This is a genomic window from Rhodococcus aerolatus (genome assembly GCF_054783215.1).
In genome coordinates this window covers 115,344-173,014 of record NZ_BAAGQZ010000046.1, presented here as the reverse complement: position 1 = coordinate 173,014, position 57,671 = coordinate 115,344, and the positions used below count along the sequence as shown (strand labels likewise).

51 protein-coding genes and 1 tRNA gene (2 of these 52 cut by a window edge) are annotated in these 57,671 nt (G+C 75.0%); 32 read left to right on the top strand and 20 right to left on the bottom strand.

Annotation, left to right across the window (positions count from 1 at the left end):
* Positions 1–293 carry the final stretch of an endonuclease/exonuclease/phosphatase family protein gene (locus tag ACYVOF_RS17660; protein ID WP_460868795.1) on the top strand. Its footprint begins 715 nt before the window's first position, so only the last 293 of its 1,008 coding nucleotides appear in the window; its start codon lies beyond the left edge, outside the window; its stop codon occupies positions 291–293.
* Between the two features lie 127 nt (positions 294–420).
* On the opposite strand, the gene ACYVOF_RS17655 is transcribed toward ACYVOF_RS17660, so the two are convergent.
* A complete protein-coding gene (locus ACYVOF_RS17655) occupies positions 421–1,086 on the bottom strand; it encodes a hypothetical protein (protein ID WP_460868793.1) in 666 nt (221 codons plus the stop codon).
* Between the two features lie 136 nt (positions 1,087–1,222).
* On the opposite strand from ACYVOF_RS17655, the gene ACYVOF_RS17650 reads away from it, so the two are divergent.
* Both ACYVOF_RS17650 and ACYVOF_RS17645 read left to right on the top strand, forming a co-directional pair.
* Positions 1,223–1,909 (top strand): response regulator transcription factor, encoded by a 687-nt coding sequence (locus ACYVOF_RS17650; RefSeq protein WP_460868791.1) that lies wholly within the window; start codon positions 1,223–1,225, stop codon positions 1,907–1,909.
* On the top strand, positions 1,906–3,291 hold the full coding sequence (locus ACYVOF_RS17645) for a HAMP domain-containing sensor histidine kinase (RefSeq protein ID WP_460868789.1): 1,386 nt from the start codon (positions 1,906–1,908) through the stop codon (positions 3,289–3,291). The genes ACYVOF_RS17650 and ACYVOF_RS17645 overlap by 4 nt, the downstream gene beginning before the upstream one ends.
* Position 3,292: 1 nt before the next feature.
* Here ACYVOF_RS17645 and ACYVOF_RS17640 read toward each other — a convergent pair whose 3' ends face one another.
* Positions 3,293–3,895, bottom strand: a complete 603-nt coding sequence (locus ACYVOF_RS17640; RefSeq protein WP_460868787.1) for a hypothetical protein — start codon at positions 3,893–3,895, stop codon at positions 3,293–3,295.
* An 88-nt stretch (positions 3,896–3,983) separates the two neighbouring features.
* On the bottom strand, positions 3,984–4,826 hold the full coding sequence (locus ACYVOF_RS17635; protein WP_460868785.1) for an NmrA family NAD(P)-binding protein: 843 nt from the start codon (positions 4,824–4,826) through the stop codon (positions 3,984–3,986).
* A gap of 80 nt (positions 4,827–4,906) precedes the next feature.
* On the opposite strand from ACYVOF_RS17635, the gene ACYVOF_RS17630 reads away from it, so the two are divergent.
* Entirely contained in the window at positions 4,907–5,614 is a 708-nt protein-coding gene (locus ACYVOF_RS17630) for a TetR/AcrR family transcriptional regulator (RefSeq protein ID WP_460868783.1), read from the top strand.
* 259 nt (positions 5,615–5,873) lie between these two features.
* On the opposite strand, the gene ACYVOF_RS17625 is transcribed toward ACYVOF_RS17630, so the two are convergent.
* The gene (locus tag ACYVOF_RS17625; RefSeq protein WP_460868781.1) at positions 5,874–6,698 is read right to left on the bottom strand and encodes an alpha/beta fold hydrolase; all 825 of its coding nucleotides are present in this window, start codon (positions 6,696–6,698) and stop codon (positions 5,874–5,876) included.
* Positions 6,699–6,707: 9 nt separating this feature from the next.
* Positions 6,708–8,345: a PHA/PHB synthase family protein gene (locus tag ACYVOF_RS17620; RefSeq protein WP_460868977.1), complete on the bottom strand. Its 1,638-nt coding sequence runs from the start codon at positions 8,343–8,345 to the stop codon at positions 6,708–6,710.
* 308 nt (positions 8,346–8,653) lie between these two features.
* Between ACYVOF_RS17620 and ACYVOF_RS17615 the strand changes: the two genes are divergently transcribed.
* On the top strand, positions 8,654–9,535 hold the full coding sequence (locus ACYVOF_RS17615; protein ID WP_460868779.1) for an alpha/beta hydrolase: 882 nt from the start codon (positions 8,654–8,656) through the stop codon (positions 9,533–9,535).
* 323 nt (positions 9,536–9,858) lie between these two features.
* Here the strand turns inward: ACYVOF_RS17615 and ACYVOF_RS17610 are convergent, their stop codons facing one another.
* Complete coding sequence (locus ACYVOF_RS17610; protein WP_460868777.1) at positions 9,859–10,938, bottom strand: SDR family oxidoreductase; 1,080 nt, start codon at positions 10,936–10,938, stop codon at positions 9,859–9,861.
* 260 nt (positions 10,939–11,198) lie between these two features.
* Between ACYVOF_RS17610 and ACYVOF_RS17605 the strand changes: the two genes are divergently transcribed.
* The 3 genes from ACYVOF_RS17605 to ACYVOF_RS17595 are packed head-to-tail and all read left to right on the top strand — an operon-like array spanning position 11,199 to position 15,999.
* The gene (locus ACYVOF_RS17605) at positions 11,199–11,945 is read left to right on the top strand and encodes a hypothetical protein (protein WP_460868775.1); all 747 of its coding nucleotides are present in this window, start codon (positions 11,199–11,201) and stop codon (positions 11,943–11,945) included.
* A complete protein-coding gene (locus ACYVOF_RS17600; RefSeq protein WP_460868773.1) occupies positions 11,942–14,122 on the top strand; it encodes an Rv1355c family protein in 2,181 nt (726 codons plus the stop codon). The genes ACYVOF_RS17605 and ACYVOF_RS17600 overlap by 4 nt, the downstream gene beginning before the upstream one ends.
* A 26-nt stretch (positions 14,123–14,148) precedes the next feature.
* The gene (locus ACYVOF_RS17595) at positions 14,149–15,999 is read left to right on the top strand and encodes a putative bifunctional diguanylate cyclase/phosphodiesterase (protein ID WP_460868771.1); all 1,851 of its coding nucleotides are present in this window, start codon (positions 14,149–14,151) and stop codon (positions 15,997–15,999) included.
* A 14-nt stretch (positions 16,000–16,013) separates the two neighbouring features.
* On the opposite strand, the gene ACYVOF_RS17590 is transcribed toward ACYVOF_RS17595, so the two are convergent.
* Both ACYVOF_RS17590 and ACYVOF_RS17585 read right to left on the bottom strand, forming a co-directional pair.
* The gene (locus ACYVOF_RS17590; protein WP_460868769.1) at positions 16,014–16,610 is read right to left on the bottom strand and encodes a hypothetical protein; all 597 of its coding nucleotides are present in this window, start codon (positions 16,608–16,610) and stop codon (positions 16,014–16,016) included.
* Positions 16,607–17,209, bottom strand: a complete 603-nt coding sequence (locus tag ACYVOF_RS17585; RefSeq protein WP_460868767.1) for an RNA polymerase sigma factor — start codon at positions 17,207–17,209, stop codon at positions 16,607–16,609. Before ACYVOF_RS17585 ends, ACYVOF_RS17590 begins: the two co-directional genes overlap by 4 nt.
* 101 nt (positions 17,210–17,310) lie before the next feature.
* On the opposite strand from ACYVOF_RS17585, the gene ACYVOF_RS17580 reads away from it, so the two are divergent.
* The 3 genes from ACYVOF_RS17580 to ACYVOF_RS17570 are packed head-to-tail and all read left to right on the top strand — an operon-like array spanning position 17,311 to position 18,487.
* Complete coding sequence (locus ACYVOF_RS17580) at positions 17,311–17,742, top strand: hypothetical protein (protein WP_460868765.1); 432 nt, start codon at positions 17,311–17,313, stop codon at positions 17,740–17,742.
* Positions 17,743–17,750: 8 nt separating this feature from the next.
* On the top strand, positions 17,751–17,945 hold the full coding sequence (locus ACYVOF_RS17575; protein ID WP_460868763.1) for a hypothetical protein: 195 nt from the start codon (positions 17,751–17,753) through the stop codon (positions 17,943–17,945).
* 14 nt (positions 17,946–17,959) lie between these two features.
* A complete protein-coding gene (locus ACYVOF_RS17570) occupies positions 17,960–18,487 on the top strand; it encodes a GrpB family protein (RefSeq protein WP_460868761.1) in 528 nt (175 codons plus the stop codon).
* A 45-nt stretch (positions 18,488–18,532) separates the two neighbouring features.
* Here ACYVOF_RS17570 and ACYVOF_RS17565 read toward each other — a convergent pair whose 3' ends face one another.
* Together ACYVOF_RS17565 and ACYVOF_RS17560 are read right to left on the bottom strand one after the other, a co-directional pair.
* A complete protein-coding gene (locus tag ACYVOF_RS17565; protein ID WP_460868759.1) occupies positions 18,533–22,537 on the bottom strand; it encodes a hypothetical protein in 4,005 nt (1,334 codons plus the stop codon).
* Between the two features lie 224 nt (positions 22,538–22,761).
* Positions 22,762–22,832 (bottom strand) — tRNA-Gly (locus ACYVOF_RS17560).
* Between the two features lie 206 nt (positions 22,833–23,038).
* On the opposite strand from ACYVOF_RS17560, the gene ACYVOF_RS17555 reads away from it, so the two are divergent.
* Positions 23,039–23,650: a TetR/AcrR family transcriptional regulator gene (locus tag ACYVOF_RS17555; RefSeq protein WP_460868757.1), complete on the top strand. Its 612-nt coding sequence runs from the start codon at positions 23,039–23,041 to the stop codon at positions 23,648–23,650.
* Here ACYVOF_RS17555 and ACYVOF_RS17550 read toward each other — a convergent pair.
* Positions 23,619–25,166, bottom strand: coding sequence for a GGDEF domain-containing protein (locus ACYVOF_RS17550; protein WP_460868755.1), 1,548 nt, complete (start codon positions 25,164–25,166; stop codon positions 23,619–23,621). The two genes, ACYVOF_RS17555 and ACYVOF_RS17550, sit on opposite strands and share 32 nt — an antisense overlap.
* A gap of 200 nt (positions 25,167–25,366) precedes the next feature.
* On the opposite strand from ACYVOF_RS17550, the gene dcd reads away from it, so the two are divergent.
* From dcd to ACYVOF_RS17515, 7 genes are all read left to right on the top strand, one after another.
* On the top strand, positions 25,367–25,948 hold the full coding sequence (dcd, locus tag ACYVOF_RS17545) for a dCTP deaminase (protein WP_460868753.1): 582 nt from the start codon (positions 25,367–25,369) through the stop codon (positions 25,946–25,948).
* Between the two features lie 50 nt (positions 25,949–25,998).
* Positions 25,999–26,946 carry a UDP-glucuronic acid decarboxylase family protein gene (locus tag ACYVOF_RS17540; protein ID WP_460868751.1) on the top strand — a complete coding sequence of 316 codons (948 nt, stop codon included), beginning with the start codon at positions 25,999–26,001 and terminating at the stop codon, positions 26,944–26,946.
* A 98-nt stretch (positions 26,947–27,044) separates the two neighbouring features.
* The gene (locus ACYVOF_RS17535; RefSeq protein WP_460868749.1) at positions 27,045–28,226 is read left to right on the top strand and encodes a toxic anion resistance protein; all 1,182 of its coding nucleotides are present in this window, start codon (positions 27,045–27,047) and stop codon (positions 28,224–28,226) included.
* Positions 28,227–28,232: 6 nt separating this feature from the next.
* Positions 28,233–28,730 (top strand): hypothetical protein, encoded by a 498-nt coding sequence (locus tag ACYVOF_RS17530; RefSeq protein WP_460868748.1) that lies wholly within the window; start codon positions 28,233–28,235, stop codon positions 28,728–28,730.
* A gap of 26 nt (positions 28,731–28,756) precedes the next feature.
* Positions 28,757–29,323, top strand: a complete 567-nt coding sequence (locus ACYVOF_RS17525; protein WP_460868746.1) for a TerD family protein — start codon at positions 28,757–28,759, stop codon at positions 29,321–29,323.
* Position 29,324: 1 nt separating this feature from the next.
* A complete protein-coding gene (locus ACYVOF_RS17520) occupies positions 29,325–30,014 on the top strand; it encodes a hypothetical protein (protein ID WP_460868744.1) in 690 nt (229 codons plus the stop codon).
* Between the two features lie 78 nt (positions 30,015–30,092).
* Positions 30,093–31,295, top strand: coding sequence for a hypothetical protein (locus ACYVOF_RS17515; protein ID WP_460868742.1), 1,203 nt, complete (start codon positions 30,093–30,095; stop codon positions 31,293–31,295).
* Here ACYVOF_RS17515 and ACYVOF_RS17510 read toward each other — a convergent pair.
* Together ACYVOF_RS17510 and ACYVOF_RS17505 are read right to left on the bottom strand one after the other, a co-directional pair.
* On the bottom strand, positions 31,285–32,511 hold the full coding sequence (locus tag ACYVOF_RS17510) for an acyltransferase family protein (RefSeq protein WP_460868740.1): 1,227 nt from the start codon (positions 32,509–32,511) through the stop codon (positions 31,285–31,287). The genes ACYVOF_RS17515 and ACYVOF_RS17510 overlap by 11 nt on opposite strands.
* Before the next feature lie 47 nt (positions 32,512–32,558).
* On the bottom strand, positions 32,559–34,193 hold the full coding sequence (locus tag ACYVOF_RS17505; protein WP_460868738.1) for a GGDEF domain-containing protein: 1,635 nt from the start codon (positions 34,191–34,193) through the stop codon (positions 32,559–32,561).
* Positions 34,194–34,657: 464 nt separating this feature from the next.
* On the opposite strand from ACYVOF_RS17505, the gene ACYVOF_RS17500 reads away from it, so the two are divergent.
* Positions 34,658–35,791, top strand: a complete 1,134-nt coding sequence (locus ACYVOF_RS17500) for a glycoside hydrolase 5 family protein (RefSeq protein WP_460868736.1) — start codon at positions 34,658–34,660, stop codon at positions 35,789–35,791.
* 117 nt (positions 35,792–35,908) lie between these two features.
* Here ACYVOF_RS17500 and ACYVOF_RS17495 read toward each other — a convergent pair whose 3' ends face one another.
* From ACYVOF_RS17495 to ACYVOF_RS17465, 7 genes are all read right to left on the bottom strand, one after another.
* Positions 35,909–37,561: an ABC transporter gene (locus tag ACYVOF_RS17495; RefSeq protein WP_460868976.1), complete on the bottom strand. Its 1,653-nt coding sequence runs from the start codon at positions 37,559–37,561 to the stop codon at positions 35,909–35,911.
* Between the two features lie 104 nt (positions 37,562–37,665).
* Complete coding sequence (locus ACYVOF_RS17490; protein ID WP_460868734.1) at positions 37,666–39,147, bottom strand: glycosyltransferase; 1,482 nt, start codon at positions 39,145–39,147, stop codon at positions 37,666–37,668.
* A complete protein-coding gene (locus ACYVOF_RS17485) occupies positions 39,144–40,634 on the bottom strand; it encodes a hypothetical protein (protein ID WP_460868732.1) in 1,491 nt (496 codons plus the stop codon). Before ACYVOF_RS17485 ends, ACYVOF_RS17490 begins: the two co-directional genes overlap by 4 nt.
* Positions 40,631–42,523, bottom strand: coding sequence for a hypothetical protein (locus ACYVOF_RS17480; protein ID WP_460868730.1), 1,893 nt, complete (start codon positions 42,521–42,523; stop codon positions 40,631–40,633). The genes ACYVOF_RS17485 and ACYVOF_RS17480 overlap by 4 nt, the downstream gene beginning before the upstream one ends.
* 102 nt (positions 42,524–42,625) lie before the next feature.
* Complete coding sequence (locus tag ACYVOF_RS17475; protein ID WP_460868728.1) at positions 42,626–43,480, bottom strand: LamG domain-containing protein; 855 nt, start codon at positions 43,478–43,480, stop codon at positions 42,626–42,628.
* Positions 43,477–44,475, bottom strand: a complete 999-nt coding sequence (locus tag ACYVOF_RS17470) for a S26 family signal peptidase (protein ID WP_460868726.1) — start codon at positions 44,473–44,475, stop codon at positions 43,477–43,479. Before ACYVOF_RS17470 ends, ACYVOF_RS17475 begins: the two co-directional genes overlap by 4 nt.
* A 26-nt stretch (positions 44,476–44,501) precedes the next feature.
* A complete protein-coding gene (locus tag ACYVOF_RS17465) occupies positions 44,502–45,194 on the bottom strand; it encodes a hypothetical protein (protein ID WP_460868724.1) in 693 nt (230 codons plus the stop codon).
* Between the two features lie 299 nt (positions 45,195–45,493).
* On the opposite strand from ACYVOF_RS17465, the gene ACYVOF_RS17460 reads away from it, so the two are divergent.
* The 12 genes from ACYVOF_RS17460 to ACYVOF_RS17405 all read left to right on the top strand — a co-directional run.
* Entirely contained in the window at positions 45,494–45,934 is a 441-nt protein-coding gene (locus ACYVOF_RS17460) for a MarR family winged helix-turn-helix transcriptional regulator (protein WP_460868722.1), read from the top strand.
* Positions 45,935–46,120: 186 nt separating this feature from the next.
* Complete coding sequence (locus ACYVOF_RS17455) at positions 46,121–47,650, top strand: sugar transferase (protein ID WP_460868720.1); 1,530 nt, start codon at positions 46,121–46,123, stop codon at positions 47,648–47,650.
* A 10-nt stretch (positions 47,651–47,660) separates the two neighbouring features.
* The gene (locus tag ACYVOF_RS17450) at positions 47,661–48,938 is read left to right on the top strand and encodes a glycosyltransferase (RefSeq protein ID WP_460868718.1); all 1,278 of its coding nucleotides are present in this window, start codon (positions 47,661–47,663) and stop codon (positions 48,936–48,938) included.
* A 143-nt stretch (positions 48,939–49,081) separates the two neighbouring features.
* Entirely contained in the window at positions 49,082–49,657 is a 576-nt protein-coding gene (locus ACYVOF_RS17445) for an LbetaH domain-containing protein (protein WP_460868716.1), read from the top strand.
* Complete coding sequence (locus ACYVOF_RS17440; RefSeq protein ID WP_460868714.1) at positions 49,657–51,060, top strand: hypothetical protein; 1,404 nt, start codon at positions 49,657–49,659, stop codon at positions 51,058–51,060. Before ACYVOF_RS17445 ends, ACYVOF_RS17440 begins: the two co-directional genes overlap by 1 nt.
* A complete protein-coding gene (locus ACYVOF_RS17435) occupies positions 51,057–52,310 on the top strand; it encodes a lipopolysaccharide biosynthesis protein (protein WP_460868712.1) in 1,254 nt (417 codons plus the stop codon). The genes ACYVOF_RS17440 and ACYVOF_RS17435 overlap by 4 nt, the downstream gene beginning before the upstream one ends.
* Complete coding sequence (locus ACYVOF_RS17430) at positions 52,307–53,419, top strand: polysaccharide pyruvyl transferase family protein (RefSeq protein ID WP_460868710.1); 1,113 nt, start codon at positions 52,307–52,309, stop codon at positions 53,417–53,419. Before ACYVOF_RS17435 ends, ACYVOF_RS17430 begins: the two co-directional genes overlap by 4 nt.
* Entirely contained in the window at positions 53,416–54,477 is a 1,062-nt protein-coding gene (locus tag ACYVOF_RS17425; RefSeq protein WP_460868707.1) for a glycosyltransferase, read from the top strand. Before ACYVOF_RS17430 ends, ACYVOF_RS17425 begins: the two co-directional genes overlap by 4 nt.
* On the top strand, positions 54,474–55,085 hold the full coding sequence (locus ACYVOF_RS17420) for an acyltransferase (RefSeq protein WP_460868706.1): 612 nt from the start codon (positions 54,474–54,476) through the stop codon (positions 55,083–55,085). The genes ACYVOF_RS17425 and ACYVOF_RS17420 overlap by 4 nt, the downstream gene beginning before the upstream one ends.
* A complete protein-coding gene (gmd, locus tag ACYVOF_RS17415) occupies positions 55,082–56,110 on the top strand; it encodes a GDP-mannose 4,6-dehydratase (RefSeq protein ID WP_460868704.1) in 1,029 nt (342 codons plus the stop codon). The genes ACYVOF_RS17420 and gmd overlap by 4 nt, the downstream gene beginning before the upstream one ends.
* Entirely contained in the window at positions 56,107–57,093 is a 987-nt protein-coding gene (locus ACYVOF_RS17410; RefSeq protein ID WP_460868703.1) for a GDP-L-fucose synthase family protein, read from the top strand. Before gmd ends, ACYVOF_RS17410 begins: the two co-directional genes overlap by 4 nt.
* A gap of 148 nt (positions 57,094–57,241) precedes the next feature.
* A protein-coding gene (locus ACYVOF_RS17405; RefSeq protein ID WP_460868701.1) for a tyrosine-protein kinase domain-containing protein crosses the window boundary here: on the top strand, positions 57,242–57,671 show its start. Its footprint extends 1,154 nt past the window's final position; the window shows 430 of its 1,584 coding nt (coding positions 1–430); the start codon lies at positions 57,242–57,244; its stop codon lies off the right edge, out of view.

The window sequence follows — 57,671 nt, the reverse complement described above, 5'->3', positions numbered from 1 at the left end:
TGGTCACCGAGGCGGGGGCCACCCCCGTGGTGCTGGCCGGGGACTGGAACGCCACCCTCGACCACCGCCCGCTGCGGGCCGTGCTCGAGGCCGGGGTGCGGGACGCGTGGGTGGTGGCCGGGCGCGGCGCGGGCTTCACCTGGCCCGTCCGCGCGGCGTGGTGGCGGCCGCCGCTGATGCGGATCGACCACGTGCTCGTCGGGGGCGGGCTGCGGGTGCGGGGCGCGCGGACGGGCGTGACGCCGGGCAGCGACCACCGCCAGGTCGTCGTCGACCTCGAGCTCGGCCCCTGACCACCCGCACACTGCCCGCGGTGTGGCCGGGCGCCCGCCCGCCCGGCCGCACACTGCCCGCGATGTGGCCGGACGCCGGCCCGGCCGGCCGCACACTGCCCGCGGTGTGCGGCCGGGCCGGGTGGTGCTACTTCGCCGGGGTGGGGTCGACGTGGACGTCGACGGCGTGGCCGTTCTGGACCCGCACGTGGACGTGCTGGCCGACGGCGAGGTCGGACACCGAGCCGGCGTCGGGGCCCTGACCGGGGGCGGGCGGCGTGGGCGCCTGGCCGTCCTGGGGCGCCTGACCGTCGGCGGGCGGCGTCGGGGCCTGACCGTCGGCGGGCGGCGTCGGCGGGGTGGGGGCCGTCCCGTCGGCCGGGGGCGTGGGCGCGGTGTGCACGGTGGTGGCGTCGTCGAGGGTCACCGTCGTGGTGGTGCCGTCCTCGGCGGTGAGGGTGAGCTGCCCGTCGGCGACGGCGGAGATGGTGCCGGCCACGGGCGGGGTGGCGCCGGCGGGCGGGGTCGGCTTGTCATGGCCCCGGGGTCCGGGGGCGGCCGGCCCGGCGGGCGCCGAGGGAGTGGTGGAGGTGCCGCCGGAGCCCGGGTCGGCCGGGGCGCTGGACGAGCCGGAGCCCGCGCCGGGCACCCCGTCCTGGGCGGCGGGGGTGGCGGCCGCGGCGGCGCCGGCCCCGAGGAGCAGGCCGCCGGCGAGCACGCCGCCGATGACGGCCGCGGCGGGGCGCAGGCGGGCGGTGCGCCGCCACCCGGAGGTGCGGGTGGGGGTGGTGCAGGTGCGGTCGGGCTGGGTCACGGGTGCAGTCCTGTCGTCGTCCGGCGGCCCGGGTGGCCACCGCTGTTCCCCACCCACCGTGGCGGCCCGGCCTGAAGCGACCCTGAACCCGGCCGCGCTTCAGCACATCCTCAGCCGCACCGGCCATGATGGGACCGTGGCGAGGTCGGGGGTGTCCAGCACCGCGGCCCGGGTGCTGGTGGTGGAGGACGCCGAGGCCATCCGCGAGTCGGTCGCCGTGTCGCTGACCTCGTCGGGCTTCCGGGTCGAGACCGCACCGGACGGAACGGGTCTGGAGCAGACCCTGGTCGGGTTCCGGCCCGACCTCGTGGTCCTCGACGTCATGCTCCCGGGCCGCGACGGGTGGGCGCTGCTCGACGTCGTCCGCCGCGCCGGGGACAGCGGCGTCATCATGCTCACCGCCCGCGACGCGGTCGCCGACCGGCTGCGCGGCCTCGGCGGGGGTGCGGACGACTACGTCGTCAAGCCGTTCGACCTCGCCGAGCTCACCGCCCGGGTCACCGCCGTGCTGCGGCGCCTCGGCCGGGTGCCGTCGACCATCCAGGTGGGCGACCTGGTCGTCGACGAGGAGGCCGGCTCGGTCGTCCGGGCGGGGAACCCGGTGCCGCTCACCGCGACCGAGCTGCGGCTGCTGGTCCACCTGGCCCGCAACCGGGGCCGCACCCTGGGCAAGGCGCAGATCCTGGGCACGGTGTTCGGCTACGAGAGCTATGACCTCAACCTCGTCGAGGTCCACGTCAGCGCGCTGCGCCGCAAGCTCGAGGAGCACGGGCCCCGCCTGCTGCACACCGTGCGCGGCCTCGGCTACGTCCTGCGCGCATGACCGACCGGCCCGCGCTGCGGACGGTGTCGCTGAGCCGGCGCGTCGTCGTGTCGTCCGTGCTGGTCCTGGCGGTGGTGCTGGGCGCGGCCGGGGTGCTCACCGACGTGCTGCTCGGCGCGCAGCTGCGCTCGGCGGCGACGGTGCGGCTCGACGGCCGGCTCGCCGCCGCCGCCGCGGTCGTCACCGCCGGCGGATCGGACGAGGAGGCGGTGGCCGCGGCGACCGGTGACGGGGTGACGGCGGTGCTCGTCACCGCGGACGGGCGCCCGCTGGGCAACCGGGACCTGGCCCCGGGCAGGCCCCCGGTGCCCGACGCCCCGGGCCCCGCGTCCGGCCGCCCGACGCCCCCCGCGCCGCCGACCCCGCCCGCGGCCGCCGACCCGCAGGTCCGCTCGCGCGAGCTGCCCGACGGCGCCCGGCTGACCGTGGCCGTCGACACCGCGTCCATCGCCTCGGTCCGCTCGCAGCTGCGCACCGTCCTGGTGCCGCTGCTGCTCGGCGCCCTGCTCGTCGCGGCGCTGCTGCTGCTGCTGGCCACCCGCACCGCGCTGCGCCCGCTCGACCGCATGACCGCGCTGGCCCGCGACATCACCCGGGGGGAGCGGGGACGCCGGCTCGCCCCCGACCGGCCCGGCACCGAGCTGGGCCGCACCGCGGCCGCGTTCGACGGGATGCTCGACGCGCTGGAGGGGGCTGAGGCCCGCGCCCAGGCCTCCGACGCGCGGACCCGACGGTTCGTCGCCGACGCCGCCCACGAGCTGCGGACCCCGCTCGCGGGGGTGCAGGCCGCCGGGCAGGCCGTGCTGGGCCAGGGCCGCGACGCGCCCGTCGAGGAGCGGGAGCGGCTGCAGGTGCTGGCGCTGCGGGAGGCGCAGCGGGCCTCGCGGCTGGTCGACGACCTGCTGTCGCTGGCCACCATCGAGCAGGGCCTGGAGCTGCGGCGCCGCGAGGTCGACCTGGCGGGCCTGGTCGCGGCGCAGGCGGAGCGGGTGCGGGTGGTGGCGCCCGGGCTGCACGTCACCGCCGACGCCGCACCGCTGTGGGTCCGGGTGGACCCCGAGCGGGTGGCGCAGGTGCTGGCCAACCTGCTCGACAACGCCCGCACCCACACGCCGCCGGGCGGTGACGTCGGGATCGTGCTGTCGCCGAACGGGTCCGGGGCGCGCGTGCTGGTCACCGACAGCGGGCCGGGGGTGCCGGCCGCGGACCGGGAGCGCATCTTCGACCGGCTGGTCCGGCTCGACTCGTCGCGCTCCCGGCCCGGCTCGGGGCTGGGGCTGGCCATCGCCCGCGGCCTGGCGGAGGCGCACGGCGGCACGCTGCGGTGCGTCGAGCCCCCGGCGGGCGTGGGGGCTGCGTTCGAGCTGCTGCTGCCGGGGTAGGTCAGCCGCGCGGCGCGGCCGGTCCCGCGGCACCCGGTCCCGCGACGCCCGGTCCTGCTGCACCGGGCCCTGCTGCGGGTCCTGCCGCGCCGGTCCCTGCCGCCGGGCCACCGCGGGGTCCCGGCACGGTGACCGTCGGCCCGGTCCCGGACCGGGGGTCGGCCGCACCGCCCGGGGCCGGGGGCGTGGGGGCGCCGGGACCGTCCTGGGGCGACGTCCCCGACGACCCGGTCCCCGACGACCCGGCGCCGGACGAACCGGCGCCGGACGAACCGGTGCCCGTCGGGGCCCCGGCCGAGGTGCCCGTGCCCGCGGCGTCGCTGCTGCCCGTCACCGCACCCGAGCCCGCGTCGGCGGCCAACGCGATCCCACCGCTGACGGCCCCCGCCACGCCGAGGACGACGAGCCCGGTGACGAGGAGCCCGCGGCCACGCCGGGGCCGGCGCGGGGGCGCGGCGTCGGTGATGACGGGGAACTCGGCGGTGTCGTGGCGCCAGTCGCGGCCGTCGTCGTGCGGCGGGGGGCCGCTGCGACGCCAGGTGGTGCGGTCCAGCTGGGACCAGGCCTGCTCGCCGCGCGGGCGGGGCACGTGGGGGATGGGCACTCGGGGCTCCTCGGCGTCCGGCCCCGACCCGGTCGGTCGGCGCCGGCGTCCAGCGTGCCGAGCGAACCTGATCGGTCCCTGAAGACGCTCACCCCTGGCGCAGGTGGTCCCGGGCGGTGCGCGGGGTACGCCCGAGCAGCGTGCCCAGCAGCGGGTCCGTGCCGGCGAAGAACCCGCCCGCCGCGCCCTGGTACATCCCCAGCAGGAACCCGGCGCGCGGGTTGCCCGCCTCCTCCTGCGCGGCGAGCCACGCCTCGGGGCCCACCACGTCGAGCGCCACCGGACGGCCGGAGACCTCCCCGGCCACGTCCGCGAGCTCGGCGAAGGTGGGAGCCTCCGCCGCGGTGAGCGTCAGCGGCCCGTCGTGGTCGGGCTCGTCGAGCAGGAGCACGGCGGCGGCCTCGGCGGCGTCCTCTCGGGCGGTCCAGGACACCGGGCCGTCCGCGGGCACGGTGACGACACCCGTCTCCCGCCACGGGCCCAGCAGCCAGTCGACGCTGTGCAGGTAGAAGCCGTTGCGCAGCGCGGTCCACGACAGGCCGGACGCGGCCAGCAGCGCCTCGGTCGCCGCGTGGGTGCGCCCGGGGAGGAACGGGGTGTCCGGGGCCGCGCCCTGGTGGCTGGTGTAGAGCACGCGGCGCACCCCGGCGGCCACGGCGGCGTCGACCGCGGCCCGGTGCAGCGCGACGTGGTCCGCGGCCGGGTCGTTGGAGGAGACGAGCAGCAGCTGGTCGGCCCCGTCGAACGCGGCGGGCAGCGAGGCGGGGTCGGCGTAGTCGCCGCGGCGCACCGTCACGCCGCGGTCGGCGAGGTGCTGGGCCCTCGCGGGGTCGCGGGTGACGACGGTCAGCTCGCCGGACGGCACCCGCTCGAGGAGGTGCGCCGCGGTGGCGCCGTTGAGGGCCCCGGTGGCCCCGGTGATGGTGATCATGTCAGCTCCGGATCGTCGGAAACGTCGTGGTGGTTCCCACGATAACTCAACGGTACGGGTCGTGCGTTATCGTGGGAAACATGACCACTACCCGCGACGACACCCGGACGGCCATCGTCGAGCGGGCGGCGGCGCTGCTGGCCGAGCACGGCCCGGCCGGTGTCACCACCCGGGGGGTGGCCGCGGCCGCCGGGGTGCAGCCCCCGACGATCTACCGGCTGTTCGGCGACAAGGACGGACTGCTCGACGCCGTGGCTGAGCACGTCCTGGCCACGTTCGCGGCGGCCAAGGCCGTCTCCGCGGGGGAGGAGGCGGCCGCGAGCACCGACCCCGTGGCCGACCTGCGCGCCGGGTGGGACGCCTACGTCGACTTCGGGCTGGCCAACCCGACGCTGTTCACGCTGCTCACCGACCCGGTGCGGGCGTCGTCGTCGGCCGCCGCGCGGTCCGGGCTGGACGTGCTGGCCCGACGGGTGCACCGCCTCGCCCGCGCGGGCCTGCTGCGGGTCGACGAGGCGCGGGCCGTCGAGCTCGTGCACGCCGCGGGCACCGGGGCGGTGCTCACCCTGCTGGCGGCTCCGCCCGGTCGACGGGACCGCGGCCTGGCCGACGACCTGCGCGACGCGGTGCTGGCCCGGGTGCTGCACGACCTCCCCGGGCCGGCGACCTCGGACGCGGCCGCGGCCGCGGTGATGCTGCGGGCGCACGCCCCGGACCTGGCGGCGCTGAGCCCGGCCGAGCGCGCGCTGCTGCAGGAGTGGCTGGACCGGGTCACCGCCGGGGCCTGACCGGCGCGTCCCGGACACCGCAGAGTGCGCCCGGCGCGGCTCGGAGCGCCCCCGGACACCGCAGAGTGCGCCCGGCGCGGCGGGGAGCGCCCCCGGACACCGCAGAGTGCGCCCGGCGCGGGGAGCCGAGCCCGGCCGGACCGCACGATGTGGGCGAATCGCGCCCGGACGAGCCCGTGGACCGCGCGATCTGGGCGGAACGCGCTCGGACGAGCCCGTGGACCGCGCGATGTGGGCGGAACGCGCCGGGGCAGGGGTGTCAGTCGCCGAGGAACTGGGCGATCACCGCGGCGGAGTCGGCCGGCTCCTCGAGCAGGAACAGGTGCCCGCCGCCCTTGACCACGTGCAGGTGCGCCCGCGGGATGCGCCAGGCCAGGATGCGGCCGTTGGCCAGCGGCACGATGGGGTCGTCGTCGCCGTTCATCACCAGCGTGCGGTGGCGCACCCGGTGAAGCCACGGCAGCGACGACCAGCCGTTGATCGCGAACAGCTGGTGGAAGTAGCCGGCGTAGGACGGCGGGGCGGCGAACCGCTTCGCGTCCCCGTGCACGGGCGAGCCCTCCGCGGTGCGTGACCGCCCGCCGTACAGCGATCCCGCGACCTTCTTGAAGTACTCGGGGTCCCGGTAGCGCCGCGGGGTGCTCATCTTCAGCAGCACCTCGGGCGCGGCGGGCACCCCACCGACCCCGGGCATCGTCGCGGCCAGGACCAGCTTGCGCACCCGGTGCGGGGCCTGCCGGGCGAGCTGCTGTGCGATCGCGCCGCCGAGCGAGACCCCCAGCACGTCGACCTGCGCGTGGCCCAGCGCGGTGAGCACCCGCTGCACCACCCGCGCGATCGACGGCATGCGGTGCGGGAACGTCCACCCCGTCGAGTCGCCGCAGCCGGGGGCGTCGAAGGTGATGGTCTGGAACCCGCGGGGCACCAGCTCGCGCTCCAGCGGCTCCCACATCCGCCGGTTGCCGCCCAGGCCCATGATGAGCAGGAGCGGACGGCCCTCGCCACGCACCGAGACGGCGATGTCCAGGCCGTCCGCGTGCACCACCTGGTCCCTCGCGGGCGGGAAGGTGCTCGGGGCCGTCATGCCGGGAGCCTACGTCGCGAAGACGTAGGTCCCCGGGGCCGCGGCCAGCACCTCGTGCTTCGCCGAGCCCAGCTCGGTGGGCGCGGGCTTCTCCGGCCCGGAGCGGGTGGAGAGCCACTCGACGTAGTCCGTCCACCACGAGCCCGCGGTCTCGTCGACCTTGAGCACGTCCTGCGGGTCCTCGGGCATCTCGCCCTCGAGCACGCGGAAGCTCGCCTTCTTGTTCGTCGGCGGGTTGACCAGGGCGGCGATGTGGCCCGACGTCGACAGCGCGAAGCGGGTGGTGCCGCCGAGCATGTGCACGCTGGAGTAGCAGCTGTTCCACGGGCAGATGTGGTCGGCGATCCCGGCGATGACGTAGGAGTCCACGGTGGCCCGGGACAGGTCCACCGGCTCGCCCAGCACGGAGGCTGCCCCGGGGGTGACGAGGGCGTTGGTGACGCCGAGGTCGAGGAAGCCCGCGTGCAGCTCGGCCGTCATCCGGGTGGTGTCGGCGTTCCAGTAGAGGACGTCGAACGCCGGCGGCCGCTTGCCCAGCAGGTAGTTGTTGACCCAGTAGTTCCACACCAGGTCCCCGGGCCGCAGCCAGGCGAACACCGCGGCCAGCGACCGGCCGTCGAGGAACCCGTCGGCCCGGGACTTCGCCTTCGCCGCCTGCACCACCTCGTTGCTCATCACCGAGCTCATGAGCCCCGCCCGGGACTGGTCGAGCAGGGTGACGCCCATCGAGAACGCGGCGAGGCGGTCCTCCTGGTCGGTGGCCAGCAGGTAGCCCAGGGTCAGCGCGGAGATGATGCCGCCCGCGCACAGCGAGAAGATGACCGTCTTGTCGGTCTCGGCGATCTCCTCGACCGCGTCGAGAGCCTCGAGCACGGCGCGCACGTAGTCGTCGAGGCCCCAGGAGGCGTGCTTCTTCGACGGGTTGCGCCACGACATGAGGAAGACCTGCTGGCCGGACTGCACGAAGTGCTCGACCATGCTGCGGCCGGGGGCGAGGTCGGCCACGTAGTACTTGTTGATCGTCGGGGGCACCAGCAGCATCGGCGCGGTGCGGACGGTCTCGGTCTGCGGCGTGTACTGGATCAGCTCGAAGATCTCGGTGCGCAGCACCACCGCCCCGGGGGTGATGGCGAGGTCGGTGCCGACGTTGAACGCCGTCGGGTCGACCATGCTCGGCACGCGGGGCTTGACCGCCATGTCCTGGGCGAAGTTGCGCACCCCGCGGGCGTAGCTCTTGCCGCCGGTGTCCAGGCCCGCCTTGAGCGCGGCCGGGTTGAGCAGCGGGTTGTTCGACGGGCTCATCAGCTCGACGAGGTTGTCGGCGACGAACGTCAGCCGCTCGCGGTCCTTCCAGCCCAGCTTGGCGTCGACGACGAGGCCCTTGGCCGTCTCCCCGCCCACCAAGTAGCCCTGCATCACCCGGCGCAGCACGGGGTTCTCGCTCCACGCCTCCTCGGTGAAGCGGCGGTCCTTCTTGCCGGGGGAGACATCGGAGAACCCGACGGCGACCTTGGCCAGCTCCTTGGCCGTGCCGCCGGCGCGCTTGGCCACGGGCCCGGGCCGGGTGACCAGGCGGGCGGCGAGGCGGATCGCGGACATGCCGGGGTTGAAGCGGCGCAGCGGGGAGAACACGGCGTCGACGAGCATGGAGTCCAGCGGGGCCGCGACGTCGGCGTTCTCCTCACCCAGGCCGCGGTCGGGCGGCGCGGCCGGGGGCAGCCGGGGCCGCTTCTTCTTCGGTGCGGAGTCGGTGGGCGCGCTGGAGCCGTTCCGGCTCGACCGGGTGGTCTTCTTCTGCGGCGTGGTGGTCGCCATGGGTCCCCCAGGGATCTGTGATCTTGGTGCGCGTCACCCGAGGGTAGGCCGCTGTGGCGGCGGTCACGGTTCGGCGGCCGTACCGACCGGTAGGCCCGGTCCTACGATCGCCGCACCGACCGACGAGGGCAGGAGCCGCGGTGCGCGAGGACGTCACGTTCGACTCCCACGGGGTGCGCTGCGCCGCCTGGCTGTACCGGCCGGCGGGGGAGCGGCCGCCGGTCGTCGTCATGGCCCACGGCCTCGGCGGGGTGCGCACCATGCGGCTCGACGCGTTCGCCGAGCGGTTCACCGCCGCCGGGTACGCCTGCCTGGTGTTCGACTACCGCCACTTCGGCGACAGCGAGGGCGAGCCCCGCCGGCTCATCGACGTCGACCGCCAGCTCGACGACTACGCCGCCGCCCTCGCCTTCGCCCGCACCCTCGACGGCGTCGACCCCGACCGGGTGGTGCTGTGGGGGACGTCGTTCTCGGGCGGGCACGTGCTGCGGGTGGCGGCCCGCGACGGCGGGGTGGCCGCGGTGGTGTCGCAGTGCCCGTTCACCGACGGGCCGTCCTCGACGCGCGCGATGCCGGTGCGCGCGGCGCTCGGGGTGAGCGTGCTCGCGGCCCGGGACCTGGCCGCGGCCGCGCTGGGCCGCGATCCGGTGCGGGTGACGCTGGCCGCCGAGCCCGGGCACGTCGGGCTCATGGCCAGCCCGGACGCCCTGTCCGGCTACAGCGCGCTGGTGCCCGAGGGCGCGGAGCTGGGCAACGCGGTGGCCGCCCGGGTGGGGGCGCGGATCCCCACCTACTCCCCGGGGCGCTCGGCGGGTGACGTCACCTGCCCGCTGTTCGTCGCGGTGTGCGACCCGGACACCGTCGCCCCGTCGGGCCCCACGCTGCGCCACCTGGCCCGGGCCCCGCGGGCCACGGTGCGGCGGTACCCGCACGGGCACTTCGACATCTACGTCGGGGCGGCGTTCGAGGAGGTCGTCGCCGACGAGCTCGCCTTCCTGGCCGAGCACGTGCCCGTCTCCTAGCTGCCCGACACCCCGGGGCCGGAGTGGCGACCGGGGCAAGCGCCCGGCACGATGTCCGGCGGGTGGCGCGCTGGGCACCCACACGCACGGACCCCAGCGGACCTGCGAGGGTCAAGCAGTCGGCCAGCACCCACTGGGGCCTGCTTCTTCACCTGACGCGGTCCCCGGCGCGCCACCCGCCCCGGCCTGACGTCCCCACCCCGCCCCCGCGGTGATCATCAGGACCTCAGTGCGTCCCGGCGGCCCGGGTCCTGCGCTGGGGTCCTGATGATCACGCGCGCCGCCGCACCTGTGAACGGAACCTCGCGTCCTGGGTGCAGTAATCACACACGGGGGATGATGTTCTCCTCGCGGAGGCGGTCGACGAGGTCGAGGAACGTGCGCCGCGAGTCCTGGTGGTCGGCGAACCCGGCGTTGCGCGCCTTGGTCATGTCGGCGAACGTCTCGATGGGCCGGCCCAGGTCGGAGTCGGTGTGCCACCAGGACGCGAGCTCGCCGACGGTGGTCTCCCGCAGGCCGTGCTCGGCGACGACGCGGGCCCACACCTCCTCGGCGTCACCCATCCGGTCCTCGAGCGGGTCGGCGTGCCCGGGGTACTCGGCCGGCTCGACGCCGAGGGCCTCGGCCAGCACCGGCCACATCTGGCGCCACCGGAAGACGTCGCCGTTGACGGTGTTGAACGCCTCGTCCCGGGCCCCCGGCGCGGTCGCCGCCCACTCGAGCTGGCGGGCCAGCAGCCGGGCGTCGGTGACGTCGACGACCCCGCCCCACTGCTCGGGCGAGCCGGGGAACACGAACGGCCGCCCGGTCTCCCGGCAGATCGTGGCGTAGACGGCGAGGGTGACGCCCATGTTCATGGCGTTGCCCAGCGTCCAGCCGATCATGGTGTGGGCGCGGTGCACCGAGAAGGTGAACCCGTCGCGGGCGCCCAGCTCGGCGAGCACGTCCTCCTGGGCGTAGTAGAAGTTCGCCACGTCCAGCCGCGGCTGGGTCTCCCGGAACGGGGTCTCGCTGGGTGAGCTGGCGTATTCCTCGAACGGGCCGAGGTAGTGCTTGAGCCCGGTGACCAGCGCGGCGTGCTGCAGCGTGCCGGCCGGGCGCAGCGCGTCGAGGACGTTGCGCAGCATCCCGGAGTTGACGCGGATGTTCTCGGCCTCGGTGTCCTGGCGCAGCCACGAGCAGAAGAACAGGTGGGTGGGGGCGAGCCCGTCGAGCGCGGTGGCCAGCGCGTCGGGGTCGGTCAGGTCGGCGGCCACGTGGGTGACGAACGGCAGGTCGGCCGGGGGGCGGCGGGACAGGCCCAGGACGTCCCAGCCGGCGTCGTGCAGGCGCTGGGCCGTGTGGGAGCCGGAGATGCCGGTGACGCCGACGACGAGGGCGGTCTTCTTCTCGGGAGTGCTCACCCGCTGAGGCTACGGACCGACGTCGGGCGCGCTCGGCGGGCGGGCGGCGCCCGGGGTGGTTCGCCCGGTTCGTGGGCTTCCGTGGTCACGCAGCGTGAGAGACCGGGAGCCCGTGGTGCGGTCCGTTGGTTCGACCTGACAAACGGGGGATGATCTTGGTTGGCTGTGATCGGCACCGACCGAGTTGTGCACGACCGACGGCCGGGGTGCTGGTGGGGGTGCGTTCCCCGCGCGGTGACCGCGACGACCGAGGAGGACCGATGACGACCCTGCTGCACGACGGCACCCGTCCCACCGGGTGCGCCCGTCAGCTCACGTACCGTGACGCCGGGTCGGGGTTGCGGGTGGTGGTCCGGGCGCCCCAGGACGACCCGGCGGCGTGGTGGGACTACCTGACGGGGGCGGTGCGCAGCTACCGGCGCCACGGGGTCTCGGCCGTGCTGGACCTCGACGCGGTGGCCGACGGTGCCACCACGGCGCTGTTCTTCACCGTCCTCGACGACGACGACCGCGTGCTCGGCGGCATGCGGGCCCAGGGCCCCTACCGCGACGCCGACGAGTCGCACGCCGTCCTGGAGTGGGCGGGCGACGCCGGGCAGGACGAGGTGCGCGCCCGGGTGGCGGCCCGGCTCGCCGACGGCGTGGTCGAGGGCAAGACCGGCTGGGTGGCCGAGGGCGCCCCCCACCGCCGCGCCCTGGCGGGCTGCCTGGCCCGGGGCCCGGTGCACGCCGCCGCGCTGCTCGGCTCGCGCTGGGTGCTGGGCACCTCGGCCGAGCACACCCTGGCCATGTGGGCGTCCACCGGCGCGGTCGTCGAGCCCGGCATCGGGCCGGTGCCCTACCCGGACGAGCGCTACCGCACCCGGCTGCTGTTCTGGGACCGGTGGGCGGCCTGGCCGCAGGTCGGCCCCGAGCAGCGCCGCGCCCTGCGCACCGAGCACCGCGAGCTGGTGCGGTCGGTCTCCACGACCCGGCCGGAGCAGCGGCCCGTCGCGGTCGCGGCGTGAGCGCGGCCGGCTGCGCGCCCGTCGTCCTCGACCCGGCCGTCCCGGCCGACCGGGAGACCCTCGATGCGCTGCGCGCCGACGGGGACGTGGTCGTGCTCGACCACCGTGCGGCGCAGCGCGAGGAGCTGGCCGCCGTGGTGCCGACCCCGCCCGAGGCGCTGCTGGCCCACCCCGGGGTGTGGGTGCACTACCCGTGGCGCCGCACCCTCGTCGGGGTGCTCGGGGCGGAGGCGTTCCGGCTGCTGCGCCTGGACCGCAACCGCAACAAGATCACCGCCGCCGAGCAGGCGCGGCTCACCGGCCTGCGCATCGGCGTCGTCGGGCTCAGCGTCGGCCACGCCATCGCCCACACCCTGGCCCTGGAGGGGCTGTGCGGGGCGCTGCGGCTGGCCGACTTCGACACCCTGGAGCTGAGCAACCTCAACCGCATCCCCGCCTCGCTGCTGGACCTGGGCGAGAACAAGGCCGTCGTCGCCGCCCGCCGCATCGCCGAGCTCGACCCGTTCCTGGACGTGGCCGTGCTGCCCGAGGGGCTGACCCCGGACAACCTGGCCGGGTTCCTCGACGGGCTCGACGTGCTCGTGGAGGAGTGCGACTCCCTCGACGTCAAGGTGCTGCTGCGCCAGGGCGCCCGGGAGCGCGGCATCCCCGTGCTCATGCAGACCAGCGACCGGGGCCTGCTCGACGTGGAGCGCTTCGACCTCGAGCCCGGGCGCCCGCTGTTCCACGGCCTGCTCGGCGACCTCGACCCGGCGGCGCTGGCCGGCCTGGCGACCAAGGACAAGGTGCCGCACGTGCTGCGGATCCTCGACGCCCCGGCGCTGTCGGCGCGGATGGCCGCCTCGATGGCCGAGGTCGGCCGGACGCTGACCACGTGGCCGCAGCTGGGCGGGGACGTCACCCTCGGCGGGGCCTGCGTCGCCGCGGCCGTGCGCCGGCTGGGGACGGGCGCCCCGCTGGCGTCGGGCCGGGTGCGCATCGACCCCGACGACGCCCTCGACACCCTGGGCACCGAGGCCCCCGACACCCTCGACGCCGGGACGACCGCCGGCGGGACGACCGCCGCCGGGACCCCGGTCGCCCCGCTGAATGACGAGCCGTGGGACGCCCCCGGGGTGCACCCGGCCGCCGCGGCGGTCGTGGCGGCCGTGCGCCGGGCGCCGTCCGGCGGCAACGTCCAGCCCTGGCGGGTGGCCGCCGACGCCACCGGGGTGCACCTGCACCTCGCCCCCGAGCGGACCACGACCATGGACGTCGCGTTCCGCGGCAGCCACGTCGCGATCGGCGCCGCGCTGCACAACGCCCGGGTCGCCGCCGCGGCCGCGGGGGCACTGGGCCCGGTGTCGGTGTTCCCCGACCCGGCCGAGCCCACCCTCGTCGCGACCCTGTCGCTGAACGGCACCGCGGCCCCGCAGCCCGGGCCCGACGCGGCCGCGGCGCACGAGGCCGTGCTGGCCCGGGTGACCAACCGCAACCCCGGCAGCGGGCGCCCGCTCGACGACGCCGACCGCGACGCGCTGCGGTGCGCGGCGGCCGCCGAGGGCGGGCGGGTGCACCTCGTCGAGCCCGGCGCGGCGCTCGCGGAGGCGGCCGAGGTGCTCGCCGCCGCCGACCGGGCCCGCTACCTGACGAAAAGGCTGCACGCCGAGATGGTCGGCGAGCTGTCCTGGCCGGGCCGCGACCGGCTCGACGTGGGCATCGACGTCACCACCCTGGGCCTCGACGCGGCCGACCTCGCCGTCCTGGAGGTGGTGGCCCGCCCCGAGGTGGTGTCGCTGCTGGCCGGCTGGGAGGCGGGGCAGGCGCTCGGCGACGACACCCGCGACCGGGTCGCCGGGTGCTCCGCGCTGGCCGTGGTCACCGTGGACGGCGCCGCGCCGGCCGACTACGTGCGCGGCGGGGCAGCCGTGGAGGCGGTGTGGGTGCGCGCGCAGGCCCGGGGCCTGGGGGTGCAGCCCATCTCCCCGGTGTTCCTCTACGGCACCGGGTCCGCGGAGCTGGCCGAGCTCTCCGCACCGTTCGCCGACGAGCTGGCCGCGCTGCGCGCCCGGTTCGCGGCGCTGGCCGGGCTGGCCGCGGGGGAGTCGGTGGCGCTGGTGCTGCGGCTGAGCCACGACGCCGCCGCGGCCCCGGCCAGCGGGCGCCGTCCCGCGGCTGAGATCACCCTGACGCGGTGACCGGGTGCTCGCCTAGGTTGGGGGTCGTGCGACCAGACGGTTCCGAGGGGGACCCGGCCAACCTCGACGAGCTCGTGACCGTGGTGGCCACCGAGCTCATGGCGGTTGACAGCGCGACGCTGGCCTCCGTCGCGCGCTCGGTGCTGCGGACCCTGGTGGCGTACTTCGGCGTGGACCTGAGCTTCCTGCGGTTCCACGACCGCGAGCTGCGGGCGTCGGTGCTCGTCGCGGAGTGGCCGCCGCGGGAGCACGTGCCCGACCCGGACCCGCTCGGGGTCGTCCGCTTCGCCGACGCCGACCCCAGCTTCGCCGCCAGCGAGCACCTGGCGGACGTCCTCGTCATCCGCCCCGACCCGGCGTCGGCGGGCTACCAGCGCCGGGTCCGGGCGGCGTCGGGGGTGGAGTCGACGTCGGTGGCGACGGTCCCGCTGCGCTCGCACGGGGAGACCACGGGCACGCTCGGCTTCATCGGGTTCGGGGACCGGGGCTGGTCCGACGACGAGATCCGGGCGCTGCGCACCCTGGCCACGCTGCTGGCCCAGGTGCAGGCCCGGCTGCTGGCCGAGGACCGGCTGGTCCACCTCGCCCACCACGACGAGCTGACCGGGCTGCCCAACCGCCGCGCCCTGATGGCCCGGCTCGACGCCGAGCTCCGCGCCCCCGACGGCGCCGCCCGCGCGCTGCTGTTCGTCGACGTCGACCGGCTCAAGGCGATGAACGACCTGCTCGGCCACGCCGCGGGCGACCAGTTCATCACCGCGGTCGCGGCCCGGCTGCGCACCGTGGTCGGCGCGGACGACCTCATCGCCCGCCTCGGCGGGGACGAGTTCGTCGTCGCCGTGGCCGGGCCGTTCGACGCCGCCGCCACCGCCGCGCTGGCCGCCGCCATCCAGCGGGCGGTGGCCGAGCCGATCGTCCTGGCCGGGCAGGCGTTGAGCCGGACCGTCAGCGTCGGGGTCGCGGTGGCCCCCACGGGCGGGTCGGTGTCCGGGTGGCTGCGCGACGCCGACCAGGCCGTGCTGGCGGCGAAGTCGCGCGGCGGGAACGCGGTGGTGACGTTCACCGAGGTGATGCGCGCCCACGACTCGGTGCGCACCGCCGTGGAGGTGGCGCTGCCGGGGGCCATCCGGGACGGCTCGCTGCGGCTGCACTACCAGCCGGTGGTGGACCTGCGGACCCGGGAGGTCCTCGGCGTGGAGGCCCTGCTGCGCGGCACCTTCCCCGGGGTGGGGGTGGTCTCGCCGGAGCTGTTCGTCGGGGTGGCGGAGGCCACGAACCAGGCGGTCGAGCTGGGCACCTGGGTGCTCGACGAGGCCTGCCGCCAGCTCGCGGCGTGGCGGGCGGCCCAGCCCGGGGGACCCGCTGCGGCGCTGGGGGTCTCGGTGAACCTGTCGCCGGTGCAGCTCATCGGTGGGGACCTCGTCGACACCGTCGCCCGGGTGCTCGACACCCACGGCCTGGCCGGCGCCGACCTGACGCTGGAGGTCACCGAGCACGGCGTCGTCAGCGACGAGGCGGCCGCGCTGCTCACGCTGCGGGGCCTGCGCGGCCTGGGGGTCGCGGTGGCCATCGACGACTTCGGCACCGGGTACAGCTCGCTGTCCCAGCTCAAGGCGCTGCCGGTGACCGTGCTCAAGATCGACCAGGGCTTCGTGCGGGACCTCGGCACCAGCAGCGACGACCTCGCCATCGTGCGCTCCATCGTCGCGCTGGCCACCGCCTTCGGGCTCGACCTCGTGGCCGAGGGGGTGGAGAGCGAGGACGCGGCGACGATCCTGCGCGACCTGGGGTGCCGCCGCGCGCAGGGCTACCTCTACGCCGAGCCGCTCGCGCCGGACGCGCTGCTGCAGCTCATCGGCGGGGCCGCGGTCGGCTGACCCCGGGGCCGGGCTCAGGCCCGCGGGTCGCCCTCGGTGACGTCGACGACCTGCACGGCCACCGGGGGTGCGGCGTCGTCGCCGAGCACGTCGCGCAGCACCGCGGCGCACCGGTCGCGGACCTCGGCGACGAGGCCGCGCAGGTCCTGCCCGTAGGCCGCGACCACGTCGACGTCGAGGCCCGTGCAGCGGCCGGCGTCGTCGACGTGGACGTCCAGCGCGGACGGGGCGCCGCCGGCCACCGGGGCCAGTGCCCGCCGGACGAGCACGGCCAGCCCCTCGTCGCTGAGGGCGACGGTGTCGGTCACGCCGGCGGCGGTCCCCCCGGCGGCGCGCGGCCGTGGTCCGAGCCCGGCCGTGACCCAGGTGCTGCGGCGGGTCACCGAGCGCAGCGCGGTGACGACCGACTCGCTGACGTCCTGCCAGGTCGGTTCCTTCTCGGGGGCCTGCCGCAGCTCGGCCGTGGCGCGGGCCAGCAGGTCCGAGCCCTCGTCGGGCACGGTGTCGGACGTCGCGGTGTAGGACGTCGCGGTGTCGGGGGTCGCGGCGTCGCCGGGTCCTGTCCCACCCGTCGTGCCGTCCTCGCGTCCGGTCCCGTCCGGGGTGCTCACCGCCACCGCTCCAGCCTCTCGCTCAACGTGCGTCGTGCGCGGGTCAGCTGACCCCGCACCGCCTCCGGCCCGGACCCGGTGACCTCCGCGATCTCGGTGTAGGACAACCCCTCCACCTCGCGCAGCAGCCACACCGCGCGCTGCGACTCGGGCAGCCGGCCCAGCTCGGCCTCCAGCGCTGCGGCCAGGTCGGAGCCCGCCGCCCACGCCTCCGGGTCGTACCCCGGGCCGGCGGGGACCTGCTCGAGCGCGTCGTCGCCCACCTGCGCCAGCCGGCGGCGCCGCTGCCGGTCGACGACCTTGTGCGAGACGATGGAGAACAGCCAGGTCCGCAGGGCGGCGTCGCCCCGCCACCGGGCCAGCTGCTGCCAGGCGGCGACGAAGGCGTCCTGCACCACCTCCTGCGCGTCGGCGTCGTCGCGCAGGGAGCGCCGGGCGAAGCGGAACATGGCCTGGCCGTGCCGGCGCACGATGGCCTCGAAGGCGTCCCGGTCGGCCATCGCGGCCGCGCGGGCCAGCGCGGCGTCGCTGACGGGCGCGGCGTCGGGCTGGTCGTCGGGCACGGTGGTGCCCGGGTCCGGCTGCGCAGCCTGGAGCACCCCGCACCCCCACGTCGTCGTGGACCCGCCGCGAGCGGGACGCGGTGATGCTACGTCGGCCCGCCCTCGCGCCCGCGCCCGCGGCCGGACACACTGGGCGGGTGGACGAGCGCGACGGGACCGAGCCACCGGCGCGGGGACGCGGCGAGCGGTGGCGCGAGGTCGGCGGCTCCGTGGCCGGGTCGGTGGCCGAGGGCGTGGCCGGGGTGCAGCAGCAGGTCCGCGACGCGGTCCGGGCGGGGGCGGCGTCGCTGGGCGAGGACGACGCGGAGCTGGCCGCGCTCGGCGAGGCGGTGCTGGCCGTCCCCGGGGTGCTCGCGCTGCACCCGGGGGTGCTCGGCGACCTCGCGGCCCGGCTGCCGGGCCGCCGCGCGCCCGGGATCACCGCGACCGACGACGAGACCACCGTCCGCGTGGTGCTGGCCGACGACGCCCCCGTCCACGCCACCGCGACCGCGGTGCGCGACGTCGCCGCCGGGGTGTCGGACGCCCCGGTGCGCGTCGTGGTCGAGGACGTCCGCGCGGCGCGGTGAGGGCACCGGTGCCTGACGCCGCAGGGTTCCCGGCGTGCCGCTGCGGCGCCCCGTGGCACGGCCTGCCCGAGGGCGGCTGCCCGGGCGCGGGCGCGGAGGGTCCGCTGCCGGAACGGCCGGCTGCCGAGGACCTGTGGGCGCGCCTGGCCCGGCTGCGCGGGGCGGCGGCCGACGTGTGGGCGGCCCCGGACCTCGAGCTGTGACCCGCCGGCCGGACGTGACGACGGTCGAGGTCGTCGGCGGCGCCGAGCCGCTGCGGGTGGGGCTGCACGAGCACGACCCGCGGTGGGCGGAGGTGTACGCCGAGCACCGCCGCCGGATCCTCGACGCGCTGGCCGGGCACGCCGTGGCGGTCGAGCACATCGGCTCCACCTCGGTGCCCGGACTGGCGGCGAAGCCGATCGTCGACGTGGTGGTCGTGGTGGCGGACGTGACCGCGGAGGAGGACTACCTCGACGCGCTGCTCGCCGCGGGGTACGAGCTGCGGGTGCGCGAGCCGGGCCACCGGATGGTGCGCACCCCGGCCCGCGACGTCCACGTGCACGTCCTCGGCCGCGGCGACCCGGCCTTCGAGGAGTACCTGCTGCTGCGCGACCACCTGCGCACCGACGCCACCGACCGCGCCCGGTACGAGGACACCAAGCGGGACCTGATGCGCCGGCCGTGGGACGACATGAACGCCTACGCCGACGCCAAGACCGACGTGATAACCGAGATCAAGGCCCGGGCCCGGCGGAGGGTGTGAACGGAACCTCGCGTCCTGGGTGCAGAAATCACACACGGCCGCGGGTCAGGGGGCGGGGGTAGCCGGCCCGTCCGGAGCCGTGGTCGGCGGCTCCGTGGTGGACGGCTGCGTGGTCGGCGGCACCGTGGTCGTCGGCTGCGTGGTAGTCGGCACCGTGGTGGAGGTGCTCGCCGCGGTCCCCGCTCGGGCCGCGCCGGTGGTCGGGGCGACCGACGTGGTCGGGGCGGCCGGGGTGACGAGCAGACCCGTGACGGCGAGGTCGTCCAGCGGTGTCGCGTCCGGCACGGTGCCCCGGGCGAGCGCCCCGAGCACGGCCAGCCCGGCCCGGGGCTCGATGCGCACCGTGAAGGTCGCCGACTGCCCCGCCGCCACGTTCGGCGACGTCCAGGTCAGCACGCTCGTCCCGAGCGGGCCGCCGGTGCGGGTGGCCCCGCCGGTGTCGGTCACCGGGGCGCTCGTCAGGAGCCGGGTCGTCACCGGCCCGGAGTCCCGGGACCCGGTGTTGCGCACCGTCACCGTGACGTCCTGCGGTCCGGCCGGTCGCACCCCGCTGCTGGGGGTGAGGGTGACCCGCAGGTCGGACGACCCGGTCGCCCCGACCTGGTAGGTCTGAGTGACCGGTGGGGCTGCGGTGCGGGTCGCGTCACCCGGCTGGGTGGCCGTGACCGTGCAGGCCCCGGTGCCCGACAGGGTCACCGTGGCGGTGCCCTGTCCGGTCGCGGTGACCGTGCACGGCCCGGACCCGGCGAAGGTGACCGGGAGTCCGGAGGTGGCCGTCGCGGCCAGCGGGTACGCCACCCCGGTGGTCGGCGCCCCCGGCGGGGTGGTGGTGATCGTGATCGTCTGCGGCGCGGCGCCCACCGCCACCGTCTGCGTCACCCCGGGCGCGGCGGTGTAGCTGCTGTCGCCGGCCTGGTCGGCGGTGACCACGCAGTCGCCGACCCCGGTGAAGGTCACCGTCGTGCCGGCGACCGTGCACACCGCCGGGGTGGTGGTTCCCAGCACCACCGGTGCGCTGGACGGGCCCGCCGCCACCGCCGGGGTGTAGGTCTGGCTGACGACGGCCCCGGTCGGCGGGGTGGAGGTGATCGTCACCGCCTGGCTGCCCTGGCCGACGACGACGTCCTGGGTCACCTGGGGTGCCGCGGTGACGTCGGTGTCACCGGCCTGGTCGGCGGTGACCGTGCAGGTGCCCGCCGCGACGAAGCTGACCGTCGCCCCGGTCACCGTGCACACCGTCGGGGTGGTCGTGCCCAGCACCACCGGCGCGGTCGAGGCACCCGCGAGCACGCCCGGTGCGTACGGGGCGCCCCCGACCACCGCGTCGCTCGGCGGGCTCGAGAAGAACGAGATCGTCTGGCTGCCCCGTCCGACGGGGACGGTCTGGGTGACCTGGGCGGCGGCGCTGACGTTGCTGTCACCGGCCTGGTCGGCGGTGACGACGCAGTCCCCGGCGCCGGTGAACCGCACCGTGGTCCCGTCGGCGGTGCACGTGGTGGGCGTGGCGGTGCCCACGACCAGCGCGGCGCTGGAGAGCCCACCGGTCACCGAGGGTGCGTAGGTTTGGCCGACGGTCGCCCCGCCGGGGACCTCGGAGGCGAAGGAGAGCGTCTGGGTGCCGCGGCCGACGACGAAGGACTGGAACGACCGGGGCGCGGCGGCGACGGTGCTGGTGCCGGCCTGGTCCGCGGTGAGGGTGCACACCCCGGCGCCCACGAGGCGGGCGGTGCCGCCGCTGACGGTGCACGTCAGCGGGGTGGTGGTCCCGAGCACGACGGGCTGGCCGGAGGAGCCGCCGGACGTGGTCGGGGTGTACTGCTCTCCCACGACCGCGCCCGAGGGCGGGGTGCTGGTGAAGCTCACCGCCTGCTGCGTGCCGACCGGGAACGACTGGGAGACGACCGGCGACGGGGAGTAGTAGTAGTCGTCGGTCGGCTCCTGGGCGGTGACGACGCACGTGCCCGGGCCGGTGGCGGTCACCGTCGCCGACGTGGTGGCGTTGCCGGCACCGCTGGGCGGGGTGCGGACCACGGAGCACCCCGAGCTGCCGGGCCCGGTGCCGAACGTCGCGAGCCGCCGCGAGTCGACGGCCACGACGGCGGTGTAGGTCTGCCCCACCGCCAGGGCGGTCGGCGGGGTGCTGCGGAACCCGATGGACTGGGGCGTGGCGGCGATGAAGAACTCCTGGGTGGCCGACGCGGCCAGGTAGCCGCGCCCGGCGGCCTGGGTGGCGACGATCCGGCACGGTCCGCCCGCGAAGATCGCGACCTGGTCGTTCGGCAGCTGCTGCTGCCCGCAGCTGCCGAAGCCCTCGTCGTCGACCCCGAACACCACGGGGTTGCCGGACCCCCCGCCCACCGCGGACACCGTGTAGATCGTCCCCGGCCGCGGCTGCTCCGGTGGCGTGGAGGTGAAGGTGATGACCTGCTGGACGGGTGGGGTCCCGTCCGCCACCACGAAGGACTGCTGCACCCGGGCCGCGGGGAGGAACAGCGCCGACCCGGCCTGGTCGGCGTCGAGCACGCACGTGCCGGCGGCCAGGAAGCTGACGGTGCGGCTGGTCTGGTCCAGTGCGCACACCCCGGTGGCCGACGGGTCGACGGTGAGGGCCACCGGGAGGCCGGAGGTCGCGGACGCGGTGACGGCGTAGGGGTCGCCGTAGGCGGCCGGCGCGCCGGGGGTGCTGGTGAACGACACCGTCTGCTGGCTGACCACCTGCTGGGTGAACCGGCCGAACGAGGGCAGCACCGCGGTGCCGGGGGTGGGGTCGTCGGGCCGGGAGTAGCCGAAGAAGTACGCCCGGACGATGTGGTCGCCCCCGGTGAGGCTGGGCACGGTCACGCTGGCCGTCACCCGGCCGTCCGCGCCGAGCACCACGGGGACGTCGCCGAGCGGGGTGCCACCGGCCTGGGGGTCGCTGCCCTGGTCGCTGAAGCTGACGTGCCCGCCGGAGAGGAACCGGGTGCCGAACGGGTTCGGCGTCGACACCGTCGCGGTGAGGGTGACGGGCTGGCCGGGCGGGGCGATGGCGGACGAGGAGGTCACGGTGGTGCTCGAGGCCCAGCGGGCGAACAGCTGCACGTCCCCGACCGTCGTCGAGCCGGGCCCGGTCAGGTCGAACGTGGCCCCCACCGGGTAGCTGCTGCCCCCACCCCCGCCGCCGGACCCGGCTCCGGCCAGCGGACCGGAGGAGTCGGAGGCGATGCTGAAGCCGTGCGAGGCGCCCCCGCCGCCCCCGCCGTAGTACCCGCCGCCCCCGCCCCCGCCGGCCGTCACTCCCGTGCCGAGAGGTGCGGTGGGGCCGCGTCCGCCCTGGCCCCCGGTCGGCCCGGCACCGCTCTCGCCGGCGTCGCCCCGGGTGGTGCAGAAGCAGGTGGGGTCGGGCACGGTTCCGCCGGCCCCGCCTGTGCCGCCGGCGCTCTGCCCGCCGGGCTGCCCGCCGCGACCGGCCTGGCTGCTGCCGCTCCCGCTGCCGTCGTTGCCGCGCGCGTCGGCGTTCCCGCCGGTGCCCCCGGGCCCGCGCCAGTCCGCGTCGCCGCCGCCCCCACCGCCGCCGGCCGCCGCGATGAGGTTGTCGGCCCCGCAGTCGGCGTTCACGCCGTAGGCGAGCCACGCCGACTGACCGCCGTTGCCGGGCTGGTCCTTCTCCTCCTGCAGGGGGTTGTAGATGCTGCCGACGTACGGGCCGCCCGCGTTGCTCCCGGTGTAGAGCCGCTGCCCCGGGGCGACCGGGATCTCGTCGACCTCGACGACGGCGCCCCGACCGCCGGCGCCGCCGCCGTGACCGTTCTGCGAGCGCCCGTCCCGGCCCGCGCCGCCGCGGACGACGGCGTCGACCTGCGTCACCCCCGGGGGGATGACGTAGCCGAAGCAGGGGGCCGCGCCGGTCGGGATGAGGATGCCGGTCGAGGTCAGGGCACCGTCGGGGGAGACGACGACAGGCGGGGGCGAGTCCGCCGCCGCGGTCCCCGGCGACCCGGCCACCCCGAGGCCGACGCCCACCAGCGCCAGGCTCAGGGCCGCACCCGCGGCCCTGGTCGCCCGGCGCACACCACGAGAACCGGCACCGCCCACGACGAACCCCCGACTCGAGCGTCGACCGCCCGGTGGGGCAGAGGTCCGCGTCGGACGGAGAGTACGTCCGCACCGTGCGTGACCGGTGCCGTTTCGCTGAGGTTCCTGCGCTGGTCAGCCCGGGGGCCTCGGGCCGGCGGCCGGGCGCGAGGAGGGCTGTGAACGGAACCTCGCGTCCTGGGTGCAGTAATCACACACGGAGCGGATGACGGGAATCGAACCCGCGTGTTCAGCTTGGGAAGCTGATGTTCTGCCATTGAACTACATCCGCGCGGCCGCGGACGGCCGCCGAGAAGCATAGCGGGTCGGCCGCGGCGTCCCGCGCGCCCGCCCATGTGGCGGTCCCGCACCGCCCTGACCAGCGCGGACCGTGTCGGTCGGGCGGCTGTCGGTCGGTTGACCTACAGCACGGTCCTGTCGGACCCCCCGCCTACGGTGATCACGCTCGCCGCCCCGGCGGGCCGGGGGGTGGTCAGGGTGGCGGCACGGGTACCGGTGGCGCAGCGCCGCGAGCAGCTGGTGCGGGCGGCCGTCCGGGTGATGCTGCGCGACGGGGTCCACGCCGCCACCACCCGCGCCATCGCGGCCGAGGCCGGGGTGACGCTGGCGATCCTGCACTACTGCTTCGAGACCAAGACCGACCTGCTGCGGCTGGCCTACACCACGGTGCTGGAGCAGACCCTGCACCAGCTGGCCACGGCCCCGCGGCACCCGCAGCAGACCCCGGCCGAGCGGGTGGAGGAGGACCTGCTGGTGGTCGTCCTGGCGGCGGAGGACGACGCGGGCGCGCTGCAGCTGCTCCACGAGTTCGACCTGCACGCGCTGCGCCACCCCGACCTGGCCGACCTGCCCGCGCTGCGCCGGGAGACCGCGCGCCGGGCGACCGCGGCCTGGCTCGTGCGGGTCGGGCAGGAGTGTGGCCTGGAGTGGGACGGGCCGGTCGAGGAGCTGGCCGACGCGGTGTCGGTGCTGCTCGACGGGGTGGTCGCCGCCTGGCTCGTCGAGCGGGACGGGGAGCGCGCCCGCACCCAGGTGCGGCGCTTCGCCGCGGCGCTGGTCAGGCGCTCCGAGCCTGCCGCGGTGGGCTGACCGGCTCGTCCCGGCCGGTGGTGTCGCGCTCGTCGAGGGTGAGCTGGTCGCGGCCGCGCTCCTTGGCCCGGTAGAGCGCGCGGTCGGCCCGGGCGAGCAGTCGGTCGGCGTCCTCCCGGCCGTCCCACCGCGCCAGCCCGGCCGAGCAGGTCTGCCCGTCGGGCACCGCGGTGCGCAGCCGGTCGACGATGCGGACCGCGTCGGTCAGCCGGCAGCCGGGCAGCAGCGCGACGAACTCCTCGCCGCCCCACCGGATGAGCACGTCGCCGCGGCGCAGCTCGGCCGACGCGCGCCGGGCGAACTCGACCAGCAGCCGGTCGCCGCTGGCGTGGCCGTGCCGGTCGTTGTAGGTCTTGAAGTGGTCCAGGTCGAGCAGGGCCACGACGATGTCCTCCTCGGGGGCGCTCTCCGCGGCGGCCAGCTCGTGGGCGGCCCGCTGCCGCCACACCCGGCGGTTCGGCAGCCCGGTGAGCTCGTCGGTCACCGCGCTGTCGCGCAGCGCCTCGGCGTGCAGCAGGGCGGCGAGCTCGTCGGCCATCATCGACACCGCCCGCACCGCGCGTTCCGGGGCGGCCTCGACCCGCCGCGCCCACACCAGCAGCAGGACGGCCACGGTGGTGCCGTCGTGCACCACCGGCTCCCACAGCGCGGAGCCGGCGCCCCGGCTGGGCACCAGCGTGGTGGAGGTGGTGGTGAGGTCGCGCGGGTCCGCGGCGAAGCGCCGCCGTCCGTCGGCCATCACAGCCGCGACCGTGGACTCGGTGGGGGACGTGGAGAGCCGGGTCCGGGTGCCGGGCTCGTCGGGGTGCAGCCCCACCTCGGCCGTGCAGCGCAGCACGTCCCCGTCGGGCTCGAAGAGCAGGGCCGCCCGGGTGCCCGTGATCTGGATGGCCGCGGCGCAGAGCTCGCGACGCCCGGCGGTGCCCGCCCGGACCGCGCGGGTGGCCGCCGCCACCTGGTCGAGCACGTCGCTGCTCTCGCGCAGCCGCTCCCGCTCGGCCTGCTGGTCCTTCGACCACATGTTCACCGTCCAGGCCACGGTCGCCGCCACGACGACGAGCACGCAGGAGATGACCCGGTCCTGCGCGGTGACGACGACGCCGTCGGGCACGGGCAGCAGCAGGCGCTGCACCCCCAGCGCCGCCGCGGCGAGGACGACCTGGCCGCGGGTACCGAACAGGGCGAGCCAGGCCAGCGCGATGAGCGGCAGGTCGTCGGTGCCCGCCGGGCCCAGGGCGACGTGCAGCATCGCGTACGGCACCAGGGAGAGCACCGCGCCGAGACCCACCCGCCAGGGCGGCAGCGGCAGGTGCGGGGCGGAGACGCCGGCGACGATCGCGACGCCGAGCAGTCCCACGGCGACCAGGGCCAGCGGCGGCAGCGGGCCCTCGTGGAGCAGCGTGGTGGCGGCGACGGCCGACACGGCGGCGACGAGGAACGCGGCACCGGCGATGATGTAGGTGCGGCCCGGCCCCCGGCGCGCCCGGTCCGCGGAGCGTTCCGTGCTACCGGTCACGACTCCCCCCGGGTCGGCTGCATCATGGACTCCCGCGAGTCTCACACGCGCGTGAGCAAGATCGCTCCCGTGTGTGACGCAGTGACCGGACCGTCACCTGATCGGTGGACGATCGGGACGACGGGCAGTTCGGACCTCGTGACGAGGGGTGACACCGCGGGCGGCGTCGCCGGCGCGGGACGCCCACTAGGGTCGGGACCGTGCTGCTCAGCGACCGTGACATCCGCGCCGAGATCGCCGCCGGCCGGCTGGGGGTGGACCCCTTCGACGACGCGATGGTCCAGCCCAGCAGCGTCGACGTCCGGCTCGACCGGCTGTTCCGGGTCTTCAACAACACCCGGTACACCCACATCGACCCGGCGCAGCAGCAGGACGAGCTGACCAGCCTGGTCGAGCCCGACGGCGACGACCCGTTCGTGCTGCACCCGGGGGAGTTCGTGCTCGGCTCGACGCTGGAGCGGACCACGCTGCCCGACGACTTGGCCGGCCGGCTCGAGGGCAAGTCCTCGCTGGGTCGGCTCGGCCTGCTCACCCACTCCACGGCCGGGTTCATCGACCCGGGCTTCTCCGGCCACATCACCCTGGAGCTGTCCAACGTGGCCAACCTGCCCATCACGCTGTGGCCGGGGATGAAGATCGGCCAGCTGTGCCTGATCCGGCTCTCCAGCCCGGCCGAGAACCCCTACGGCTCGGCCGCGGCGGGCTCGCGCTACCAGGGCCAGCGGGGTCCGACCCCGTCGCGGGCGCACCTCGGCTTCCACCGGGCGCCCACCCAGCACTGAGCGCAGGATCGCCGGGCGCGCGCCCGCGCAGGAGCAGGGGAGGAACCGCCGTGCCCGATCGTCGCGTCCTGGTGACCGGGGGCGCCGGCTTCATCGGGTCCCACCTGTGCCGGGCCCTGCTGGCGCGCGGCGACGAGGTGCTCGCGGTGGACAACTTCTACTCCGGCGCCCGCTCGAGCGTCGCCGACCTGCTCGGCCACCCCCGCTTCGAGCTCGTCCGTCACGACATCACGTTCCCGCTGTACGTCGAGACCGACGAGATCTACCACCTGGCCTGCCCGGCGTCGCCGATCTTCTACCAGCGCGACCCGGTGCAGACGACGAAGACCTCGGTCGTCGGGTCGATCAACGTGCTCGGCCTCGCCAAGCGGGTCGGGGCGAAGGTGCTGCTCACCTCGACCTCGGAGGTCTACGGCGACCCGGCCGTGCACCCGCAGGACGAGACGTACTGGGGCAACGTCAACCCCATCGGGCCGCGGTCCTGCTACGACGAGGGCAAGCGGTGCGCGGAGACGCTGTTCTTCGACTACCGCCGCCAGCACGACCTGGCCGTCAAGGTGGCGCGGGTGTTCAACACCTACGGCCCGGGGATGCGGCCCGACGACGGCCGCGTCATCTCCAACTTCGTCGTCCAGGCCCTCGCCGGGGAGCCGGTCACCGTCTACGGCGACGGCAGCCAGACGCGGTCGTTCTGCTTCGTCGACGACCTGGTCGACGGCCTCGTCCGGCTCATGGACACCCCCCACGGCGTGACGGGCCCGGTCAACCTGGGCAACCCCGTCGAGGTCACGATGCTCGAGATCGCCCGCACCATCGTGGAGATGACGGGCAGCACCAGCCCGGTCGAGCTGCGCCCGCTGCCCGCCGACGACCCCCGCCAGCGCCGGCCCGACATCACCCGCGCCCGCGAGACGCTCGGCTGGGAGCCCACGGTGGCCTTCGACGACGGGCTGCGCCGCACCGTCGACTACTTCCGCACGCTGGCCGTCGGGGGGTAGCCCCGCACCGGGTCTGCTCGACGCCCCCGCCGCGGTCGGTGGCGGCAACTAGGGTCGGGGGTGCACCGTCGGCAGAACCGAGCAGAGATGAGCGAGGAATGACCGGTCCGTCCAGCGCCACCGCGACCCTCACCCTGACCCCGCCCGCCCCGGTGGCGGTGGTCGAGCAGGAGCAGGCCGAGGGCATGCTCCCCATCGAGCCCACCCGGATGACCGAGCTGCAGAAGATGTCCGACGCCTACGTCGCGGACCTCGAGAGCCTCACCCCGAACAGCCCGCAGCTCGCGGCCAAGGTCGACGAGATCAGCCAGGTCGGGGCGCAGGAGCTCGCCGCGTCGGCGAACGTGTCCAACCGGATGCTGGAGCGGCCCTCCTCGGCGCTGGCAGGCACGTCGGGCCAGTCCAGCGAGGGCCCGCAGGCCAAGGTGGGCAAGACCCTGGCCGACCTGCGCCGCACGGTGGAGGAGCTCACCCCCAACGGGGCCGACCTCGGCACGTCGAAGAAGCTGCTCGGCTTCATCCCCATGGGAAAGAAGATCGACAAGTACTTCGACCGGTACCGCACCGCGCAGTCCCAGCTCGACGCGATCACCAAGGCGCTCTCGGCGGGGCAGGACGAGCTGCGCAAGGACAACGCCGCCATCGAGCAGGAGCGGGCGAACCTGTGGAAGCTCATGGGCGAGCTGACGGAGTACGCGACCCTGATGACCCAGCTCGACCAGGCCGTGGGCCGGCGGGCGGACGCGCTGGAGTCCAGCGACCCGGCCAAGGCCACCGCGTTCCGCTCCGAGGTGCAGTTCGCCGTGGTCCAGCGCCACCAGGACATCCTCACCCAGCTCGCCGTGGCCGCCCAGGGCTACCTGGCCATGGACATGGTGAAGAAGAACAACGTCGAGCTGATCAAGGGTGTGGAGCGGGCCCGCACCACGACGCTGTCCGCGCTGCGCACCGCGGTGATCGTGGCCGAGGCGCTGACCAACCAGAAGATGGTGCTCTCCCAGATCACGGCGCTGAACACGACGACGAGCAACGTCATCGCCTCGAACGCGGCCATGCTCAAGCAGAGCTCGGCCGACATCCAGCAGCAGGCGGCGTCGTCGACGATCGACGTGGCCAAGCTGCAGCAGGCGTTCGACGACGTGTTCGCCACCATGGACGCGGTGGACACGTTCCGCGCCCAGGCCGTGGGCAGCATGCAGCAGACCGTCACCGCGCTGGAGGGGCAGCTGACCAGGGCCCGGCCGTACCTCGAGCGGGCCAGCGCCCCCACCCCCCGCTAGGCTGCGATGTGGAGCTCGCTGTTCGGCCGGGACAAGCAGCCCCCGGCCCCGCCCGCGGCTGAGCCGGCCGCCCCCAGCGGGTCGTTCGCCGAGGAGATGACGGCGGCCCTGCGGGAGGTGAGCTGGACGGCGCGGCGGGCGGGGAACCGGCTGCCGGTGGCGGCGCTGCCCCGGCTGGGGCTGATCGAGGACCTGCTGCACCCGCTGCTGGCCCACCTGGCCGCGAGCCCCCCCACGGTGGACGAGGAGATCGCCGTGCGGGGCATCGTGGCCGACTACCTGCCGACGACGCTGAACGCCTACCTGTCCATGAACACCCAGTTCGCCACGATGGCCCGGCCGGACGGCCGCACCCCGGGGGACGACCTGCTCGACCAGCTGGCCACGCTGCTGCAGGCGACGACCGAGCTGGCGCAGGCCGTGTACGCCCACGACGCGCAGGAGCTGCAGGTGCAGGGCCGCTTCCTGCAGTCGAAGTTCCGCGGCACCGACCTCGACCTGTAGAACCCGACCTGTAGGAGGACCACCTGATGGCACCGGTCACGCTGACGCGGGGCAGCAACACCTCGCTCAGCGCGCTCGTGCCGACGCTGGGCACGGTGGTGCTCGGGTTCGGCTGGGACGTCGTGGAGAGCCGCGGACCCGCCGTCGAGCTCGTCCCGTCGGCCGTGCTGTGCGGCGCGTCAGGGCAGGCGCTCTCCGACGAGCACCTGGTGTTCTTCAACCAGCTGGTGTCCCCGGACGGGTCCGTCACCTACGTCGACGACGACCCGGGCCGTGACGCCGAGCAGCTCGAGATCGACCTCAGCGCGGTCCCCGAGGACGTCAGCCGCATCGTGTTCGTGGTCTACGTGGACCCGGACCTGCGCTCGCCGGGCAGCTTCGGCTCGGTGCGCGGCGCGTACGTGCGGGTGTGCGACCGCAGCGGGGGCGAGCTCATCCGCTACAGCATCGAGGACGACACCGGCCTGGACATCACCGCGATGGTGTTCGCCGAGCTCTACCGGCACAACGGGGCGTGGAAGGTGCGGGCGGTGGGCCAGGGCTACTCGACGGGGCTGCGGGGCGTCGCGGACACCTTCGGCGTCCGGATCTGACGTGGACCGCACGGTCGCCCGCCCCGACCTCGGCTACCTGCGCCGCCGGCCGCACCGCGGGGAGCAGCCCCGCGCGGCCGCGAGCCCCGCACCGGCCGCGGGCGGGGGGCTGTCGCTGCGCCGCGGTGACGGCACGCCGGCCGGGGTGGCCACGCCGCGGGCGGCGCCGGCGATCCCCACGGCGCGGGCGCACGGCCGCACCGTCCTGGCCCCCGAGCTGCCCACGGTCACCCTCGACCGGCGGCAGAGCGCCATCGGGACGCTCGCGTTCGACGTCGCCCCGCACGGCCGGCTCAACGGGGTGTGGGAGCTGGTCGACGGCACCTCCGGGGTGGTGTCGGACGGCGGGACGGGCACCAGTCCCGAGTTCGGCCGGCGCAGCCTGGTCGAGCTGAGCCGCGGCCGCCTGCTGGTCGGGTTGCGCCACGTGCACCGGCTGCGGCGGCTGCTGGTGGTGCTCACCGACCTCGACCCGCAGGGCTCGCGGACCACGGCCCTGGCCACGCTGCACGACGGGGCCACCGTGGAGTCGCTGCACCAGGGGTCGGTGGCCGCGATCGCGTCGTTGGCGCTGTACCAGGTCGACGGGGAGCTGGTGGTGCGCCGCGAGGGCTTCGGCTTCCCGTCGCTGGCCGAGGCGGCGGCGGCCTACGGGTTCGCGGCGAGCTGGACGCCGCCGCTGCACCGCTGAGCCCCGGGCCCGCGGCCACCGGCCCGGCCTAGGCTCACCCGCGCCCCACGCCCGTCCCGAGCCCCGCCCGGAGGCCCCGTGCCCAGCACCGCCACCCGCGCCCTGCGCACCCGAGGCCGCGGCGGTGCGCTGCTGCCCGTCGGGGTCCTCCTCGGTGCGGTGGCCGTGCTCGCCGCCCGGCTGGCGCTCGCCCCGGGCATCCTCGACCACGTCTGGGCCGAGGACGGCGCGGTGTTCCTGCGCGACGCGGAGACCGAGGGGTGGGCGTCGCTGCTGCGCACCTACGCCGGGTACGCGCACGTGCTGCCCCGGGCGCTGGCCGTGCTCGGCACCGCGCTGCCGATCGAGATTTACGCCCGCTACGTCGTCGTCGTCAGCCTGGCGCTGACGGCGCTGCTGGCCGCGTACGCCGCGTGGGCGTCGCGGCCGGTGCTGGGCGACGCCCGGCTCGCCGCCGTCGCCGGGGCGGTGGTGGTGGCCAGCCCGCTGCTGGGCGGGGAGGTGCTGGGCAACCTGGCCAACCTGCAGTGGGTGGTGCTGCCCGCGGCGGCGTGGGCGCTGGCCGCGCCGCGGGGCGGGTGGCCGCACGTGCTGGTGGCCCTGGCCGCGGCGCTGTGCACCCCGCTGGCCGTGCTGCTCGCCCCGGTGGCGCTCGTCGCGCACGGCCGCCGGGTGCTGCGGGCCGCGACCGTGGCGGCCCTGCTCGCCGGGCTGGTGGTGCAGGCCGCGCTGGTCGCCTTGGGTCGGGCGTCGGCGCTGACGGGGCCGGAGCGTCCCGTCGCCGTGCCGCCGGGCCTGCCGCGGGCGCTGCTCACCGCCGCGTCCGGCGCTGCAGTGGAGGGCCCGGTCGCGGAGGCGGTGGGGGCGGCCGTGGTGCTGGCCGTGCTGGTGGTGGGGGCGTGGCAGCGCCACGAGGTCGCGGCCCGGCTGGGGCTCGCGTTCGGGGTCAGTGCGGTGCTCGTGTGGGGCGTCACCGCCGTGCTCTCCGCGGCGCTCCCATCCCGCTACGCCCTCGCGGGTGCGGTGCTCAGCGCGGGCGCGCTGCTGCTGGTGGCCTCGACGCTGCGCCCGCTGCCCCGGCTGCTGCTGCCGCTGCTGCTGGTGTGGGGGCTGACGACCGTCACCACGGGCGCGGAATTCCGGGCGTCGGGCCCGGACTGGACGACGCAGCTCGACCAGGCGCGGGCGGCGTGCACCGCCGGCGCGGGGGAGGCGACGGCGGCGCTGGCCCCCGAGGGCTGGGGCACGGCCACGCTGCCGTGCCGGGCGCTCAGCGGCTGAGCGCGGGCAGGCCGGTGCGCCGGCGGCGGCCCACGGCGCGGGCGAGCCGGTGCGAGGGCCGCTCCACCACGCGGTGGAACCCCTCGGCCAGCAGCAGCGACACCGGGGCGGCCAGCACGAGCACGAGCAGCGCGTCCTGGGTGCCGCCGAGCAGGGCGGTGGTGGTGACGACCACCGGCTCGTGCACCAGGTACAGGCTGAACGAGACCCGGCCCAGCCAGGCCACCACCGGCCGGGTGCCCAGGCGGCGCCCGGACCGGGTGGCGGCGACCAGCCCCACCACGACGACGGCGGCGACGAGCTGCCCGGTCTGCGCCACGGCCAGCACCTCCCGCGTCACCCCGGGCACCGCGGCGGCGAACCAGTACCCGGTGCCGAGCAGGGCGGTGGCCACGACGACGCCGACCCGGACGGGCCGTGGTGCCGCGTCGAACCACGCGCCGGCGCGCCCCAGCCGGCCCCGCTCCCGGGCCAGCACCACCCCCAGCCCGAACACCGGCAGGTAGGTCAAGGCCAGGCCCGCGGAGACACCCAGCACCACCGGCGGTGCCACCCACAGCCGACCCACCGTCGAGGCCACCAGCAGGCCCGCCACCGCCACCCCGGACGGCAACCGCCGGTGCAGCAGGAGCAGGAACGCGGGCAGCAGCAGCGAGAACCACACCTCCCACTGCAGCGACCACAGCGCGGTGTTGACGGTGTCGACGCCCTGGACGACGGTCGCGTCGCGGACCAGGCCCACCGGGGTGAGCACCGCCTGGTGGGCGCGCACCCAGCCGCTGCTGCTCGCCGGCCAGTCCCGGGCCACGGCCAGCAGCAGCCCGGCCGAGAGCAGGGTCGCGGCGACCAGCGGCACGCCCAGCCGGACCAGCCGCGACGGGTAGTACGACGACCACCGCGGCCCCCGCCCGGCCATCCAGGGGGCGGCGAGGACGAACCCGCTGAGGACGAAGAACACCAGCACCGCCTCGGCGCCCGCCCACGCCAGGTGCAGCGGGGTGTGGGTGAGCAGCCAGGAGCGGCTCAGCACCGGTCCGGGGGCCGGGTCGAGGTAGGCGGCCGAGAGCGGCGGGGAGACCAGCATCGCGTGGTGGACGACGACCACGGCGGCGGCCAGGCCCCGCAGCCCGTCCAGCGACGGGATGCGTCCGCGCCCGGGGTCCGGGGTGGCTGCGGGGGGAGGGGTCCGGGGGCCGGGGACCGGTGCGGCAGGCACGGCCGCCACCGTAGGGGAGCGCCCGGACGCACCGGCGGGCGGCGCGCTCAGCGGCCGGCTGGGGCCTGGACCCGGCGGGGCGTCGCGGCGGCGGGGGCGGGGACCGACGGCGACGGGGCGCCCCCGGCGTGGTGGGTCGCGGCCTCGGCTGTCACCGCTCCGGTGCTCGCCGCCCCGGTGCTCGTCACGTCGTCGCTCCCGGTGCCGCCGCTCCCGGTGCCGTCGTCGACGGCCATCCGGTCGCGGCCCTCCGCCTTGGCCCGGTACAGCGCACGGTCCGCCCGGGCCAGCAGCCGGGCCGGGTCCTCCCGGCCGTCCCACTGCGCCAGGCCCGCCGAGCAGGTCTGCCCGTCGGGCACGGCCGCGCGCAGCCGGTCGACGGCGGTCACCGCGTCGGCCAGGGCGCACCCCGGCAGCAGGGCGACGAACTCCTCACCGCCCCAGCGGATGAGCACGTCGCTGCGCCGCAGCTCGGACGACGCGCGGCGGGCGAACTCCGCCAGCAGCTCGTCGCCCCGGCCGTGGCCGTGCCGGTCGTTGTAGGCCTTGAACAGGTCGAGGTCGAGCAGGGCCACCACGACGTCGTCGGCGGGGCGACGGCCGAGGACCTCGGCGGCGCGCTGGTGCCACACCCGGCGGTTGGGCAGCCCGGTCAGCTCGTCGGTGTGGGCGCTGTCGGCGAGCTGCTCGGCGTGCAGCAGGGCGGCCAGCTCGTCGGCGATCATGGTCACCGCCTGCCCGGCCCGGGCCGTCGGCTCCACCACCCGGCCGCGCCAGCCGACCACCAGCACGGCCCGCGCCGTGCCGTCGAGCAGCACCGGCTCGCACAGCAGCGAGGCGGCGCCGAGGGCACTCGCGGCCGCGGGGTCGGCGTCGGGCAGGGCGCGGGGCTCGGCGACGAAGCGGCGCCGCCCGTCGACGAGGGTGTCGGCGACCGGGGAGGTGCCGGGCGCGGTGGGGAGCCGCAGGCCGACGTCCCGCGCGTCGGTGGTCACCGTCGCGCGCAGCACGCCGTCGGCGTCCGGCTCGAGGAGCAGGGCCCGCTGCACGCGGGCCATCCGGCGCACCGCCTCGCACAGCTCGGCCCGGCCGGCCTGCCCGGTGCGCACGGCCCGGGTGGCGGCGGCGACCTGGCCCAGCAGGTCCGTGGTCTCCCGCAGCTGGGCGTCGTGGCGGTCGCGTTCGCGCGCCCAGGAGTTGACGGTCAGCGACACCACGGCGGCCACCGTCATCAGCGCGACGGAGAGCGCGTGGTCCCGGGGGGTCACGACGGCGCCGGCGGGGACGGGCAGCAGGAGCCGTAGCCCGGCCAGCGCGACCAGCGAGAGGACGACCTGCCGTCGGGTGCCGACAAGCCCGAGCCAGGCCACCGCGACGATGGGCAGGTCGTCCGCCCCGGGGGCGTCCGCCGCGACGTGCAGCAGCGCGGCGGGCAGCAGGGACACCAGGGGGGTGACGCCGTCGCGCCACGGCCGCGGCATGACCAGCGGGGCCAGGAGCGCGGTCACGACCGTGAGGATGAGCGTGGCGACGAGGCCGACCAGGGCCCAGGGCGGGATGGGTCCGCCGAGCGCCGCCACGGCGACCGGACCCGCGACGGCGGCGGCGACGAACACGGCGGTGACCGGCGTGGCGGAGGCGCGCAGCACCGAGGTCGAGGACGGTCCCGCGGCACGCGTCACGATGTTCCTCCCGCCGTCGGACCGCTGCGTCCGACGGCCCATTTTCGCGCCGCCGACCGCCCCGGTTCGATCCCGGTGCCATGACGGGACGAAGTTCACCCGATACGGTGAGTGGGACTCTCGAGGATCACGCAGCGTGCATCGCGACCCCTCGTCGACCCCGTGGCAGGGCCGGTCCCGGGGATACCGGGGCACGGTCGACCGGTCGCGACCTGGTGGTTCGCCACACGGTGGCCCACGACCTGGGTTTCTCGGCGGGCGCGACCGGGAGATCATCACTGGTAGTGAAATTCTATTACTCCTCGTGACAACCCGTAAGAGCAGCGAACGGCGCCCGCCACCACGAAGAGCCACCGTTGCCAGCGCCGGGCTCGGCCGTGGTCCGCACCGGTGGCGCCACGTCGCCGTGCCAGAAGTTACGGTCCGTCCAACTCGTGCGACGTTCGGTGACAGAGGTGGTAGCCATGACGGCTGGTTGGTCGCGGTGCGGAGCAGCACGCGCGGTAGTGCTCCTGCTCGCCCTCCTGACGACCCTGGCGGTGTCGCCTCATCCCCCGTCGTCCGCGTCGACCGCACCCGCGGCGGCGCGCGTCACGACCGCTGGTCCCACCCTGCTGCTCGACGGGCACCCGTGGTGGCCGGCGGGGGTCAACGCCTACCAGCTGGCCACGGACTGGTCGGTCAACGTGGGGTGCGGGGCGATGGTTGACCTGGACGCGTTCTTCGCCGGCCTGCCGGCGGGGTCGCTCACCCGCTTCGACGCGTTCCAGTCGCTCGCGGTGGACAAGTACACCCACCAGCTCGACCCTGGTCCGATCGACGCCGTCCTGGCCGCTGCCGCGCGCCACGGCCAGCTGGTGCTGCCCGTGCTCTCGCCGCAGGACGGGGCCTGCGCGAGCGGACCGTTCAAGGACCGGGACTTCTACGCGGCCGGTGGGACGCAGCAGCCCGGCCCGGGCGAGGTGCGGGTCATGAGCTTCCGGGACTGGATGCGCTACGCGGTCGACCGCTGGCGCACCTCTCCGGTGGTCGCGGGCTGGGAGCTCGTCGGCGAGCCGGAGACGTCGGTGTGCGGGGACGCGGCGTGCTCGTGGCCGGCTCGGACCTGCCCGGCCGACGCGGGCGCGGTGCTGCGCTCGTTCCTCGACGTGACCGGGGCCGAGGTCAAGGCCATCGACCCGGCCCACCTGGTGTTCGCGGGGTTCACCGGCGGCGGGCAGTGCGGCACGGGTGGCCAGGACTACCAGCTGGCGGCGGCCTCGCCCGGCGTCGACGTCGTCGAGTACCACGACTACGGGGCTGACGGGGTGCCCCTGCCGGGGGACCGGTGGAACGGCCTGGCCGTGCGGCTGCAGCAGGCCGCGGCGGTGGGCAAGCCGCTGCTCGTGGCCGAGGTCGGCCAGCTCGCCGGCTCCTGCGGCACGACCGTCGACCGGGCGGCGAGCCTGCGCACCAAGCTCTCCGGGCAGCAGCAGGCGGGCACGGCGGGGGCCCTGCTGTGGGCGTGGGTGCCCGACCCGCGCCCGGGTGAGTGCACCTACGACGTCGGTGACGGGGACCCGGCGCTCGGCGTGCTCGACGAGCTCCGTCACCCCTGACGCCCTGGTGCGCCGGCACCCTGGTCGGGACGTCCCGCCCCACTTCTCCTCTCCCCGACCGAGCAGAGGGCCGCCGGTGGCGATCGAGTGGTCCGGGGCGACTCGCCCGCGGTCGGTTCAGGTGGCCCCGACGATGCGGTAGAGCCGCCACGCCGACGGCCCGCTGCCCCCGTCGTTCGGCACCTCCAGCACCAGGGCCGCGAGCCCGCCGGCGCCGTCGTCGTACATCGTGGGGTAGCGGCGGTTGACGGCGTCGGACGTGCCGCGGCCCTCGTTGGGCACCGCGAGCACGTACTGCACGCCCCGTCCGAGCGGGTCGTTGAGGACGGGCACGAAGTCGCTGTCGGAGGTGACGACGAACTGCCGCGGGTGGTCCGAGGACGCGACGACGGCGTACGAGAGCACCGTGTCCAGCAGCACCGAGCCGTCGGGCAGCTCGAGGCTGTCGAGGTGGTCGGCGATGCGGCGGTCGGCGGCGAAGGTCCGCAGGTCGGTCCGCTCCTCGGGCACGTCGCGGCCGGGGACGACCACGCTGGCCAGGGAGTGCTCCAGGGCCCCGAGCCGGGCGTCGCCCATGCCCAGCACGGTGACCGGGATGCCGGCTGCAACGAGGGCGACGGCCGCGACGGAGTACAGCGACGGGCCGGTGTAGCGGCGGGAGCGCTGCGGCGGGCGGGGCCGGGCCGCGGGACCCATCCGCCGCGAGCTGACCACCCCGGTGGGCCGGTGCACCAGCACCAGCAGGCAGAACGTCAGCGGCACCACGCCGATGTAGAAGCGCAGCAGCGGGAACGTGGCGCCCTGGACGTAGAGCAAGGCCTGGACGCCGAGCACGGACCCCAGCAGCAGCACGGGAGCCAGCGCCTCGGGGTCGCGACGGCGCCAGGACACCACGGCCGCGATGACGAGGACGACGGGGAACGCGGGGGAGAGCACCAGCAGCTCGGCGGCGGCGAACCCGGCGCGGGCCATGGCTCCCTCGGCCTCGGTCCCGGACTGGGCGATGATCGCGGAGTTGCCGTACTGGGAGGTGAACTGGGCGAAGGCCTGGCCGGTGATGAGCCAGCTGGTGGCCGACCACAGCACGAAGGCGAGCAGGCCGGGCAGCGCCAGCACCACCCCGTCCATCGTCGCCGCCCACCACCGTGACGAGCGGTGCGGCGCGGTCCAGCCACCGTCGCGGCCCAGGCTCACCCCGGCCACCAGCACCGCGCACACCAGCAGCGGGGCGAGGGCGTCGTAGCGGGTGAGGTAGGTGAGCGCGAGGGCCACGCCCGCGAGCAGCAGGTCGTGCACGTCGTCGGTGCGGACCCAGCGGATCATCCGGCGCACCGCCCAGCACAACGAGAACAGGAACGGCGCCTCGCTCATCCCGTTGGCCGCGTAGAGCACCACCATCGGGTTGGCCGCGAGCAGCGCCACCAACGACCAGGTGAACCACTTGCCGCACCCGCGGTCCACGGCGATGGCGCGCAGCTGCACCACGGTGCCGGCCATGAAGGCGGCGGACATCGTGGCGGCGGCCAGGTTCCAGCGCAGCAGCCCGGGGAACCAGTGCGCCAGTGCGCCGAGCGGCAGCTGGGCGAAGGCGGTCAGCGGGGTGAAGATGAAGCCGATGGCCGCCAGGTGCGGGTCCCGGCTGAGCAGCACGCCGGACACGGCGGCCTCGCGGGACATCGAGTCGGTGAACAGGTAGCCCACCCCGAGGTTCAGCCACATCCCGACGGCGAGGTAGCCCGCGACGCAGCCCCAGAACAGCGGGCCCAGCATCCGGGGGCGGTCCACCGGCCGGTCGTGGCGCGATGGTCGGGGTCGTCGCGGCACCGGGCTCGGGCGGGGCGCCGCGGCGGGGGTGGGCCGGGGCAGCAGCGCGGTCACGCGGGCACCTCCTGCTCCCCGGGCACCGGCTCGTCCCCGGTGTCGAGGCCGTGGAACGTCTTCTCCCAGTAGGACGGGTTGCGCACCAGCTGCCAGCACCCCTTGACCGCGGCCACGCCCATGAGGAACCAGTAGAGCGGCAGGGTCAGGCAGGCCAGCACCAGGTGCTCGTCGCTGTTCGCGCGGCTGCCGGCCAGGTTCATCCAGATGGTCGAGGCGTTGCCGAACAGGATGGAGACCAGCGCGAAGTAGTAGGTGCCCGGCGGGAACGCGGCCGCGACCTGGCTGGGTTGGCCCAGCACCCAGATCGTGGTGACGAGCCAGAACGCCATGTTCGCGCTGGCCACCAGCGGGGTGCCCGCCAGCAGCAGCGTCATCCGCAGCGTGCCGCGGGTGCCCAGGGCCCGCCACAGCCGGACCGGCCTGCGGGCGTGGACGAGCCAGGTCTGCAGGTAGCCCTTGTACCAGCGGGAGCGCTGCCGGACCCAGTTGATCGGGTCGCTGTTGGCCTCCTCGAAGGTGGTCGACTCGACGACGGCGGTGCGGTAGCCGCCGACGTTGATGCGGATGCCGAGGTCGGCGTCCTCGGTGACGTTGAACGGGTCCCACGCGCCGACCTCGTCGAGCACCGAGGCCCGGATGTGGTTCGACGTGCCGCCCAGGGGGATGGGGGAGCCGGTGCTCATCAGGCCGGGGAGCAGGTAGCCGAACCACAGGCCGTACTCGGCGGTGAACCAGCCGGTGAGCAGGTTCTGCCTGCCGTTGTGGAACGCGAGCTTGGCCTGCACGCACGCCACCTGCTCACCCAGGCGGCGGAACGTGGCCACCACCCGGCGCAGCTGCAGCGGCTCGGGCAGGTCCTCCGCGTCGTAGATGGTGACCAGCTCGCCGGTGGCGAAGACCAGGCCGTAGTTGCACGCCTTGGGCTTGGTGCGCGGGTCCGCAGCGGGGACGAGGACCACGGTGAACCGCTCGTCGAGCCCGCCGGCCTGCGCGGCGCGGATGGTGGGCTCGTCGTCCTCCTCGAGCAGCAGCATGATCTCGAGCTTCTCGGCCGGGTAGTCCAGCCGGGCCAGGGAGGTGGTGAGCCGGTTGATCACCTGGGGCTCGTCGTAGGCAGGCACCAGGATCGTGTAGGTGGGCAGCTCGTCGTCGCTCAGCGCGAGCGCCTCGGCGTCGCCGACCCGGGCGATGGCGCCGGCGTCGAGGCCGCGGACGAAGAGCACGAGGCGGTCGACCATGATCCACAGGTAGGCCGCGGTGGCCGTGCTGGTGACCACCACGGCGGTGGTGCGCCAGGACAGGACCAGCCCGAGGGCGGTCACGGCGAGCAGCCCGTAGCCGACGAGTCGCTGCCAGCGGACGAAGGCGACCGACGCGGAGGCCAGCGGGTCTCTGGTGCGCAGCCCGTTCACCGCCTCCTCCAGTCCCGCCGCCCGTTGCGCGTCGGTGAGGTCGTCCAGCCGGCCGGCGCTCACGGTGCGGCCCCAGGCTGCACGCCCGCGACGAGGCTCCGGCCGAGCCCGGTGAGCAGCTCGACGTCCTTGGGCCGTCCGGCCCGGTCGGCAAAGGCCGCGTCCCCGCGCACCACTCGGGCCAGGCCGGTGGCGAGGGTGCCGCCCAGCGCCCGGTCGGGCACGAGGAAGCGGGCCCCGTCGCGGTGGTCGTCGACGCTGACGAGGGTGACCCGTTCCGCGGTGGCACCCGCCCCGGCGGGCAGCGTCGCGGTGAAGGTGAGGATCGAGTAGGTGAGCAGGGCGTCGTCGTCGACCACCGCGTACGCCCGTCCCGTCACGCCGTGCCCGAGGTCGACGTCGGACGCCCGCTGGGTCCGGACGTTGGGGATCGCGTACGTCGCCCCGAGCGGCACCACCTGCAGCAGGGGTGCGTCGGCCACGGTGACGGCGTCGACGACGACGCGCCGGGGGCGCGCGTCGACGTCGAACTCGGCGCTGCCCACGGTCTGCACCAGCTCGGTGCGCTGCCAGTGCGCGCCGGGTCCGTAGTAGCCGGTGGGGCCCGCCACCTCGGTGCTGCCGACCGCGACCCACCCGGGCGCCCCGTCGGTGCCGAGGACCACGGCAGGCAGGTCGGTCACCGTGGGCAGCGTGGTGGCGGGCGCCCCGATGACGGCGGCGGCGAGCCCGGCGGCCAGGACCCACCCGGCGGAGGCGGGGGAGCCCGGCACCACGCTGGCGCGGTCCGGCCCGCGCCGGGGGCGCGCGAGCCGCAGCCACCCGGCGAGGACCAGCACCGCCCCGGACGTGCCGGCGCCCAGCTGGGCCACCCACAGCGGCACCGTCGTCCCGGCGAGGAACACGGCGACGGCGCCGCCGACGGCCAGGGTGGCGGCTGCGGCGACGAGTCGCCGGGTGCGGCTGTGCCCCACCGCGACCGCGGTGGCGAGCGCCGCCACCGCCACGGCCAGCAGGCAGTCCACGAGGCGGGAGGCGCCGAGCGCGGCGGAGAGCACGCGGTACGGCAGCGGCCACCCGGTGGCCAGCACCAGCCACGCCCCGCGGTAGCGGGTCACCGGGCGCAGGCCCAGCAGCAGGACCGCCCCGCCGACCACCAGGACCACCAGCGCCCCCAGGCCCACCTCCCACAGCCGCGGCTGGTTGGAGAAGCGAGGCCCGAGCAGGCCGAGGAGGGCCAGGGCCAGCACGAGGACGACCGTCGAGGTGATGCCGTCGGTCTGCCGGTCGTGGATGGGCAGCTCGGTGCGGTGGCGCACCGCGACGCCGGCCGCGGCGAGGGCGGCGTAGAGCGGCACCCCCAGGACGTACCCGACGGGGTCCCCCGCGGCCGTCTGCTCGACGGTGCGGGCCAGCACCTCGTGGAAGCCCACGGCGGTGGCGGTGAGCAGCACGGCCCACCTCACCCAGAGCGGCCCCAGCGCCGCCCGCACCGCCGCGTCCGCCGCGTGCCACGCGCGGCTCGCGGCGAGCGGGGCCGCCCTGCTCACGGCCGGCCTCGTCGCCACAGCACCGTCAGCAGCAGGGCCGCGCCGAGCAGCACCACCGCGGCTCCCCCGATGGCGATCAGCGGGGTCCGCAGCCCACCCCCGGTCGCGTAGGCCGCACTCGCACCCGCCGCGGGCGCGCCGACCCGGACGGTGAGCTCGACCGGGGGCACGCTGCGGGAGCCGACGACGACGTCCCCGGTGAGGTCGGCCACCCGGGTGGGTTCGGCGGCGAGCCAGCCCAGCACGGCGTCGAGGTCGGCCGGGTTCCCGGTCGAGCCGGCGACGACGACGGTCCGCGAGTGCGCGTCGTCCCACGCGACCTGCACGCTGCCCCGGGGTGCGCCGGCCGGCAGCCCCCGCACGGCCAGCGCGGGGGCGTCCACGTCGTCCAGCGGCAGGGAGGTGCCGTCGGGGAGGCCACCGGCGGGGGTGACGACGAGCGCGGGGGTGGCGGCGTCCAGGGCGGCCGTGACCCCGGTCAGGGTCGGGTCCAGCGGTGCGGCGCTGAGCCGCTGCCAGGCCACCAGCAGCTGCTGGGCGCGGTCGAGGTCGGCGGTGGAGGTGCCGTCGAGGCCGACGGTGACGGTGGGCGTCAGTCCCTGGGGCAGGGAGGCGAAGCCACCGGCCGGTCCGGGGGTCCCCGCCGTCGTGGTGACGGTGCTCGTCGGGTCGAGCGCCAGGGTGGTCGAACTCCCGGTGCCGCAGCCGAAGTCGCCCGAGAGGTCCACCGCGAGGTCGACCTGCAGGAACCGGCTGAGCCGGTCGGCGGGGACGTCGACGGTGAGGTCGAGGCGTCCGCTCCCGTCCAGGGGTGCCGTGGCGAGGCGGGTGGTCCCGGCGGTGGCCGTGACCTGGCCGCTGTAGCTGCTCGGCTGGGGGGTGTAGCTCCCGAGGAGGTGCAGCCGCACCGACCCGAGCGGGCGCCCGATCCGGGTCGCGTCGACCGTGACGGGCAGCTCGACGTGCCGGCGGCCGGTGGCTTGGAGCGGGCTCTGCGCGAGGTCGCCGAGGGTGACCACGTCCGCGGGCAGCTGCGGCACGGTCCGGGTCACCGCGGTCGCGTCGTCGAGGGTCCGCAGCAGCAGCCGTGCCTGGTCGCGCAGCGTGGTGTCGTCACCGCTGAGGCGCAGGGCCGTTCCCGCCTCGGTGGGCTCCAGCGCGACGCCGGTCTGCGGTCCGGAGCGCAGCACCACGGCCCGTTCCAGCGGCGCCGCGTCGGGCACCGGGGCACCGGGGGTGAGCTCGGCCAGCCGGACCTGGGTGCGGGCCGCGCCGTAGCGGTGGACGAGGCCGGCGCTCAGGGCCAGGGCCGTGTCGCGCTGCGCGGCTGACGAAGGGTCGGTCAGGTAGACGGTGGCGGCGCGCAGCACGGGCGGGAAGAACGTCGTCGGGGTGGCGGGGGTGGCCTCGGTGCCGCTGTAGGTGAGCACCCCGGCGTCCAGGGTAGGCGGGCCGTCCGGGGTGCTCACGCACGTCTCGGTGCTCGTGCGCAGCTCGGAGCGCAGGGTCAGGGTGACGGCGCGGTCGACGACGGGCGCGTCGCGCAGCGGGACGGTGACCTGGGTGCCCCCGGTGTCGGTGACGTCGAGCCGGGCGAGCCCGACGTCACCGGAGGTGACGCTGATGGCGGCGCCGGTGGCGGCGAGCGGGAGGCGCACCGTGCCGCTGAGCTGCACGGGGGTGAGACCGTCGGGCACGGGCAGGACGAGCTGGGTGGTGGTGGCCGTGGGCAGCGCGACGGCGCCGCGGCCGAGGTCGGTGAGGGAGATGGCGGTGGCCGGGGCGGCCGGCACGTCCTGGGCGGCAGCGGCGCCCGCCAGCTCGACGGGGCCGAGCGCCACGACGACCACGAGCAACCCGGCGGCGGCACGACGGCGGACACGGCTCACCGTCGCGGCGACTCCATCACTCATTGTCAGTAGACAGAAGCCCTCAGTAGCCACATGGGGACGGTAACCGGGTCCCCACGGCCGCAACAGACCGCGGCACGATCACGATCCGGCGATGTAGTGGCTCTGGACCTGGTCGGCGGTGAGCACGCTGGTGTACACGGCGGCGAACGCGAGGCTGCCGGCGAAGAAGTTGCTGGTGGGCGTGCCCGTGCCCCAGCCGGAGTTGTTGTCGTAGCCGATGCGCCAGTAGCCGGTGTAGTTCTGGGCGGTCGTCGTGGCGGGGTCCGTCGCCACCAGTGCGCCGTCGACGTAGAGCGCCATGCCCGCGGTGCTCGACAGGCTGGCTGCCGCGTGGTGCCAGGTGCCGTCGTTGTAGCCGGCCGGGCTGTTCACCGTCCGCACGGCGTTGGGGTAGACGCCGAAGTACACGGCGCCGCTGTCGCTGAGGTAGAGGTGCCGGTCGTAGTTGCCCGAGCTGCCGGTGCGGGCGTTGCCGAACCCGATGAGCTTGCCCCCGGTCCGCGTGGTGGTGCGGAACCAGATCTCCTCGGTGAAGTTCACGGGGTTCGCCTGTGTCGTGGTGGGCCCGGAGACGTACCCGGTCGAGCCGTTGAGCGTGATCCCGCGGTTGGGGCTGTCGCGCTCGCACGGCCCGGTGGCGCCGTAGGTGACCCCGCCCGCGGTGTAGGTGCCGGGCCGGTTGGTGCCGGCCGACACGTCCGCCGCGGTGGTGCCGGTCGTCTCGGAGAGCGGGTAGACGAAGTAGGCGCTGCTCGGGGCGACGTCGGCTGCCCTGCAGGTGAAGTACGGCGCAGTGGCGGCCGTGTCGGTGCTGTTGGTGACACGGGCGGAGAACGCCGAGGACGTGCTGATCGTGGCCAGGCTGAGCAGCAGCGCGGCGACCACACCGAGGGCGGCGGCGACCCGGGCCCCGTGCCGGCGCAGCGCGCTCACCGGAGCTCCCCGCCCGGGCCGTCGAGCAGGTCCGACACCAGGTCGGCGTCGTCGGGGTCGGTGCGCGCGTCCGCGTCGGGCGGCAGGTCCGCCGGGGTCGGCCCGGGGGGCACGGGGCGCAGGCCGCCGAGCAGCACCCACAGCGTGGGGCTGAGCCAGATGAGGACGACCACGACCCACCAGCCCACCGGCATGTGCAGGCCGAGCCCGATGTCGGCGCGGCCCTCGGGCGGTTGCCCGGTGATGGAGAGGACGCCGGTCTGACCGGCGCGCAGGTCCAGCGGGGTGGCGTCGGCGTTCGACACGGCCAGCCGGATGGGCAGCATCCCGGTGGACACCATCGACACGTTCGTCACCCCGTCGTCCGACGTCGTCGTCAGCTGCACCGCCGCGGCGAAGGGCCGGAGCATCGCGGCGGCGCCGAGCACCAGCAGCGCTGCGCCCAGGAGCCGCGCCGGCCCGCGCAGCCAGCCAGGGGCGAGCCAGCGGGTGAGCGCCCACAGCGCCACACCGCCCAGCAGCCAGAACGGGAGCGCCCGGGTGAGCCAGCCCACCCCCCACAGCCGCGCCGTGACCTTTCCGACGAGGTCGGCGTCGTGCACCGTCCACGGGTCGACGGCCCCGTTGATGTCGCCCTGTGTGCGCACCCCCTCGGCGGTCCGCTCGACCACGCGGTGGGTGTAGGTCACGCCGGGCTCGGGCTCGGGGTGGTAGGAGATGACGTCGCCCACCCGGAGCTCGGCCAGCGTCGTGGGCCGGGTGAGCACCAGGGTGCCCACCGGGGCGGCCTCGCCCATGGACGGCGTCGACACGCTCAGCCAGCGTCCACCGGTCAGGTAGAACCCGGCTGCCGCCACCACCAGCAGCAACAGGCTCAGCGCGCCGACGACGGTCGCGGCGCGACGCACCGGCCCCGGTCCCGTCCCGGACGTGGCGACACCCGCCTCCCCGGCCGCGGGGTCGCGGTCGGGAAGGCGGGTGTCGGTGGTGCTCATGGGGAGGTGCGGTGCTCCTCGCTGCGTCAGGCCGTGAAGGTCCACGTGATGGGCTGGGAGGCGGCGCGGTTCTGGTAGGTGTTGTCCGCCGCGAGCGGCAGCGAGACGGAGAAGTTGAACACCACCGAGGCGCCGGGGGCGACCGGAGCGGGCAGCGTGACGGTCTTGCCGGCGAGGCTGGTGGCGGTGCCACTGGCGGCGGTCACCGCGGTGCCGGGCGCCGCGCCGGTGGTGACGGCGATGGTGAGCTGGTCGCACAGGTTGCCCGAGCCGGTCGGGGCTGCCGGGGAGCCCACCACGTTGGCGGTGTTGGCGCAGCTGCCGTAGGCCATCGTGAACGAGTTGGCCGCCACGGTCCCGGTGTTCTTCAGGGTGACCGTCGTGGTGCTGGCGGCGCCGCCCGGCACCAGGGTCGTCGAGCCGCCGTACTTGTTGATGGTCGCGCAGGTCGCGGTGTTGGTGTTGATCGAGTTGGCCGGGGTGCCCGTGCCGGCGTCGGTGCTGTTGCACGTCGCCGTGCTGCCGATCTCCTGCATGGTCAGCGTGCCGCTGGCCGCCGTGTCCACCGTGTTCTGGATCTGCGCGGTGAAGGCGGACAGCGTGCCGGTGGTGGCCAGCGCCAGCGCGCCGGTCGCGGCCACACCGGCGATGAGGGCGACGGGGGCGAAGCGGCGACGGCGGGGGGAGGGGTTCTGGCCGGCGGGCGGGACCTGCGACATGGCTCCTGGCTTCCTGTTCGGGTGCTCGGTCCCGACGGTCGGGCTCGATGCGAGGCAGTGACTCAACGTGTCCGTCGTTCACCGACAGCGAGAAAGGTAGGGCACAACCGGCGTGGGCGGAAGCGATCGGGCCCTTCCGGTTCAAAGTTCACTCTTTCGGGAACCGAAGGGATCACGACGATGTCCCGGCCGGCGCCGACATGATCTCGACCAGCGCGTTGTCCGTGAGGTACCCCGTCTGGTTCACTGTTCAACATCAGATCGCACGATGTTCGAAGCATGCCCGGAAGGCCGAACCGATGACTGCACCCACGACGAATCCCCCCCTCGGCCCCGTCACTCGTGCGTGGCAGCTACTCACCCTCGGCGCCGACCGGCTCCGCCGGGTCTTCGCGGCCGAGCTGGGTGTCTCGGTCACCGAGCTGAACGCCGTGGCGCACCTCTACCGGCACGGTGAGACCACGGCGGGCCACCTGGCCGAGGGCCTGGGCCTGGGTGTCGCCGGGACGACCACGGTGATCGACCACCTCGAGCGGGCGGGGTACGCCCGGCGCGTCACCCATCCCGACGACCGCCGGGTCCGGTTGGTCTCGCTCACCCCGGGGGGTGTCCACGCGGCGGAGTGGGTGATCGAGCGGTCCACCGAGGCCGTGCGCCCTGCGCTGGACGGCTGCACCGACGACGAGCTGACCCGGCTGGCCGAGCTGATCCGGGCGATGGCGGACGGGATGGGCGCCTGAGGCCGACCCGCGTCGCGTGCGGCGCCCGAGGTGGCTCGCCGACGTGTGTCTCGGACGACTCGAGGTGGGGGGAGGTTTGGCTGCGACTCTGAGTATGCGAGCAACTACTGGGTGCTAGTGTTTGCGCACCGTAGCCAGAAGTGACTCTAGGTGGCGGCCTGATCGACCACATCCACGGGGAGACCGATGACCGTCGTCAGTGCCTCCGATGCCGGCGCGCACCGGTCCGGGCGCGCGTACGACCACGAGGTCCTCGGCCCGGTCGCCGAGCCCCCGGCGGCGCTCGAGACCCCCGCGCAGCGGCGTACCCGCTGGGAGCGCTCGTACGCCCGCCGCCTGGTGGTGACCGACGTGCTGGTGGTGCTCGCGGCGGTCGCCGTCGCGCACGGTGTCCGGTTCGGGATCGACCCGGACACCGTGAGCCGCGGCGACCAGCTGCAGATCTCGGTGGGGCTCGCGCTGATGTGGGTGGCCTCGCTGGCCCTGGGCCGCACCCGCGACGAGCGGATCATCGGCAACGGCCCTGATGAGTACCGCCGCGTCGCCCGCACGGTGTTCCACCTCTTCGGCCTCGTCGCCATCGCCAGCCTGCTGTTCCAGCTCGCCCCGGCGCGGGGGTACCTGGCCATCGCCTTCCCGCTGGGCCTGGTAGGCCTGGTGCTGTCCCGCCACCACTGGCGGCGGTGGCTGGTCCGGCGTCGGGCCGAAGGGCTGTTCATGAGCACGGTGCTCGTGGTCGGGAGCCGGCGCTCCGCGGAGGACATGGCGGCCAGCTGCACCCGGGAGCCGGGCTCCGGCTACCGGGTGGTGGGGGTCTGCGTGCCCGGTGGCGGGGCCACCGAACCCGCGCCGCCGCAGGGGCCCGGTGTCGCGGTGCTGGGCTCGGAGCGCTCCATCGTCGATGCGCTGCGGTCGAGCCGGGCGGACACCGTCGCCGTCACCGGGGCCGACCGGCTGGGTCACGCGGCGATGCGTGCGCTGGCGTGGGACCTGCAGGAGCTCGACATCGACCTGGTGGTGTCCCCCGGGGTGGTCGACGTGGCGGGACCTCGGCTGACGGTGCGACCGGTGGCGGGCCAGCCGCTGATGCACGTCGAGGAGCCGCAGTACGCGGGGGCCAACCAGTTCATCAAGTCGGGCTTCGACGTGGTCGTCACGCTGTTCGCGCTGCTGGCGCTCTCCCCGCTGCTGGTCGTGGCCGCCGCCGCCGTCCGGCTGAGCAGCCGCGGGCCGGTGATCTACCGTTCCGAGCGGATGGGTCTGGACGGTGAGCCGTTCGAGATGCTCAAGTTCCGCACGATGGTCGACGGAGCCGACGGGATGCTCGGTGACCTCGCGGCCGCCGGGGCGGGCAACGAGGTGCTGTTCAAGATGCGGGCCGACCCGAGGGTGACCCGGGTGGGTCGGGTGCTGCGCCAGCTCTCCCTCGACGAGCTGCCCCAGCTGTGGAACGTGCTCATCGGCGACATGAGCCTGGTGGGGCCACGGCCGCCGCTGCGCCGCGAGGTGGAGACCTACTCCGGGGACGTGCGACGCCGGCTGCTGGTCAAGCCCGGCATCACGGGGCTGTGGCAGGTGAGCGGGCGCAGCGACCTCTCCTGGGAGGAGTCGGTGCGCCTCGACCTCAGCTACGTGGAGAACTGGTCGATGGTCCAGGACCTGATCATCATCTGGCGCACGGTCAACGCGGTGCTGCGAGGCAAGGGTGCCTACTAGCCCCAGGCTCGTGACGCCGTCGGCCGCGCCGTCGTCCCCGCCGCCGTCGTCGGCGCCCGGACCGCTGGTCGGGGTCTCGGTGTGCGTCGTCGGCATCAACTACGAGCCCGAGCAGACGGGCATCGCGCCGTACACGACGGCGCTCGCGCAGGCGCTGCTGGCCGCCGGGGCCCGGGTCCGCGTGGTCACCGGGGTGCCGCACTACCCCCAGTGGCGCATCACCGACGCGAAGTACCGCCGAGGACTGCGCTGGGCCGAGGAGATCGACGGGGTCACCGTCACCCGGGTGCGGCACGCCGTGCCGCGGCGCAGCACCCTGCGGGCGCGCCTGGGCATGGAGCTGACCTTCCTCGTACAGGCCGCCCGCGTGCTGGTGCGCGATCGCTCCGACGTCGTCGTGGCGGTCAGCCCGTCGCTCAGCGGGCTCGCAGCCGCCGTGCTCACCCGACGGGGTCGGCGTCTCGCCGCGGTGGTGCAGGACCTCACCGGCAGCGGGGCGGCCGAGTCCGGCACGACCGGGTCGCGCGTGGCCGCGGTGATCGGTGCGGCCGAGTTCGCGCTGCTGCGCCGGGTGGACGCGGTGGGCGTGGTGTCGGAGGGGTTCCGCTCGTCCGCCGTCGGCCGGGGTGTGCCGGCGGAGACCGTCGTCGACGTCCGCAACTTCACCCACATCGAGCCGTCGGCGGTCGGGGTGTCGGAAGCCCGGGAGCGCCTGGGCTGGGCGCGCGATCGGGTCACCGTGGTCCACACCGGCAACATGGGCCGCAAGCAGGGGCTGGAGCTGGCCATCGAGGCTGCTCGCGGTGCCGACTTCGACCTGGTCCTGGTGGGGGACGGCAACGAGCGCGCCACGCTCGAGCAGCACGCGGCAGGGCTGCCGAACGTGCACTTCGTGGACCCGCTGAGCCGCGAGGACTACCCGCTGGCCCTGGCCGCGGCGGACGTCCTGCTGCTCAACGAGCGGGTGGGCGTGAAGGAGATGAGCCTGCCCAGCAAGATCACCTCCTACGTGTGCGCGGGGCGCCCGATCGTCGCGGCGGTGGAGCCGGGCGGGGCGACGCACCGCGAGCTCACCCGTTACGGCGCTGCGCACCTCGTCGCGCCCGGGTCACCCACCGAGCTCAGCGGCGGCGTGGCCCGGCTCGGCGCCGACCAGGTGCTGCGTCGCGAGGTGCTGCGCGGAGCCGAGGGCCTGGCGGCCGACGCGGGACACCGCGCGGCCGCGGTGCGCTACGTCCGGCTGGTGCAGTCGACCCGGGCGCCGCTGCCCGAGCGCCGCTCGCGGTAACTATGCCCAGGGGAACATCCGACACACTGAGTGGTCGAATGACTACCGAGAGAGAAGTATGCTCAACGCGGCTGCGGGGGGCCGAGACAGCAGAGTCTCGTGCGCACGACGTCGGTGGTGCGGGTCTAGCGAGCGGGGTGAGCGTGACGGCATCGGGTGAGACGCGGATCCGCCTGTCGCACTTCACGGGCGACGGCTACGACGTCGGCCGGTCGCGCCTGTGGCAGGCCGCGTGGCAGCTGGTGTCCACCACGGTCTTCATGCGGTGGTGGTTCCCCGCCCGGGGTCGCGTCGCGGTGCTGCGCTGGTTTGGTGCCACCGTGGGGGAGGGCGTGCTGGTGCGCCACCGCGTGCGCATCCACTGGCCGTGGAAGCTGACGATCGGCGACCACTCGTGGATCGGTGAGGGGGCCTGGATCCTCAACCTCGAACCGGTGACCATCGGCGCCGACGTGTGCATCTCGCAGGAGGCACTGCTGTGCACGGGCAGCCACCGCTTCGACCAGGAGGACTTCCGGTTCGACAACGGCCCGATCGCCATCGGGGACGGAGCATGGGTCGCGGCCCGTGCGACGGTGCTACGGGGGCTGGCGATCGGCCCGGGGGTCCTCGTGGGGGCGGGTCAGGTTGTTCGGAGGTCAGTGGAGCGAGAGGCGGGAATCCCTGCGGCCCCGGCCGTCGCCGACCCCGCGCCCCGCGCGCACGTCAGGGCCAACTGATGTCCGGTGCGTGGGCCTGGCTCACGCTGGTCGTAGGCCTGGGCTCGCTGGTCGCCTTCGGCTCCCTGCGACGCGGGGACCTCGTCTCCCCATTCACCGTCGTCGTCGCACTACTACTGTCGATATTTGCGGTCAGGCCGCTGCTGATCAAGGACGACTCGTCGATGTCGTTGTACGGCCTCGACTTCCGGCCCGGTTTCGAGACGGCGAGCCTCGTAGGGTTGGTGGCCACAACCGCGTTCGTGACGGGATACGCGGTCCAGCGGTCGCGTCGCAGCGCCACGCCACCGCACCCACCCAAGACCGGGCCGCCGTCGGCTCCGGCGCAGGCGGGGGTCGCTACCGCGTGGTTCTGGCGGTGCCTCGTCGCCGGGGACCTCGTCCTAGGTCTCTGGGTGGTCACGACGGTGGCCACGTCGGGTCCGGGAGCCTTCGCCGCCCTCGCGAACGGCCGGACCACCGCTCTCGTCGGGGCGAGCACCCTGCCGGTCATCGTCCCCGCGCTGCCCGCCGCGGCTGCCGTCGTCCTCGCTTTCGGTCGCGTCACCACGGAGCGGGCCGGGCGCCTGACGTGGGTTGCCCGGGCGACCTATTGGTGCTCGATCTTTCTGTGTGCCCTGCCGTCCGCGTTCAGCGGGAGCAGGCGGTTCCTGCTGCCGGTCGTGCTGGTCGGTCTGCTCGGGGCTTGGGGGGTCGGTCTTCGCAAGGCGGTGTCGGTGTGGGCCCTCGCGGCCTTCGTCGCCGTCTTTGCCTTCGTGAGCGCGGTGCCGTACGTGCGGAGCACCGGGTCCCGGGCCAGCGGCGCTTCCCTCGGAGAGTCCGTAGTGGCGTACCTACAAGACAACGGCGTCTCGGGCGTGCTCCGCAACCTCTTCGTCTCGTACGACACCCAGATGTTCGACTACATCGCGCTGATCTCGGCGCGGATCGGCTCCTCCCTGGAGTTCGGGCTGGGCCGCGGGACGGTCGGTGAGGCACTCTTGGTGCCCCTGCCCCGGAGGCTGGCGCCGGTGCCGACGTGGAGCGATCAGCTGCTCACCAGCACCTACGGCGGGGCATGCGGTACCGGGGACGCCTGCCCCGTGCCGAGCGTGCCCGGCACCCTGTACTTCGACCTTGGTTACGTCGGCGTCGCCGTGGGGATGTTCCTCCTGGGCCGCCTAGCTCTAACGCTCCAGGTCTCGCTGCCGCAGGTCTCCGGTCTCCGCCTCGCCGCAGTGCTGGTCGCCATCAGCAGCACCCCGTCTGTGTTCCGCGGGAACCCCGTCTCTCAGGTGTGGATCAGTGCGAACATCCTGCTTGTCTGCGGGATCACGCTCGCAGTCGTCTCCCGGAGCACGTCCCGCCCACCGTCGCAGGCTCCGCGCCCTGCGTCGGTCCCAGCACAGGCTCGGGTGCCGTGACGCACCGGACCGCAGGCAAAGACGCGTCCGGGTCGGCAGCGGGTGGGCGTGCGTTCCTGGTGACGCAGTACGGCGGGGTTCTGCTCGGCCGGCTGGTCGGAGCCGGTCTGCAGGCGGCGACGCTGGCCCTGTACGCCCGCCAGGCCACTCGATCGGAGTTCGGGACGGTCCTCGCCGTGCTGGGCGTGCTGACCGTCGCCGTCGTTGTCTTCGAGGGCGGGATGAGTGCGTGCATGGTCCGCGACTCCTCGGCCGACCGAGACCCCCAGCGGTTCCGCTCGGTGCTGCGGGCCACCGTGATGCTGAGTTCGATGATGGTGGTGCTGAGCTGGGTGGTGCTGGCGGTGCTCTGGGCCATCACCGGCAGTGTCACGTTCCTGCTGGTGGTTCCGCTCGCCGCCTGGGCGGCGACCGAGAAGAACGGCGACCTGCTGCTGACCGTGGCGCTCTGCGTAGGCCGTGCGGAGATCAGTGCTGTCTCGCTGCTGCAGCGCCGGGGCCTCGGTCTGCTCGGTTTCCTGGGGCTGAGCACGGTGTGCGGACCGACCCTCGCCCTCAGCGTTGGGCTACTGGCGGGGTCGGTTGTCGCGAACGTGCTGGTACGGCGCACGCTCGGGGCGGTGGTGGCACCGGGCGGTCCCGTCGTGCCGGCTGGACAGCTGCTCCGGGCGGCCCGACCGTTCTACGCCAACTCCGTCGCGGCCCAGCTGCGCAACCTCGACGTGACCGTCGTGTCGCTCGTCGCCGGTCCCGCCATCGGGGGGGTCTACGGCTTGCCCGCCCGGATGACGGCGCCGTTGCGCATCATTCCCACGAGCGTGGCCGCAGTGTCGCTGCGCTACCTGGGGGACGCCGAGCGCGGCAGATCGGCCTTGGTGCGGCGACTCCCCTTGGTCACGACCGCCGGGATGGCGCTGGTGATGGCTGTCCTGTTCATGGGGGCCCCGCAGCTTGTTGTCGCGCTGTTCGGCCCGCAGTACCTGTCGTCCGCCGTCCCGCTGCGCATCTTGTCTGTGGGCCTGGTCTTCGCGTTCGTGACGTCGTTCCAGACCAGCGAGCTGCAGGCCCGCGGACACGAGCGGTTCGCCGCGCTGGCGTCGACCCTGACGGGTGTCGGCGGTCTGCTGCTCGCCGCAGTCGGTGCCTGGGCAGCAGGCGCGCCGGGTGCCACGGCCGGGCTATGCACGTCCTTCGTGGCTCAGGCGCTCGTGTGTGCCCACCGAACCCGAGACCTGAGGAGGCGGCCGTGACGCGAGCGGTGAGGGTGTTCGTGAGCGCCCGTGCGCAGCAGGACAACCTAGGAGACGTGGTCCTGCGACGGACTCTCCTCGAGTGGCTCGAGCTGCCCGGGCCGCAGCTGCACGTGCTGCTCGGGTCGTGCCAGGACTACAACGACGCGCTGTCGTTGCCACCGACCGCACGCGTCTACCCGAGCAACCGTCGCTGGATGTCGACGCTGGTGCGGAGCCTGGTCCGGTCCCGGGTCGTGCTCGTCTACGCGCCCGGCCCGCAGGACCTCGACCTACGCGGGGGCGGATGGCGGCACGCGGGCGTCAACCTCGTGGTGAGCGCCGCGGTGCGTGCCTCAGGGGGCACCGTGGCCAAGGTTGGCCGCGGTTACACGGGCGAGTCCCGGCTCGGTACCGCGGTCGAGCGGGCCGTCCTGCGCTCGTGCTCGCTAGCAACGGTGCGGGACCGGAAGAGCCTCGAGCAGGTCGGGCCGGCCCACGTCGTACTGGCGCCGGACCTGGCGCTGAGCGCGGTCAACCTGCGAGCACCGAAAAGCGGTCGGCGCCCCGACCGGGCGGCCCTCTCCTTCCGCGCGGACGCGGGACTGAGCATGGCCGACATCCGTCGGTGTATCGGCGCCGTGCGCAGCAGTGGCTACACCCCTGTGCTCGTCACCCAGGTGAAACGCGACGACGCGCTGCACGCGCAGCTCGCGGGGGAGCTGGAGTGCGAGAGGGTCGCCTGGAAGGACGGCGTCGGCCATGCCGAACAGCTGACCAGAGTGCTCGACGCGTACGCCGGGGCGGCCGTGGTGGTGACCAACCGGCTCCACAGCGCAATCTTCGCGATGAACGTCGGGGCGGTGCCGGTGATCTACGCGGCCGAGGCGTACCCGAAGGCGGCCCGCACCCTCGAGGCCGTGGGGGTGGGCGGCGTCGTCGTCGACGTCGCGCGGAGGGGTCTGGACCCGGACGACGTCGCTCGGTGGGCCGCGGAGGTCGAGGCCCGGCGCCGCGACGCGGCGCGGTCCCTCGAGTGTGTCCAGACGCAGCTCTGCGGGCTCGTCGCAGCAGGTCCGACTGACGCGCCCGGCGCCCGCTCGGTGGTCGATGAAGGGGCACGACGATGAGTGATGAGCAGACGGTGGTCGTGCTGCAGCCCGCGATGGGTAGCTACCGGCAGGAATTTCTGAGGGCGTTGGAGGACCAAGGCGCGCCTGTGGAGTTCCTGGTGGGAGACCGGCACTTCGTCGAGTCGGTGCGGACCGGCGTCGAGAGCCCGCTGGTCACCAGCACGGGCGCCAATGTCTTCGTGCTCGGCCGGCGTCTGGGGTTTCAACGCGGTGTGACCCGCCGCGCCGTGGCTGCCGCGGTGTGCGTGGTCGAGTTGAACCCCCGCAACCCCAACACCTGGGTTGTCGCGGGGGTGCGCCGCCTGCTCGGCCGGCGCACCTGGGCGTGGGGGCATGTCTGGCCCCGTGGCGGCTCCGGCTCCCGGAGCGACCGGCTCCGCGGCGCCGTGCGTCGCCTCACGGGCCACGTGCTCGTCTACACCGCGGAGCAGGCCGCCGAGCTGAAGCGCCACTCGCCCACGGTGACGGTTGGGGTCGTCCCCAACTCGTTGTACCGGGCTGCCGACCTGGGCCCCAGCAGCGACGCTGAGCCAGACCGCTTCGTGTGGGTAGGGCGGCTCGTGCCGGAGAAGAACCCTCTGCTCGTGGTAGAGGCGTTCCGCCGGTACCGCCAGGACGGTGGCCGGTTGCGGCTCTCGATCATCGGCGACGGTGCCCTGCGGGCCGATGTGGACGACGCGATCATCCGCCACGGCCTGTCTGATCAGGTGACGGTGCTGGGGTGGGTCGATGACCGGCGCTGCCTGCAGGACCAGTTCTCGCGGTCGGCGGCCCTGCTCTGCACCGGGTACGCCGGCCTGAACGTCACGCAGAGCCTGGGTTTCGGTTGCCCGGTCGTCTACGCGGCGGGCGAGCGGCACAGCCCCGAGCTGTGCTTGCTCGACGCGGGCAACAGCATGCCCTTCCCATCCGGTGATGCAGCCGGTCTGGCCGCGGCCATGGCCCGGTCGCAGGCTTGGCCGGTAGACCGGTCCGCCGTGGCGCAGGCCGTCGCGCAGGAGTACTCGGCCGACGCCATGGCCCGTGCGTTTTCCCGCCACGTGGCGGTGACGTGAACGACCCGCAGCGTCCTGTCGGGGGTGCCGTGCAGCACCTGCGCGCGGCCGTGCACGCCGCGCGGCGGGTCAAGGCCCGGCTGCTCTACCGGGGCGAGCTCACGATCGGCGCCGACTTCCGCCTCGGCAGTGGTGCTGTTCTCGCGACGACCGGGCCGATCATCGTTGGTGACCGGGTGGGCATCGCGCGAAACTTCCACGTGGAGACAAGCCTCCGGGTGGGTGATGACGTGCTGGTGTCGAGCAATGTCAGCCTGATCGGCAACGACCACGACTTCTCCGACGATGACCGGACCGTCTTCTCGGGCGGTCGCAACCCGCAGTCGGCGGTGGTGATCGAGGGCGACAACCTCATCGGATTCGGGACCACGATCATCGGGGACGTCACGATCGGCCGCGGAGCAATCGTGGGAGCGCGGTCGGTGGTGACCAAGGACGTCCCGCCCGACTGCATCGTCGTGGGGTCGCCGGCACGCGTGCTGCGCCGCCGCCGCACCGCGACCTCGGCTGGGGATGACGCGGCGGCCACGCCCCCCGCGGCGACGGCCACCACTAGCACTGCCGCACGGCACGTACCTATCGACGGAGGGGAGAGGGGACCAGGATGACCAAGAGGGCACTCATCACCGGTATCACGGGCCAGGACGGGTCCTACCTGGCTGAGCTGTTGCTGGGCAAGGGATACGAGGTGCACGGCCTGATCCGTCGGGCCTCGACCTTCAACACCGCCCGGCTCGACCACCTCTACGTCGACCCGCACGACCCCGACCCGCGGCTGATCCTGCACTACGGCGACCTGAGCGACGGCGCCCGCCTGGTGACCCTGATGGCCCAGATCCACCCCGACGAGGTCTACAACCTGGCCGCGCAGTCCCACGTCCGGGTGTCCTTCGACGAGCCCGAGCACACCGGGGACACCACCGGCATCGGCTCGATCCGCCTGCTCGAAGCGGTCCGGCTGGCCGGGGTGGACTGCCGGTACTACCAGGCGTCGAGCTCGGAGATGTTCGGCGCGAGCCCACCGCCGCAGCACGAGGAGACGCCCTTCTACCCGCGCTCGCCCTACGGCGCGGCCAAGGTGTACTCGTACTGGGTCACCAAGAACTACCGCGAGGCCTACGGGATGTTCGCCGTCAACGGGATCCTGTTCAACCACGAGTCACCCCGGCGCGGTGAGACGTTCGTGACGCGCAAGATCACGCGCTCCGTCGCCCGGATCAAGGCGGGCAAGGAGCGCCACCTGTACATGGGCAACATCGACGCGGTCCGCGACTGGGGCTACGCCCCGGAGTACGTGGAAGGCATGTGGCGGATGCTGCAGGCCGAGGCCCCGGATGACTACGTGCTCGCGACCGGCGGCAGCTACACCGTGAGGGACTTCCTGCGGATCGCCTTCGAGCACGTGGGCCTGGACTGGGAGGAGCACGTGCGCTTCGACGAGCGCTACCTGCGGCCCACGGAGGTCGACGCGCTGATCGGCGATGCGGGCAAGGCCAAGAACGACCTGGGGTGGGTCCCTTCGGTCCACACCCCGGAGCTGGCGCGCATCATGGTCGACGCCGACGTCGAGGCCCTGGCGCACGAGGGCCGGCCGTGGATCGACACGGTGCGCCTCGACGGGTGGCGGGGGTGACGGGCGCCCCCGCGGACGGCACGTCCTTCACCCCGGCGCCGCTGGACCGCTCGGCGCCGTTCTACGTCGCCGGGCACCGCGGCCTGGTCGGCTCGGCGCTGTGGCGCCACCTGCAGGCGCAGGGCTTCACCAACCTGGTCGGCCGCAGCTCGGCCGAGCTCGACCTCACCAACCGTGCGGCGGTGGCGGCCTTCCTCGACGAGGTCCGTCCTACCTACGTGGCGCTGGCCGCGGCCAAGGTGGGCGGCATCCAGGCCAACGACACCTCCCCGTACGACTTCCTCAGCGAGAACCTGCAGATCCAGGTCAACGTCATGGACGCCGCAGTGGCGCAGCGGGTCCCGCGGCTGCTGTTCCTCGGCTCGTCGTGCATCTACCCCAGGCTTGCCACCCAGCCCATCACCGAGGACCAGCTGCTGACCGGTCCGCTCGAGCCGACCAACGACGCCTACGCCATCGCCAAGATCGCCGGCATCCTCGCGGTGCAGGCGGCGCGCAGGCAGCACGGCCTGGCCTGGATCTCGGCCATGCCGACCAACCTCTACGGGCCGGGTGACAACTTCTCCGCCTCGGGGTCGCACGTGCTGCCGGCGATGATCCGGCGGTTCGAGGAGGCGCGGACCTCCGGTGCCGCGGCCGTGACCAGCTGGGGCAGTGGTACCCCGCGACGGGAGTTCCTCCACGTCGACGACATGGCCAGCGCCTGCCTGCACCTGCTGGAGCACCACGACGGGCCGACACAGGTCAACGTCGGCACGGGGGAGGACCTGACCATCGCGGACCTCGCCCGGATGGTCGCCGACACCGTGGGCTACGACGGCGAGCTCCGCTGGGACACGTCGAAGCCGGACGGCACGCCCCGCAAGCTGCTGGACGTCTCGACCCTGCTCGGGTCCGGGTGGCGGCCCACGATCCCGTTGGCCGACGGCGTCCGCGACACGGTGGCGTGGTACCGCGACCACCTCGACGTGGTGCGGCAGTGATGAGATCTCACAGCGCGCAAGCGGTCATGTGCGTAACGTGACCACCTCACGGGGGCGTGGGACCCCCTTCGTCACTCGCGCGGCCCGCAGGATCCGGGCGGCAGGTTGAGCAGCGAGGCGACGAGGACCCGAGACGAATGCGAGTGACGTGGACATCAGGGACTACCTCAAGGTGCTGCGCACGCGGTGGCGCGTCGTGGCCGGGACGACGCTCGTCGGCGTGCTCGTCGCGCTCGGCGTCTCGTTGACCACCACGCCGCAGTACGCCGCGTCCTCCCAGCTGTTCATCACCACCACGGCGAACACGGACACCAGCTCCGGCGCCTACCAGGGCAGCCAGTTCTCCCAGCAGCGCGTGGTCTCCTACACCCAGCTGCTCACCGGGCAACAGGTGGCGCAGCGGGTGATCGACCAGCTCCGGCTCGGCACCTCACCGGCCTCGCTCGCCTCCCGCGTGTCCGTGGCATCGGTGCCCGACAGCGTCATCCTCGCCGTGACCGTGCAGGACCCGTCGCCCACGCAGGCCCGGGACCTGACGAACGCCGTGGCGCAGCAGTTCACCGGTCTCGTGGCCGAGC

Coding starts and splice junctions, on each gene's coding strand:
- ACYVOF_RS17645 (WP_460868789.1), top strand. CDS start 1,906: ATGACCGACCGGCCCGCGCTGCGGACGGTGTCGCTGAGCCGGCGCGTC.
- ACYVOF_RS17635 (WP_460868785.1), bottom strand. CDS start 4,826: ATGATCACCATCACCGGGGCCACCGGGGCCCTCAACGGCGCCACCGCG.
- ACYVOF_RS17630 (WP_460868783.1), top strand. CDS start 4,907: ATGACCACTACCCGCGACGACACCCGGACGGCCATCGTCGAGCGGGCG.
- ACYVOF_RS17625 (WP_460868781.1), bottom strand. CDS start 6,698: ATGACGGCCCCGAGCACCTTCCCGCCCGCGAGGGACCAGGTGGTGCAC.
- ACYVOF_RS17620 (WP_460868977.1), bottom strand. CDS start 8,345: ATGCTCGTCGACGCCGTGTTCTCCCCGCTGCGCCGCTTCAACCCCGGC.
- ACYVOF_RS17605 (WP_460868775.1), top strand. CDS start 11,199: ATGACGACCCTGCTGCACGACGGCACCCGTCCCACCGGGTGCGCCCGT.
- ACYVOF_RS17535 (WP_460868749.1), top strand. CDS start 27,045: ATGACCGGTCCGTCCAGCGCCACCGCGACCCTCACCCTGACCCCGCCC.
- ACYVOF_RS17530 (WP_460868748.1), top strand. CDS start 28,233: ATGTGGAGCTCGCTGTTCGGCCGGGACAAGCAGCCCCCGGCCCCGCCC.
- ACYVOF_RS17525 (WP_460868746.1), top strand. CDS start 28,757: ATGGCACCGGTCACGCTGACGCGGGGCAGCAACACCTCGCTCAGCGCG.
- ACYVOF_RS17500 (WP_460868736.1), top strand. CDS start 34,658: ATGACGGCTGGTTGGTCGCGGTGCGGAGCAGCACGCGCGGTAGTGCTC.
- ACYVOF_RS17495 (WP_460868976.1), bottom strand. CDS start 37,561: ATGCTGGGCCCGCTGTTCTGGGGCTGCGTCGCGGGCTACCTCGCCGTC.
- ACYVOF_RS17470 (WP_460868726.1), bottom strand. CDS start 44,475: ATGAGCACCACCGACACCCGCCTTCCCGACCGCGACCCCGCGGCCGGG.
- ACYVOF_RS17465 (WP_460868724.1), bottom strand. CDS start 45,194: ATGTCGCAGGTCCCGCCCGCCGGCCAGAACCCCTCCCCCCGCCGTCGC.
- ACYVOF_RS17460 (WP_460868722.1), top strand. CDS start 45,494: ATGACTGCACCCACGACGAATCCCCCCCTCGGCCCCGTCACTCGTGCG.
- ACYVOF_RS17455 (WP_460868720.1), top strand. CDS start 46,121: ATGACCGTCGTCAGTGCCTCCGATGCCGGCGCGCACCGGTCCGGGCGC.
- ACYVOF_RS17440 (WP_460868714.1), top strand. CDS start 49,657: ATGTCCGGTGCGTGGGCCTGGCTCACGCTGGTCGTAGGCCTGGGCTCG.
- ACYVOF_RS17425 (WP_460868707.1), top strand. CDS start 53,416: ATGAGTGATGAGCAGACGGTGGTCGTGCTGCAGCCCGCGATGGGTAGC.
- gmd (WP_460868704.1), top strand. CDS start 55,082: ATGACCAAGAGGGCACTCATCACCGGTATCACGGGCCAGGACGGGTCC.